At 43.7% G+C, this 57,671-nt stretch carries 50 protein-coding genes, 6 tRNA genes and 1 other RNA gene (2 of these 57 cut by a window edge); 29 read left to right on the top strand and 28 right to left on the bottom strand.

The features are described from left to right. The 4 genes from uca to F891_RS17270 all read left to right on the top strand — a co-directional run. Positions 1 to 947: the final stretch of an urea carboxylase gene (uca, locus tag F891_RS04385; RefSeq protein WP_005262301.1), read on the top strand. Its footprint begins 2,653 nt before the window's first position; only the last 947 of its 3,600 coding nucleotides appear in the window; its start codon lies beyond the left edge, outside the window; the stop codon is at positions 945 to 947. A gap of 11 nt (positions 948 to 958) precedes the next feature. After that, on the top strand, positions 959 to 1,666 hold the full coding sequence (locus F891_RS04380) for a GntR family transcriptional regulator (RefSeq protein ID WP_004279502.1): 708 nt from the start codon (positions 959 to 961) through the stop codon (positions 1,664 to 1,666). A 215-nt stretch (positions 1,667 to 1,881) separates the two neighbouring features. Next, a complete protein-coding gene (locus F891_RS04375; protein WP_228127853.1) occupies positions 1,882 to 3,168 on the top strand; it encodes a PQQ-dependent sugar dehydrogenase in 1,287 nt (428 codons plus the stop codon). A gap of 305 nt (positions 3,169 to 3,473) precedes the next feature. Next, the gene (locus F891_RS17270; protein ID WP_004279504.1) at positions 3,474 to 3,635 is read left to right on the top strand and encodes a YqaE/Pmp3 family membrane protein; all 162 of its coding nucleotides are present in this window, start codon (positions 3,474 to 3,476) and stop codon (positions 3,633 to 3,635) included. A gap of 213 nt (positions 3,636 to 3,848) precedes the next feature. Here F891_RS17270 and ssrS read toward each other — a convergent pair. The 3 genes from ssrS to F891_RS04360 form a co-directional block, all read right to left on the bottom strand. Beyond that, positions 3,849 to 4,032: non-coding RNA, 6S RNA (gene ssrS, locus F891_RS17265), on the bottom strand. Positions 4,033 to 4,129: 97 nt separating this feature from the next. Next, entirely contained in the window at positions 4,130 to 4,417 is a 288-nt protein-coding gene (locus tag F891_RS04365; RefSeq protein ID WP_004279505.1) for a cell division protein ZapA, read from the bottom strand. Beyond that, positions 4,414 to 4,971, bottom strand: coding sequence for a hypothetical protein (locus tag F891_RS04360; RefSeq protein WP_004279506.1), 558 nt, complete (start codon positions 4,969 to 4,971; stop codon positions 4,414 to 4,416). Before F891_RS04360 ends, F891_RS04365 begins: the two co-directional genes overlap by 4 nt. A gap of 64 nt (positions 4,972 to 5,035) precedes the next feature. On the opposite strand from F891_RS04360, the gene F891_RS04355 reads away from it, so the two are divergent. From F891_RS04355 to F891_RS04325, 7 genes are all read left to right on the top strand, one after another. Then, positions 5,036 to 5,668, top strand: coding sequence for a UPF0149 family protein (locus tag F891_RS04355; protein WP_004279508.1), 633 nt, complete (start codon positions 5,036 to 5,038; stop codon positions 5,666 to 5,668). A 129-nt stretch (positions 5,669 to 5,797) separates the two neighbouring features. Continuing rightward, the gene (gene pepP, locus F891_RS04350; protein ID WP_004279509.1) at positions 5,798 to 7,132 is read left to right on the top strand and encodes a Xaa-Pro aminopeptidase; all 1,335 of its coding nucleotides are present in this window, start codon (positions 5,798 to 5,800) and stop codon (positions 7,130 to 7,132) included. A 293-nt stretch (positions 7,133 to 7,425) separates the two neighbouring features. Beyond that, entirely contained in the window at positions 7,426 to 7,665 is a 240-nt protein-coding gene (locus F891_RS04345; protein WP_004279510.1) for a DUF378 domain-containing protein, read from the top strand. Between the two features lie 526 nt (positions 7,666 to 8,191). Further along, positions 8,192 to 8,761 (top strand): GNAT family N-acetyltransferase, encoded by a 570-nt coding sequence (locus tag F891_RS04340; RefSeq protein ID WP_004279513.1) that lies wholly within the window; start codon positions 8,192 to 8,194, stop codon positions 8,759 to 8,761. Positions 8,762 to 8,866: 105 nt separating this feature from the next. Beyond that, positions 8,867 to 10,075 carry a 2-octaprenyl-6-methoxyphenyl hydroxylase gene (gene ubiH, locus F891_RS04335; RefSeq protein WP_004279515.1) on the top strand — a complete coding sequence of 403 codons (1,209 nt, stop codon included), beginning with the start codon at positions 8,867 to 8,869 and terminating at the stop codon, positions 10,073 to 10,075. After that, the gene (locus F891_RS04330) at positions 10,072 to 11,319 is read left to right on the top strand and encodes an FAD-dependent monooxygenase (protein ID WP_004279517.1); all 1,248 of its coding nucleotides are present in this window, start codon (positions 10,072 to 10,074) and stop codon (positions 11,317 to 11,319) included. The genes ubiH and F891_RS04330 overlap by 4 nt, the downstream gene beginning before the upstream one ends. 174 nt (positions 11,320 to 11,493) lie before the next feature. Next, complete coding sequence (locus F891_RS04325) at positions 11,494 to 11,748, top strand: hypothetical protein (protein WP_004646359.1); 255 nt, start codon at positions 11,494 to 11,496, stop codon at positions 11,746 to 11,748. A gap of 91 nt (positions 11,749 to 11,839) precedes the next feature. Here the strand turns inward: F891_RS04325 and rsmI are convergent, their stop codons facing one another. Further along, on the bottom strand, positions 11,840 to 12,682 hold the full coding sequence (gene rsmI / locus F891_RS04320; protein WP_004279519.1) for a 16S rRNA (cytidine(1402)-2'-O)-methyltransferase: 843 nt from the start codon (positions 12,680 to 12,682) through the stop codon (positions 11,840 to 11,842). Positions 12,683 to 12,692: 10 nt separating this feature from the next. Between rsmI and F891_RS04315 the strand changes: the two genes are divergently transcribed. The 4 genes from F891_RS04315 to F891_RS04300 all read left to right on the top strand — a co-directional run bounded on the left by F891_RS04315 (position 12,693) and on the right by F891_RS04300 (position 15,771). Continuing rightward, a complete protein-coding gene (locus tag F891_RS04315) occupies positions 12,693 to 13,652 on the top strand; it encodes a penicillin-binding protein activator (protein WP_004730204.1) in 960 nt (319 codons plus the stop codon). Between the two features lie 11 nt (positions 13,653 to 13,663). Beyond that, positions 13,664 to 14,080, top strand: coding sequence for a YraN family protein (locus tag F891_RS04310; protein ID WP_004279521.1), 417 nt, complete (start codon positions 13,664 to 13,666; stop codon positions 14,078 to 14,080). Positions 14,081 to 14,213: 133 nt separating this feature from the next. After that, positions 14,214 to 14,900 carry a BON domain-containing protein gene (locus F891_RS04305; RefSeq protein ID WP_004279522.1) on the top strand — a complete coding sequence of 229 codons (687 nt, stop codon included), beginning with the start codon at positions 14,214 to 14,216 and terminating at the stop codon, positions 14,898 to 14,900. Next, entirely contained in the window at positions 14,890 to 15,771 is an 882-nt protein-coding gene (locus F891_RS04300) for an alpha/beta hydrolase (protein WP_004279524.1), read from the top strand. Before F891_RS04305 ends, F891_RS04300 begins: the two co-directional genes overlap by 11 nt. 106 nt (positions 15,772 to 15,877) lie before the next feature. Here F891_RS04300 and nudC read toward each other — a convergent pair whose 3' ends face one another. From nudC to dnaQ, 3 genes are all read right to left on the bottom strand, one after another. Next, complete coding sequence (gene nudC, locus F891_RS04295; RefSeq protein ID WP_004730202.1) at positions 15,878 to 16,654, bottom strand: NAD(+) diphosphatase; 777 nt, start codon at positions 16,652 to 16,654, stop codon at positions 15,878 to 15,880. Further along, positions 16,654 to 18,297, bottom strand: a complete 1,644-nt coding sequence (locus tag F891_RS04290; RefSeq protein ID WP_004279527.1) for a hypothetical protein — start codon at positions 18,295 to 18,297, stop codon at positions 16,654 to 16,656. Before F891_RS04290 ends, nudC begins: the two co-directional genes overlap by 1 nt. A gap of 125 nt (positions 18,298 to 18,422) precedes the next feature. Then, positions 18,423 to 19,799, bottom strand: a complete 1,377-nt coding sequence (gene dnaQ, locus F891_RS04285; protein WP_004279528.1) for a DNA polymerase III subunit epsilon — start codon at positions 19,797 to 19,799, stop codon at positions 18,423 to 18,425. 207 nt (positions 19,800 to 20,006) lie between these two features. On the opposite strand from dnaQ, the gene F891_RS04280 reads away from it, so the two are divergent. From F891_RS04280 to F891_RS04260, 5 genes are all read left to right on the top strand, one after another. Beyond that, on the top strand, positions 20,007 to 23,300 hold the full coding sequence (locus F891_RS04280; RefSeq protein ID WP_004279530.1) for a LysM peptidoglycan-binding domain-containing protein: 3,294 nt from the start codon (positions 20,007 to 20,009) through the stop codon (positions 23,298 to 23,300). Between the two features lie 10 nt (positions 23,301 to 23,310). Beyond that, positions 23,311 to 25,152: an extracellular solute-binding protein gene (locus tag F891_RS04275; RefSeq protein ID WP_004279532.1), complete on the top strand. Its 1,842-nt coding sequence runs from the start codon at positions 23,311 to 23,313 to the stop codon at positions 25,150 to 25,152. A gap of 24 nt (positions 25,153 to 25,176) precedes the next feature. Further along, a complete protein-coding gene (gene yejB, locus F891_RS04270) occupies positions 25,177 to 26,223 on the top strand; it encodes a microcin C ABC transporter permease YejB (protein WP_004279534.1) in 1,047 nt (348 codons plus the stop codon). Further along, positions 26,223 to 27,233: an ABC transporter permease gene (locus F891_RS04265; RefSeq protein WP_004279535.1), complete on the top strand. Its 1,011-nt coding sequence runs from the start codon at positions 26,223 to 26,225 to the stop codon at positions 27,231 to 27,233. Before yejB ends, F891_RS04265 begins: the two co-directional genes overlap by 1 nt. Before the next feature lie 130 nt (positions 27,234 to 27,363). After that, on the top strand, positions 27,364 to 28,608 hold the full coding sequence (locus F891_RS04260) for an NADH:flavin oxidoreductase/NADH oxidase family protein (RefSeq protein ID WP_004279536.1): 1,245 nt from the start codon (positions 27,364 to 27,366) through the stop codon (positions 28,606 to 28,608). Between the two features lie 64 nt (positions 28,609 to 28,672). On the opposite strand, the gene F891_RS04255 is transcribed toward F891_RS04260, so the two are convergent. The 13 genes from F891_RS04255 to pyrC all read right to left on the bottom strand — a co-directional run bounded on the left by F891_RS04255 (position 28,673) and on the right by pyrC (position 39,442). After that, complete coding sequence (locus tag F891_RS04255; RefSeq protein ID WP_004730198.1) at positions 28,673 to 30,094, bottom strand: iron-containing redox enzyme family protein; 1,422 nt, start codon at positions 30,092 to 30,094, stop codon at positions 28,673 to 28,675. Between the two features lie 307 nt (positions 30,095 to 30,401). Next, positions 30,402 to 30,477: transfer RNA gene (locus tag F891_RS04250), tRNA-Glu, on the bottom strand. A gap of 46 nt (positions 30,478 to 30,523) precedes the next feature. After that, positions 30,524 to 30,599 (bottom strand) — tRNA-Glu (locus tag F891_RS04245). Between the two features lie 24 nt (positions 30,600 to 30,623). Beyond that, positions 30,624 to 30,699, bottom strand: a tRNA-Glu gene (locus F891_RS04240). 130 nt (positions 30,700 to 30,829) lie between these two features. Then, a complete protein-coding gene (locus tag F891_RS04235; RefSeq protein ID WP_005262295.1) occupies positions 30,830 to 31,741 on the bottom strand; it encodes an alpha/beta fold hydrolase in 912 nt (303 codons plus the stop codon). 245 nt (positions 31,742 to 31,986) lie between these two features. Next, complete coding sequence (locus F891_RS04225; RefSeq protein ID WP_004279542.1) at positions 31,987 to 32,880, bottom strand: alpha/beta fold hydrolase; 894 nt, start codon at positions 32,878 to 32,880, stop codon at positions 31,987 to 31,989. A gap of 82 nt (positions 32,881 to 32,962) precedes the next feature. Further along, positions 32,963 to 34,375, bottom strand: coding sequence for an amino acid permease (locus F891_RS04220; RefSeq protein WP_004279544.1), 1,413 nt, complete (start codon positions 34,373 to 34,375; stop codon positions 32,963 to 32,965). Positions 34,376 to 34,489: 114 nt separating this feature from the next. Beyond that, a tRNA-Glu gene (locus tag F891_RS04215) sits at positions 34,490 to 34,565 on the bottom strand. Between the two features lie 177 nt (positions 34,566 to 34,742). Then, entirely contained in the window at positions 34,743 to 34,901 is a 159-nt protein-coding gene (locus tag F891_RS18035) for a hypothetical protein (protein ID WP_004279546.1), read from the bottom strand. Between the two features lie 81 nt (positions 34,902 to 34,982). Then, entirely contained in the window at positions 34,983 to 37,508 is a 2,526-nt protein-coding gene (locus F891_RS04210) for a TonB-dependent receptor plug domain-containing protein (RefSeq protein WP_004730196.1), read from the bottom strand. Between the two features lie 159 nt (positions 37,509 to 37,667). Then, positions 37,668 to 37,743: transfer RNA gene (locus F891_RS04205), tRNA-Glu, on the bottom strand. Between the two features lie 20 nt (positions 37,744 to 37,763). Beyond that, positions 37,764 to 38,423 (bottom strand): ribonuclease T, encoded by a 660-nt coding sequence (rnt, locus tag F891_RS04200; protein WP_004279557.1) that lies wholly within the window; start codon positions 38,421 to 38,423, stop codon positions 37,764 to 37,766. Then, entirely contained in the window at positions 38,408 to 39,442 is a 1,035-nt protein-coding gene (pyrC, locus tag F891_RS04195; RefSeq protein ID WP_004279558.1) for a dihydroorotase, read from the bottom strand. Before pyrC ends, rnt begins: the two co-directional genes overlap by 16 nt. A gap of 152 nt (positions 39,443 to 39,594) precedes the next feature. Here pyrC and F891_RS04190 point away from each other — a divergent pair, with 152 nt between their 5' ends. After that, positions 39,595 to 40,866, top strand: a complete 1,272-nt coding sequence (locus F891_RS04190; protein ID WP_004279559.1) for a GGDEF domain-containing protein — start codon at positions 39,595 to 39,597, stop codon at positions 40,864 to 40,866. An 84-nt stretch (positions 40,867 to 40,950) separates the two neighbouring features. Here the strand turns inward: F891_RS04190 and argG are convergent, their stop codons facing one another. Next, entirely contained in the window at positions 40,951 to 42,291 is a 1,341-nt protein-coding gene (gene argG, locus F891_RS04185) for an argininosuccinate synthase (protein WP_004279561.1), read from the bottom strand. A gap of 248 nt (positions 42,292 to 42,539) precedes the next feature. Between argG and F891_RS04180 the strand changes: the two genes are divergently transcribed. The 3 genes from F891_RS04180 (at position 42,540) to F891_RS04170 (ending at position 45,257) form a co-directional block, all read left to right on the top strand. Then, complete coding sequence (locus F891_RS04180) at positions 42,540 to 42,893, top strand: hypothetical protein (protein ID WP_004279563.1); 354 nt, start codon at positions 42,540 to 42,542, stop codon at positions 42,891 to 42,893. Positions 42,894 to 43,043: 150 nt separating this feature from the next. Further along, on the top strand, positions 43,044 to 45,080 hold the full coding sequence (locus F891_RS04175; protein WP_004279566.1) for an FAD-dependent oxidoreductase: 2,037 nt from the start codon (positions 43,044 to 43,046) through the stop codon (positions 45,078 to 45,080). An 87-nt stretch (positions 45,081 to 45,167) separates the two neighbouring features. Then, positions 45,168 to 45,257 (top strand) — tRNA-Ser (locus tag F891_RS04170). A 125-nt stretch (positions 45,258 to 45,382) separates the two neighbouring features. On the opposite strand, the gene F891_RS04165 is transcribed toward F891_RS04170, so the two are convergent. The 3 genes from F891_RS04165 to F891_RS04155 all read right to left on the bottom strand — a co-directional run bounded on the left by F891_RS04165 (position 45,383) and on the right by F891_RS04155 (position 48,792). Further along, entirely contained in the window at positions 45,383 to 46,354 is a 972-nt protein-coding gene (locus tag F891_RS04165; protein WP_004730189.1) for a methyltransferase, read from the bottom strand. Positions 46,355 to 46,689: 335 nt separating this feature from the next. After that, a complete protein-coding gene (locus tag F891_RS04160; protein ID WP_004279570.1) occupies positions 46,690 to 47,388 on the bottom strand; it encodes a pirin family protein in 699 nt (232 codons plus the stop codon). Between the two features lie 180 nt (positions 47,389 to 47,568). Then, positions 47,569 to 48,792: a L,D-transpeptidase family protein gene (locus F891_RS04155; RefSeq protein ID WP_004730187.1), complete on the bottom strand. Its 1,224-nt coding sequence runs from the start codon at positions 48,790 to 48,792 to the stop codon at positions 47,569 to 47,571. A 205-nt stretch (positions 48,793 to 48,997) separates the two neighbouring features. Here F891_RS04155 and hemE point away from each other — a divergent pair, with 205 nt between their 5' ends. The 5 genes from hemE (at position 48,998) to F891_RS04130 (ending at position 55,046) form a co-directional block, all read left to right on the top strand. Then, positions 48,998 to 50,068: a uroporphyrinogen decarboxylase gene (gene hemE, locus F891_RS04150; protein WP_004279573.1), complete on the top strand. Its 1,071-nt coding sequence runs from the start codon at positions 48,998 to 49,000 to the stop codon at positions 50,066 to 50,068. Positions 50,069 to 50,078: 10 nt separating this feature from the next. Then, positions 50,079 to 50,882, top strand: coding sequence for a DUF817 family protein (locus F891_RS04145; RefSeq protein WP_004279575.1), 804 nt, complete (start codon positions 50,079 to 50,081; stop codon positions 50,880 to 50,882). Positions 50,883 to 51,025: 143 nt separating this feature from the next. Then, positions 51,026 to 51,496, top strand: coding sequence for a DUF3015 family protein (locus F891_RS04140; RefSeq protein WP_004279577.1), 471 nt, complete (start codon positions 51,026 to 51,028; stop codon positions 51,494 to 51,496). Between the two features lie 77 nt (positions 51,497 to 51,573). Then, positions 51,574 to 53,460: an Lnb N-terminal periplasmic domain-containing protein gene (locus F891_RS04135; RefSeq protein WP_004279579.1), complete on the top strand. Its 1,887-nt coding sequence runs from the start codon at positions 51,574 to 51,576 to the stop codon at positions 53,458 to 53,460. Between the two features lie 188 nt (positions 53,461 to 53,648). Then, complete coding sequence (locus F891_RS04130) at positions 53,649 to 55,046, top strand: diguanylate cyclase (RefSeq protein WP_004279580.1); 1,398 nt, start codon at positions 53,649 to 53,651, stop codon at positions 55,044 to 55,046. A gap of 11 nt (positions 55,047 to 55,057) precedes the next feature. Here the strand turns inward: F891_RS04130 and F891_RS04125 are convergent, their stop codons facing one another. From F891_RS04125 to F891_RS04110, 4 genes are all read right to left on the bottom strand, one after another. Continuing rightward, positions 55,058 to 55,618 (bottom strand): DUF4385 domain-containing protein, encoded by a 561-nt coding sequence (locus tag F891_RS04125; protein WP_004279582.1) that lies wholly within the window; start codon positions 55,616 to 55,618, stop codon positions 55,058 to 55,060. Between the two features lie 114 nt (positions 55,619 to 55,732). Then, complete coding sequence (locus tag F891_RS04120) at positions 55,733 to 56,167, bottom strand: hypothetical protein (RefSeq protein WP_004646396.1); 435 nt, start codon at positions 56,165 to 56,167, stop codon at positions 55,733 to 55,735. Between the two features lie 323 nt (positions 56,168 to 56,490). Beyond that, complete coding sequence (folE, locus tag F891_RS04115; RefSeq protein WP_004730181.1) at positions 56,491 to 57,039, bottom strand: GTP cyclohydrolase I FolE; 549 nt, start codon at positions 57,037 to 57,039, stop codon at positions 56,491 to 56,493. Between the two features lie 93 nt (positions 57,040 to 57,132). Then, positions 57,133 to 57,671, bottom strand: the 3' portion of a protein-coding gene (locus tag F891_RS04110) for a Smr/MutS family protein (protein ID WP_004279587.1). Its footprint extends 145 nt past the window's final position; the window shows 539 of its 684 coding nt (coding positions 146-684); its start codon lies off the right edge, out of view; it ends in the stop codon at positions 57,133 to 57,135.

The raw sequence follows: 57,671 nt of genomic DNA, 5'->3' as shown, positions 1-57,671 counted from the left end.
TACGTGACATTAAAATACCTTCAAGAATTATCCATTTACCCATGGCCTTTGAGGACTCAGCGACTCTGGGTGCGGTTGAGCGTTATCAGGAAAGTGTCTGTGCCAAGGCCCCATGGCTACCGAATAATGTCGATTTTATTCAGCGAATTAATGGTCTAAACACTCGTCAGCAAGTTAAAGACATTATTTTTGATGCCAATTATCTGGTTTTGGGGCTAGGAGATGTGTATCTGACCGCACCTTGTGCAGTACCAGTCGATCCGCGCCACCGTTTACTGAGTTCCAAATATAATCCGGCCCGTACTTTTACCGCTGAAGGTACAGTCGGGATTGGTGGCATGTATATGTGTATTTATGGCATGGACTCACCGGGTGGCTATCAGTTGATCGGCCGTACCGTGCCGATCTGGAACAAGTTTAAAAAGAACAAACAGTTTGGCGATCAGCAATGGTTCTTACGCTTTTTTGACCAGATTAAATATTATGAGGTCACTGAGGCCGAACTGGACCAGTTCCGCGCTGATTTCACCCATGGTCTGGCAGAAATTAAAATTGAGGAATGCGAGTTTGACTTTGCAGCGTATCAGGATTTCCTTGCTGCAGAACAGGACAGCATTGCCGCCTTTAAAGCGCAGCAGCACGCTGCTTTTAGCACCGAAGTTGAACGCTGGAAAGACGAGTTTGATGCACCTGTAGAAATAGAAGTGCTGCAGGATGATACCGATTACAGCCAGTATGTCCCTCTCAACGCCTCTATGACCGGCAATATCTGGAAGATTTTTGTAGAAGCCGGGCAGATTGTGAAAAAAGGCGACACGGTGGCCATCATCGAGGCCATGAAAATGGAGCTGCCGGTCTATGCTGACGATGATGGCATTGTCAAAGCCATTATCTGCCGTTCTGGTCAGACCGTGCATAGTGGTGAGCCACTGGTCTATATGGAGTAATGGATTGAGCCATGACTATTGTTCGCAATCCAAGTACTAAAGCGACAGGAAAAAGCTCAGACAATCTGTCTGAGCTGGTTTTCCAGAAAATTAAAAATGACATTTTTGACTTTAAGCTGATGCCGGGAGAGCGCTTTACCGAATCGGAAATTGCTGAAAGCTATGCCGTAAGCCGTACACCCATCCGGCAAGCTTTGTATCGCTTGCAGCAGGAAGGTTATGTCGAGGTGCAGTTTAGAAGTGGCTGGAAGGTTCGGTCACTAGACTTTAAAGTTTATGAAGAACTGTATGATCTGCGGATTTTATTGGAAGGTTATGCAGTCGAACAACTTTGTCAGATGCCCAAAGACCAGTTGCAGGTTGCTCTGGCTGTTTTGATTCAAACCTGGTGTATTCAACCAGAACAATATATCTATGATCTCAGGCGGTTATCTGTAGAAGATGAAGCATTTCATTGTCATTTGGTATTGGCAGCCGGCAATGCAGAAATGGCAAAAATACATAGTGAGATCAGCGAAAAAATTCGGATCATACGCCGTCTAGATTTTTCCAAAGATTATCGGGTTACAGCGACCTATGCCGAGCATCAACAAATTTTAAAGGCGCTGCTTGCCCAAGATGCAGTCGCTTGTCTTTCTATATTAGAGGCTCATATTCGACACAGCCGTAATGAGGTAAAAAAAATTACTCTGGAAATGTTATCCTGCCGTCCTGCGTAAGTTAGTCAGGATAAATTTATTTTTATAGCAAGATAAATATCAGACTTAACTCAAAATTGATAACCAATTCATAACCAGAAAAAACAAGAACCCGCTAGTGGCATCTCAAATTGTTTTTTAAAGTAAGTTGAGGATGATAATAACAAGAGATAAAAATGCTTCATCAGCCTATTCAACTTTTACTTACAGGTGCCAGCTGTGCACTTCTCCTAACCATGACTGGATGTACCATGCCTTCCAAGTCGCCTATCAATGACAGTTATGGTTCCCAGCCACATTTGCCCAAACCAAAATCAAGCTTGCTGCCTACAGTCAATATGGCGCCCGCCAAAGGTTGGCCTGAAGGTAAAATGCCGACACCCGCGACAGGTTTAAAAGTTCAGGCATTTGCCAAAGGGTTGCAGCATCCGCGCTGGCTATATGTATTGCCGAATGGTGATGTGCTGGTGGCCGAAACGGATGCACCACCCAAGCCCGATGATAGCAAAGGGATCAAAGGAAAAATCATGAAATGGGTGATGCAACGTGCAGGTTCATCGCACCCCAGTGCCAACCGCATCAGTCTGCTTCGCGATAGCAATGGAGATGGGGTGGCTGAACAAAAAATCGTATTTTTACAGAATCTCAATTCTCCATTTGGCATGGCACTGGTCGGCAATATGTTGTATGTGGCGAATACTGATGCCCTAATGCGCTTTCCTTATCAGAACGGTGCGACTCAAATTACAGCAGCCGGTACCAAGGTGCTGGATTTACCGGCAGGCCGTTTAAACCATCACTGGACCAAAAATGTCATTGCCAATCCTGCCGGAAGCAAACTCTATATCACGGTGGGTTCCAACAGTAATGTCGCTGAAAATGGCTTAGAGCAAGAGCAGGGCCGGGCACTGATCATGGAATTTGACATAGCCAGTGCTCAAGCGCGACCTTTTGCCATCGGACTGCGTAATCCGAATGGCATGGATTGGCAACCTAAGAGCGGCACACTTTGGACAGTGGTGAATGAACGTGATGAGCTCGGTAATGATCTGGTTCCTGATTACCTGACCTCTGTCAAAGAAGGTGCTTTTTATGGCTGGCCCTATAGTTATTATGGCCAACATGTAGATACACGGGTCAAACCGCAAAAACCTGCCTTAGTTGCGCGAGCAATTCCACCGGATTATGCATTGGGCAATCATACAGCTTCATTGGGCTTGGCCTTCTATAGGGCAGACCTGATGCCTCAATATCGAAATGGAGCGCTGATTGGTCAGCATGGTTCATGGAACCGCAAACCGCATAGTGGCTATAAAGTGATTTTTGTTCCCTTTCAAAATGGGCAACCGATGGGCCCACCTCAAGATGTCTTGACTGGATTTTTAAGTGATCAGGGCGATGCATATGGGCGACCAGTCGGTGTGGCGGTAGATTCCTCCGGTGCCATTTTGGTTGCTGATGATGTCGGTGATGTGATTTGGCGAGTATCAGCCTTGAGTACACTAGCTGCAGTAAGTAAATAAAGGTCTAGGGATTCAAGATTTTATTCAGATCTGAATCTATGGAAAGTAAAAGTTAAAGCAAAGACTGTTTCATTCAAACGTCAATATTTTGATTGAAAATATGCAAAGGTTAGCGGATTTAAAATAATTTTTAAGCTTCATTTAAGCTGGCTGAATTAGGCTTTCAGGATATTTTTACGCGGGATTACAGCATGTACAGAGATTCTGCTGATCCCATTAAAAATATCTAAATCTTAGTACCAGTTTTAAGTGCCCATAAAAACTGGATATAAAAATTTAAAACATGGCAAAAGAGGGTTTTAAAAATGAAATCAATTATTGCATTTATCTTCCCTTGGTCATTATTTATGACCCTTCATCGACCAGTCGAAGCGACAGTGTGCTTAATGCTTCAAATTTCGATTTTAGGCTGGATTCCTGCTGCAATCTGGGCGATGCATATTTTATATCGAGATAAAATTGCCTAAAAAATAGGGGAGTGAGTTACCAAAAACTTTTTCATCTTTATTTAACTTAAAGCAATTTAGATTTCTTTTTTTAATTTAAAAGAGTTCATTTTCATGCAAGATGATTATTACATCAATAAAATGAATCTGGAAGAATGTTCGAGAGAAAGACTATAAAATTAAAATAAGAGGAAATTCAGGAAAAATTATAATTATATTTTGAAAAAGAAATTGAAGTACTCCGAAGATGCCGCTGCATGTGTCGTTACCCTGAACCCGATGAGTTCAAGGAGGATGCGACGTATACTTGCTGGGTTTCCCATACGGAGATGGGCATACACTCTAAATATACAGAACACACCCATAAGTGTTAGTATCGGCAGGGGAATAGACCCGCTGGCGAACACCTCAGAGTTAAGTTAATTATAAACAATAATCCCGGTGTGGCAACTCTATGCTGTTCATGAACTGTAAACAGTTCGGTCGAATGTCCGAAGTTTAAACAGAATTCGAGATTATTCAGTCAGTTCTTCAACTTCTTCTAAAATAGTTTGTAACAAACGCTCGCAATGCGCATATTGTTGCAGTGATCTATTCATATTCAAAACCTCCTGCATCAGCTCAAGTGCCACCATAATAATCAGCTTGCTAGGTTCCATGCGTGGTGCTTTACGGCGAAATTCATCATATTTGTCATTTAATAACTGTGCCGCGCGTTCTAATTCTTCCTGCTTGTCAGGAGTAGAGGCCAAACGGAAACTATGCCCCAATACTCTGAGATCAATTGCAATTTGTTCACTCATGATGAGGCTTCCTCAGTCGCTTCAGTCGGATGGGCCAGTTGTTGAATTTCCTGTGCGTGATGATCCTGCGCAGTGCCAAGAATGGCCAGACGTTGAATAATCGCTTCAACCTTGGCTTTGGCATTTTCATTTTTCTGGGTTAAACGTTCAGATTCCTGAGTCAGACGCTGAATTTCCTGCTGGGCATGACGCTGTTCAAGGATCATCTTTTCCTTAACTACGCGCAGTTCATTCCGTTCAGCCAGAATTTCCTGAAAACGGTTTTTCAGGTCGGTACAGCTTTTTTCCAGACGACCATAACGGTCTGCCAGTGCAGTTGCATCATTATTAAGCAGTTGAAACTGGGCACGAGAATCCGTCAATTGTTCTGTCAGATTTTCATTTTCTTGTTGTTTTTGCGCAATCACGCTGTTTTTTTGTTCAATTTGCTGTTGATGTTGCATCATTGAAGAGTCTTGCTCTTCGCGCAAACTGGAATTTTCACTTTCAAGCCGTGCAAGTCGCGTTTTTAACACGCCGATCTGCACTTGTAGACGCTGTAATTCTTCTAACATATCGAGGTCGCACAGTGTTGCAAACAAAGGTAATATATAAGCAGTATAAAGATTGGATAAACGAATGCAAGACGATATTTCAGGTTGGACCGAATGGCACCGCAATTTTTCTTCAATTGAGGAAATTTCTAGCCCTAGCGAACTACATGGTTTGCTAACTGGCATTGTTTGTGTCACCCAGGCGCCAAGCAGTGAAGAGTGGTTACAGATTTTAGAAACACTGGATGTACCTGAACTGGATGCCGAAGCATTAGAGTTGTTGACGGGCGAAGCTGAAGATGTGTTTCATGCACTGTCTGAAGATGAGCTGGATTATTTACCTTTGCTGCCTGATGATGAGCATGTGCTTTCAGAACGCGTACAGGCTCTGGCGGACTGGTGTGCAGGCGTGGTCTTAGGTTTCGGACTGGCTTCAGGACATATCCGTCAGGATGAAGTTGAGCTGATTGAACATTTACAAGATGTAGCCGCAGTTGAATTTGAAGACTCAGACGATGATGATGAAGGTGAAGAAAGCTATCAGGAATTGTACGAATTTGTGCGTCTGATTCCTGTCAGTCTGTCTTTAGGGCGTAAAAAGGTCCAAGTTGAAGAAACGCCCCTCTTACAGCAATTTAGTCAAAAAAATCAGCCTAAAGTCGCTACTACAGAAGCGCAAAGTGTAGTCGAGATTTTCTCGCCTAAACGTCCAAGCTGATGAAATGCTGAGGTGAGTCATCACCTGCTTGAAATCAGGCATATATTTTGCTGTTTACAGTGAAATCTATAGTCTGATTTCAAGACTATATTCTAAATACAAGTATTGATCGATAAGAAGTAAAGTGTAATGAAGAAATTGACACAGGCAGTTTTTGAGGAGCGTCGCGCAATCCTCGCAGGGGAAATCGGTTTACGCAGTATCGCTATTATCGCGACCAGTCCGGTAGCCATGCGTAACCGTGATGCAGATTATAAATACCGTGCAGACAGCAGTTTCTTCTATTTAACCGGATTCGCGGAACCTGAAGCTGTGGCTGTGATTGAAACCTTTGACACTGAAGAAGAAGGCTATAGCTACAGTTTGTTCTGTCGGGAACGTAACCGTGAAATGGAAATCTGGAATGGCTACCGTGCGGGTATTGATGGAGCTATTCAGGATTATGATGCAGATGAAGCCTATGCAATTGATCTGCTAGATGAAGAAATCTTAGAAAAGTTACAAAATAAAGATCAGTTATTTTATCGCATTGGACAGCATGCAGAGTTTGATGCGCGTGTCGCCAAATGGATTGCAACTGCAAGTGGTGAAAGCCGTCGTGGTACTTCTGCACCAGCGCAAGTAATTCAGCTGGATCGTATTGTCGATGAAATGCGTCTGCATAAAGATGCAAATGAAATTGAATTGATGCAGATTGCTTCCGATATTTCTGCTGATGCACATACTCAAGCGATGCTAGCAGTACGCCCGGGCATGATGGAATATGCACTGGAAGCCGAGCTGAATTATATCTTTGGCAAAAATGGCGGTGTTCCGGCCTACAACAGTATTGTCGGTGGCGGTGAGAATGCCTGCATCCTGCATTATGTAGAAAATGACAAAGAACTGAAAGATGGCGATTTGGTCCTGATTGATGCTGCGGCTGAATATCAGCTTTATGCTTCAGACATTACCCGTACCTTTCCAGTGAATGGTAAATTTAGCCCGGAACAGAAAGCTTTATATAATGTAGTGCTGGATGCTCAAATTGCTGCAATTAATGCTGTGCAAATTGGTAACTCGTATAAAGAACCACATAATGTTGCAGTGCGCATCCTAGTGCAAGGTTTGCTCGATCTTGGCTTGATGCAGGGGAATATTGACGACATTATAGAAAAAGAAGCTTTTCGTCAGTTCTACATGCACGGTACGGGGCATTGGCTCGGTATGGATGTGCATGATGTCGGTGCTTATAAGGTTGATGGTGAATGGCGCTCGTATGAAGAGGGCATGGTCGTGACCGTTGAGCCGGGTCTTTACATCGCGTCTGATGATGAAACAGTCGATGCCAAATGGCGTGGAATTGGTATCAGGATTGAAGATGATGTGGTAGCCACTGCAAATGGCCCGCTGGTTTTAACTGCGAAAGTTGTCAAAACGGTAGAAGAGATTGAAGCATTGATGGCGAAAGCGCGCGCTGCTTAATTTGAGAAAAAATACGGAAAGCCGGTCGCGAGATCGGCTTTTTTTATGACATTTCTATGCCATTTTAAAAAAGAACTCCTAGCTATATCACATCGAGCAAAAAGTGATTTAGCTTACGTTTATATCGAACAAGTCAAATAAAACTAACCTAAGTAAAATTTACGGCTTAAAAATTGACAGGAAGTCAACACAGAAAATCCGTTTTTAGCATCAAAGCTACATATTAAATGGGCTGAGATTCTCATACTTTCTCTGATCCTTAAATAAACTTAAATAAGAGCAGGAGAACGCTTATGAGATTAAATACGATTGACTGGATTGCTTATGCTTTAACAATCATTGGTGGCATTAATTGGGGTTTAATTGGTGCATTCGATTTTAATTTGGTCGCTGCAATCTTTGGTGATATGAGCGCCTTATCTCGAATTGTTTATGTATTGGTTGGTTTGTCGGCATTGTACCTGATTTATACAGGAACGAAGTTGGGTAAAACAGTACACCACACAGATCATCATACCAATATTGTGCGTTAAGCTAATCTTCTTGGGCGAGTTTCTTGCAAGATAGGATTCATGTCTTCGAGTAACTTGCCGAGAGGATAGAAATAGTGTGGAAGATGAAGAAACCTCGGTAGATTTCCGGGGTTTTTTATTAGGTGTTTATACGTTATTAATAGAACCATCCCCAGATCTACAACAATGCCTAGCTAAAGATTGATGATCACTATCATACAAATAAGATTAGATTGTACATGGTTGGATAAATTTTTTTAAAATATCTGTTAGCTCAAAGATCGAGTTATATTTATACAATTATCTTAAAATAAGAAAAGAATAGTGATTGTAAATGGGCCTCCTGCTACTGAAAGTGAATATCAGCTCATTTATAAATGGCTTGATTCACAATTTTATCATTCAGGATCTACGAGCATCAGTATGTATTCAAAATTGTGCGAAGCGAGTAGATCGAGTTATACCAATTTGACTAGGTTTGCGATCGAATCGTATAAGTGCCAAATGAAATCACAACATTCCTTTTTTTAAGGCCGAGCTGATAAAAGTGAGTATAAATATTTTAGTTGCTGAATTAAAGACAACTTGGTTGGAGTTAAGAGCATATAAAGTTGGAGATGAATTTTCATTATTCCAAGAGTATTGTGGCGATGTTGAAGCATCAAAATATTTACAACGACAGATGCATACAACAGTCGGTCAAACTCAGCAGATGTTACAGAAATGGGCGTTAAGCTATTGGCAGCAACCGAGTGACGGATTTTCATGGGTGATTGCTGAGCGAAAAAGTCATCTGGCAATCGGGTTACTAACGATCATTCAACAGCAAAATAACAGCCTTGAAGTTCATTTCGGACTTGGTCCTCGATTTCAGGGTCAGGGCTATATGCTTGAGGCGATGAAAGCGGTGATTCAGTATTTTAAACAATATCTTACACTTAAATCACTGGATACTTTCTGCGATGCAGAACATATACAGGCACACCAAGTGCTTTTAAAGACAGGGTTTGAAATCGTTGAACGGATCAATGCCTATACTGTATTGCCGAAGTTAGGTAATGAAAAGCGTGATGTCTTGATTTTTCAATATAGGCTGGATCATCATGAAGAAAACTAAATAAAACGAATCATTATAAAAATTTAAAGCCTTGAGGTAAGATAAAACCAGTATACGTTTTATGTAATTCGCCATAGATGCGAATAAACAGATAAGGAAGTAAGCATGCAACAAGAAGTCATCATTGTCGGTGGTGGGATGGTCGGCTTAAGCCTCGCATTGATGTTGGCGAAAACCAATATTGCAGTCAAACTGTTGGAAGCCATCAAATATCCAGATTATGATGATGAAAATCTTGCGCCCTATCATTCCAGTTTTGATGCACGTAACAGTGCCTTGTCACGCCGTAGCGTGCAGATTTATCAGGAACTTGGACTTTGGAATGCCTTGCAAGAACATGCTACCCCAATTCTGGAAGTGAATATTACCGAACAAGGCAGCTTTGGTAAGGCCCGACTGAAAGCCAAGCAGGAAAAAGTCGAAAGCTTTGGTCAGGTCATTGAAAATGCCTGGCTCGGTCGTGTACTGCTGACCCAAGTCAAAAAAGAGCCATTAATTGAATTGATTGATGGTGTTCAAGTGACCTCCCTTATCCAAGATACAGACTTTGCTTATATCGAAGCTCAGCGTGGTGAATCATCACTAAAATTACAGTCCAAACTGGTTATTGCCGCCGATGGACGGGATTCTTTCTGCCGTAAAGCCTTGGGTATTGGTGCGTCAGAACATGATTATGATCAGGTTGCAATTGTGACCACAGTACAAACGTCTAAGCCACATGGTCATGTGGGCTTTGAGCGTTTCAGTCATTTAGGGCCTTTGGCACTGTTGCCATTGCCGGGCGAATATCGCCGTTCCGTGGTCTGGCCAGTGAAAAAAGGTACTGAAGGAGAATGGCTGGGAGATGAAAATGACCAGCATTTCCTCGATGCCTTGCAGGAAACGTATGGCGATCGTGCCGGAAAGTTCCAGAAAACCGGAAAACGGTTCAGTTTTCCCTTATCTCAAGTGTTAGCTGAAAAACAGGCTGTTGGCCGTGTCGTGTTGATGGGCAATGCAGCACATACGATTCATCCGGTGGCTGGTCAGGGTTTTAACCTGTGTATGCGTGATGCGCATGTATTGGTGCGTTACCTCAAGGAACAGCAAGCACAAGGCGCAGACTTGGGCGATGCTGCAATATTACAAGACTATGAAAAATCTCGTCTCAGTGACCAGCAACGAGTGATCAAATTCTGTGATTCAGTGGTGCGTGGCTTTAGTAACCAGAATCCATTTTTAAAGCTGATTCGTAATACGGGTTTAATCGCTTTTGATACGATTCCAGGCATCAAGCCACTGGTTGCAAATTATGCCATGGGGTTAAAAGCATGAGCTTAAATCAAACTAACGAAATATTAGACGTCGTCATTATTGGCGGTGGATTGGTGGGTGGGCTTACAGCGCTTCTGTTAGCCCAAGGTGGCATGCAGCCTACAGTTCTGGATGCAGCGCCAATTCTGGATGCAGATAAAACCTTAAAGGTGGCCAATCCGCGTGTCCTGGCTCTCAGTCAGGCAACCATTCACTTGTTAAAGACGGTGGGGGTCTGGGAAAATTTAGCACGTCAGCAGCCTTATACCGGCATGCAGGTCTGGAATAAAAATGGCTATGGCGAAATCAATTTTGGCCAGTCTTCAGAAAAAACACCATCGGTAGAGCAGGCTTTAGGCTCGATGGTGGAGCCAAGCATTTTGAATCTAGCTATTCAGCAAAAGATGCTTGAAGATGTTCAAGATTATAGAACACAGGTCAAAGTTAGCCGCATCGAACGTGGCGTCGGTGTGTGGATCATTCATCTGGCTGATGGTACACAACTCCAAACTAAACTGGTGATTGGCGCAGATGGTGCAAACTCCTTTGTCCGTGAGCAAGCGTTTATCGATATTGATGTACTGGACTATAAACAGGCGGGCATCAGTTGTGCCATTAAAACTGCACAACCTCATCAGCATATGGCACGTCAGATTTTTCTCGAAACCGGTCCATTGGCTTTTCTACCTATGGCCAGCCTTAATCCGGAAGAGCAGGGACACTGGCAATCGATTGTCTGGACCTTGCCAGAGGATTATGCCGAAGAATATGCAGCGTTGTCAGATGCTGAGTTTACCCAGCTATTAACCCGTGAAAGCCAGCATATGCTGGGTGGAGTCTTAGAGGCGACACCACGTGCCACTTTCCCTTTAAAAGCCCGCGCCGCCCAGCAATACGTTCAAGATGGTTTAGCACTGATTGGAGATGCCGCACATGTCATTCATCCACTAGCAGGTCAAGGGGTGAATATTGGCTGTCTGGATGCTGCCGTGCTTTGTGATGTTTTGCTGCATGATCAGGCGCGTGGCGTATGGGCACATGAGCAGACCCTAAAACGCTATGAGCATCGCCGTAAGGGCCAGAACGATGCCATGATGCACAGCATGTCTGCGATTGGCTGGATGGAAACCACATTATTCTTCCCGATGGTTTGGGCACGCAATTTCGGCCTGAAACAGGTAGAAAATCAGCCCATGTTGAAAGATGCATTTATGGCGCAAGCCAATGGTCTGGGTTTACTTAAAGACACACGCTACGCAGCTTAAGACAGAAATGTAAATTTTTTAAACAAACACCAATAAAGAGTAACGATTTTGTTTAAAAAAGATACGATTTTTTGATGTTTGGTACTAGGCGAAGGTCGAAGAGATTGCTAAATTTCACTTAATTCGATACCTGACTTGGAATACCAAGCGAGGGCCATTTTTGGGGAGATGCAAATGACAGACATGAATGATTATGATGACGACGTTGAAGATTCAATTGTTGACGATGATGAAGCAAAAGCCGCTGAAAAAGGCGCGGTCGATAGCACAGAGGTCGTCAGTGATACCGATCTTGTAGAAGCTGAAACTTTGACCGTCACTGCAAAGCTGAAAAAGCGTCAAGCACTTGAAGACGAGATTGCGGCTTTCCTTGCCAGTGGTGGTCGTATTGTTGAAGTGCCGGCAGATGAATCAGTAGCCAAAGAATAAGTTATTGATTAACTTGTTTCTTATAAAAAACACCACATTCAATGTGGTGTTTTTTTTTGCAAATCCAAACGTAATAGAAAATCTAAAGCAATTAGTCGTTTGCCGAAGTCAGTTCTAAAGCACGTTGATAAGCGACTTTCTTTTTGATTCCGGTTAAATCTGCCGCCAGTTGTGAAGCAGCTTTGACCGAAAGGTCCTGTAATAGGCGATTCAATAATTTATCCAGCTTTTCCTGATCCAGATCTTTTTCTTCGGTGGCACCGCCAATCACCAAAACAATTTCGCCTTTTTGCTGATTGTGATCATTGCTAATGAATTCGACCAGCTCACCCAAGGTCATTTTCTTGATAGTTTCAAAAGTCTTGGTGATTTCTCGCGCAAAACCGACCGGGCGATCTGCTCCGAAAACGCTGGCCATATCTTTAACGGACTCCAGAATCCGGTGCGGTGCTTCATAGAAAATTAAAGTCTGGGTTTCATCTTTCAGTTTTTCCAGATTCAGCAGGCGCTGACTTTGTCTGGATGGCAGAAAACCTTCAAAGCTGAAGCGGTCACTCGGCAAGCCAACAGCACTTAAGGCAGCAATAGCCGCACAAGCACCAGGTACAGGAATCACGCGAATATTATGCGCTTGTGCAGCACGGACAAATTTAAAGCCAGGGTCGCTAATCAGGGGAGTGCCAGCATCACTGATCAGGGCCATATCTTCGCCATTCAGCAGGCGCTGGATCAGCTGATCAATCTTGTTGCTTTCATTATGCTCATGGCAAGCGGTCAGAGGTGTTTGAATATTAAAGTGTTTAAGCAATTGTGCTGAAGTTCGTGTATCCTCGGCAGCAATAAGACTCACCGACTTTAACACCTGAAGTGCACGATAACTAATATCATCTAAGTGCCCGATTGGAGTCGCAACAACAAATAACTGAGCACTCATAGGTTTCTCCATGTGGAATAAATTGAATAATAAAAAATGGAAGATTAAAAATAAAATATTGGGCTTGTGTTTAATCAGCTACATCAGCAGCGTACAAGCAGAAGTGTTGATCATTCTACCCGAATCCGGACCTTTGGCGCGAGCTGCATCGAGTATCAAACAGGGATTTCTCAGCGCCTATGCTACTTCCGGGCAGAAAGTCCCATTGAAATGGGTCAATTCCAATCAGAAAAATATCTCCCAGCTACTGAAGCAGCATGTCAATAAAAAAACCAAAATGGTGGTGGGTCCATTGGCGCGTAGCGATGTAGAACAACTACTTAGGAGCAAACCTAAAGTACGTACCCTCAGCCTGAATGATGTAGCAGGGTCATCACCCCAAGTCTGGCAATTCAGCCTGTCCAAAAAAGAAGATGCCGCTGCCTTAAAAACCTTATTGCACAAAGATGGAATTCAACAGCTGCTGATTTTACGCCAGCCGGGCAGTGAAGCCGAGTATGAACTGTTGCTGATGTCATTGTTCAGTCAAAGTGATCTGAAATTCAAGATCGTGAACAAGGCGCCCATTTTTTTAATGCCAAAACAAGGGCTGTTATACCTCGGCAATGCAGAAGGGCTGGCTGCCATACCTGAATTAAGCCATAAACGGATGTATACCGTGGCCAATAGGATTAGCGAACAGCATAAACCGCCACGAGGAATCAAGTTCTGTGATGTACCTGTGCTTTATCTGGCTGACTGGCCGGATGTTCTACAGGCCTATACCAAAGAGCCGGTGGATATGTCCTATCAGCGCCTGATTGCCTTCGGTGGCGATGCCTGGCAGATCACCCAGCAGTACCTGTCACAACCGCATTTGCAGCATATTGAATTTCAGGGTAGAACTGGGCGAATTGAAATCACGGACCACAGTATTCAGCGTAGTCCACAATGTTTCCAGTACAGTGGCACAGGTGTCAAGCTACTATGAGCGAAAGAGCAATGCTGCGACAGCAATTAGGTGCATGGGCGGAGCAGCAAGCGGCTCAACTGATGCAGAACCATGGATTTCAGTTCCTGACCGCCAATTATCACAGTCGCTATGGCGAGCTGGATCTGATTCTGGTGCGTGATCAGGAACTGGTCTTTGTGGAAGTCAAAGCACGTGCGCAAACCCGATATGCGCAAGCGATCGAGTCTGTTTCCAGAGCGAAACAGGGCAAAATGCTCAAGACAGCCATGTGCTTTATTCAGAAAAATCCACAATTTGCACACTATTACTATCGTTTTGACGTGATTTGTTTTGATTTTAAACAGCAATTTGCAAAAACCATACAGCATGACTTTTCGCAATACCCTTATGATCTGGAATGGATTGAAAATGCTTTTACTTTTGATCAAGAGTTTATTAACCTTTGAACAAAATAAGGTCTAAAGATGCTTATATTTGCTTCAAGATCATTGTAAAGTTCAAGCAGAATTGACATGATCTGAGCTTGAAAACAGATTATTAGATTGAAAAAGACGTAATAAAATGAAGGAGTCTTGCTGAGTGGTTAAGCGTATTGCAATAACAATGCTGTGTGTCGCAAGTTTATCAGGTTGTGCAAGTTTTATTTCCAGCGGCACAGGTACGGCTCCTGTCGGAACTGAAAGTGGGGCGCGCACCTTGGGGCAGGTATTTATTGATTCCTCAATTGTCCGTACTGCAAAAATTAATCTTTATAAATTGGATTCGCGCTTTAAGCAGGCCCGGGTCAATATTGAAAGTTTCCATGGCAATGTCTTGTTGACCGGTCAGGTGCCGGATGCCCATTTAAAGCAACTGGCTGAAGATAATGTCAAATCCATGAGTGATGTCAAAGCGGTACATAATTTTATTACTGTCGGCAATCAGATCAGCTATAGCACCATCATGCAGGATACTGCGGTGACTGCAAATACCCGTGGCTTGATCATGAAAGCGACTGTGGTAGCGGATAGTAAAGTGCATGTGCATACTGAAGATGGCGTACTGTATGTGATGGGTCGTTTAAATGGTGCCGAGATTGCTGACCTGAATCAGGTGTTACAACAGGTGGGTAATGTCACTAAAATTGTGACCCTAATTGATAATGTGGAGCAATATTCAAGTCTGGCTAATCAAAACTTTGCCGCACCGGCATATGCGCAGCCGGGTATTGAACAGACGCCAGTGGCGATTGATCCTGATACGGTTGAACCGACCTATGAACCATAAGGTCGGCCAGTTTAAAACCCAACTCTCACAGCGTATTTTGCAGTTTCAACAGCACTATCAAGATTTCCGGTTATACGATTTTGGTAGTTATGCTTTAAATCGTTTAACTCCGAAACAAGGTTACACAGTCGAAACCCAATTGGCCTATGGCCTGAAATCCCGGCAACGCTTTGACCTGTTTCGGAGTCAGCAGCCTTTGCTCCATCGTCCCCTGATTGTTTTTGTGCATGGCGGTGCCTGGTTACATGGCGATAAAAAGGATTATCAGTTTATTGGCGAGGCTTTTGCCAAAGAAGGTTATGACGTGGTGGTAATGAATTATCATCTGGCACCACAACATATTTTCCCAACTTATATTCATGATCTGCATTTGTTACTGAATCATTTGCAGCAGTCGGCTAAGCACTTGCAGATCTGTGCTGATAATCTGGTCCTGATGGGACATTCTGCCGGGGCCTTTAATGTCATGTCTGCCTTGTACCATCCGCAATCTGCCAGTATTGACCACGGTCAAATTCGGGCGATTATTGGTCTGGCGGGGCCTTATCATTTTGATTACAAAAATGATCCGATCTGTGCCGATGCATTTGATCAGGCGGTGCCTTATCAGCAGGTGATGCCTTATTATTTTGTTAAAAATAGCTCAATCCGGCATTATCTGTTTATTGCCGAAAAAGACAAGATTGTTGGGCATTTCAATAGCCAGGATTTGGACCGCGTACTGAAAGAGAAGGGCAATCATAGCCATCTGATTCAAATTCCGAAACTTGGTCATATTACGATTGTGGGTTCACTCTCCAGTTTGTTTAGCCGGTTTTTCCAGACCAAGGCACAGGTGCTTTGGGCGCTCGAGGATGCATTTAAATCCTGATACTGATATGTTAGTTTAACCAAGCACTAGATAAAAAAGAATCCAGTGGATGATCTCCCCTGGATTCTTTTTTTGAGCCGTTGGGCTAAATCTTTCAAATACAGATTTACAGCCAGGTCTTGGTGTCGTCTGCGACGGGCGTACCTTGAGTCACATGCATGATCATGGCATGGGCAATACTGCCTTTAAACGGAATTTCAGGCAGCTGATCGAATTTAAAGAATTGCGCATCGCTAATTTCTTCTTCCTGCAGCTGTAGCTCACCGCCAGCATATTCTGCCTTGAAGGCAATCATCAGATTGCTTGGGAAAGGCCAGGGCTGGCTGGCCAGATACTGAATATTCTTGAGTTGTAAGCCAACTTCTTCTAGCGTTTCACGACGTACTGCATCTTCCAGCGTTTCACCCACTTCAACGAAACCGGCAATCAGTCCATACATCTGGCTTTTAGTATTACGTGCATTTTTGGCCAGCAGAATCTCGTCTTCACCTTTGGTAATAACAGTAATAACGCAAGGCTGTACCCGTGGATACTGACGGTAGTTGCAGGATGGGCAGACCATGGCATATTCAACAGCATGCGCTTCAGTCGCTGTGCCGCAATGACTGCAAAATTTATGGTTACGACGCCATTCTAAAAGCTGTACCGCACGACTGGCCTGTTCAAATTGCTGGGTATTCCAGAACTGTAACAGCTGACGGATGGGAACCAGTTGTAAGCCTGCAGGAATAGGCTCATCGGGAAGGAGATCACGGGCAATCACTTGATCACCCGTGTGGAGTAGCAAATCACTTGCTAAGGCTTCAACTCGTGGAAGTTGAAAGTGTTGATCGACCAGCAGTTGCTGTTGTTGAAAAATATAAGCAAGTGATAATTTGGACATTAGGCAACTATTTTGAGTTTCTCACTACTGTCCAATGCTACCTGAAACATCGCCTGTAATACAGGCTGTTTGTTCTTTAAGTTATCAATCATCATGTCGGCACTGGCCAGGGTGTCTAAAGCACGATGAATTTCTTCCGGACTTAATGCAATCGACAGATCAATACGGTTCTTGATGAATTCTGCAGTGGTGGTGAATGCAGTACGAACATGTTCTGCATTCAGGAACAGCATCGCGCCGCCAATCTCGCAAAACTGTACTGGAACAGGTTCGAGTGCAGTCAAGTCATGATCTTGCAGGTAATTGCTGAGAATCTGGCTAGAAAGCTCGATCAGGGCCTTGGTTTCTGTGAGTAAAGCAGCGTGTGCTTCATCCAGACGGTCCAGAGAAATATTCATGTTGTTGACGCGCAGCTGCAAGCGGCTCGAAGTTTGATGACGTTCCAGTACGCCAATCGAGTTCATGGCAGACAGAATGACATTCATCAACTGCTGGGCAAAGCTGGCATCCTGCATCATCTCCGGCTGGCTCAGTGAAGCGGCCTGACGGGTCAGGTCATGATAGGCTTCATTCAGGTTCAATACCTTGAAGATATTCGCCAGATTATTCAGTTGTGCCTGCAGTTCCTGAGTCTTTTCAGGCGTCATGTTCTGATAGTTGAACTCGATGTCATTACGAATTTGCGCCATTTCCGTGGTCACCAATTCGCTGATGGTATGCATGGTTTCAAAGTCTGGGCCATACAGATGGCGACTGAAGACCTGTAATTGCATATCGGTCAGCAGGTCATCGCCCACATTGAGCTGGCTACGGATAGATTGCGCAGTTTCATCTTCCTGACTGATACACAGGCTGAGCACATTGGCCAGATCAGCCAGCGAAGCCTTGAAACTGTCTGCCGAGCTAAAATACTGTGCCATGTTACGTTCAATGCTCACCAATGTGCGTAGGCGTGGCTCATTAATCAGCAGGTGATCAATATTGTTCAACGCGACATAGACCAGATTCCAGTACTGCTTGCTGTCATGTTGTTCTGCAAGTCCTGCCAGATAAGCCCCCACCAGTTTGATGGCTTGCAGATCCAGTTCACTTTCTTCCTGATTGATCAGCTTGTTGAGTGACAGCTTATACAGGCGGTGTACATATTGGGATTTTTCCAGACTTGGTGCTTGTGGCAGTGCAAAATCAGGGGTGACGCAATCCAGTAGCGATTCTACATGCTGGCCTTCAGTCGTCAGCGGTTTACCTAAAGCCAGTTCCAGACGGTTCAGGGTATCCAGCAAAAACTGTGGAATTTTCACTTCACGCAAACAGATAAATTCGATATAGCGTTTCAGCATGGTGGTGCCTTCACTCAAGGCGATCACTTCTTGAGTATTGACCTGCGCCGGATTCCCCATAATCTTGCGCATCAGTTCTGCTGAATATTGAGCGACTTTTGCCAGACTGGACATGTCGATGAGTGCCAGAACTTGGGCGCATTGTTCGAACTGATTTAATGCATCATCAATACCAAAAGGTAAAGTCTGGTCTTCTACCAAGGTGCTTACTGCTGATTCGACTAACTTGATCGAGTTATCAACCTCATTTTTTATTATCAGTAAAGCTGTTGGATCAAAATGTATAGAGGTTTGGTAAGACATGATCTGCACCTTTCCTGGAGTATTATCTATATATGAGCCCCGCTTTAAACTACGGGGCCTCTTTGTATTTACTATAACTGAAGAACGATAGTTTTAAACCTAAAGTATCCCCGGAAATGTAGATTTTATTTCGCGAAAAGGCAAGCAGTTCCATGTTTTTCTTCGAATTGTTTGACCCAATTCTCATGTTCCTGTAATTCCTGTTCTGACGGGAGAATCACCGGTAATTCAATTTCAACTCTGGCCATCCCTGAACGGCTGTTCTGGTCTTCAGACTGGGACAGGGCATCGATATCAAAAGACACCTGTCCACCGGTCATCGCCAGATAAACATCGGACAGGATTTCCGCATCGAGCAAGGCACCGTGGAAAGTACGGTCACGTTGTGGAATCTCGTAACGGCGCACTAAGGCATCCAGCGAATTTTTCTGACCGGGATGCTTGGACTTGGCCAGTGCCAGGGTATCGGTGACGTCACAGACTTCGGAGAGTGCTTTAAAACCTGCGCGTTTGAATTCCATATCCAGAAAGTTCATATCGAAGGTCGCGTTATGCGCAATAATTTCCGCGCCGTGTAAATAGTCAAACAGCACTTGAGAAATTTCTTCAAACAGCGGTTTGTCTTGCAGGAATTCGTCGGTGATCCCGTGGACATTCACGGAATCACCGACCGGTGTTTTCGGATTGATATAGATATGAATCGAGCTGCCGGTCAGTTTGCGGTTAATCATTTCTAGCGCGCCAACTTCAATAATCCGGTCACCATCCTGATAATAAAAACCGGTGGTTTCGGTATCCAGAATCAGTTGTCGTGGGCCATGCAGCTGTAGCTTTGCTGGTGTAATGACAATTTGCGGATGTAGCTCAGTCGAGGCAGATGATTCTGAAGATGAAGCATCGTCATTGCTGTCTGTTGCTAAAACTTCAGTCTGTACAATTTCTTCAACAGTCACTTCGATGATTTCTTCCAGCTCTTCTTCTTCGCTCTCGGCCAGATCAAGACCGAAAGGATCGTCTAGCAACCAGTCGGGTTCAGATTTTTTTTTATCTTCAGACATTGAAGGGCTTTGCTTGGATTTTTTCAGGGTTTCATCAGCACCCAGATTGGCCAGCTGATCGGCCATTTCATTGCCCGGATGTCCAGCATGACCTTTGACCCAGTGCCATTCGATGTCACGTCCTTGACAGACTTCATCAAGTTTTTGCCACAGATCCGGATTTTTGACGTCTTTCCAGTTTTTCTTTTTCCAGCCGTGAATCCATTCGGTAATGCCTTGTTTGACATACTTGGAATCGGTATAGATCACCAGTTTGTCTTGCTTGTCACAAAACAGAATCCCTTCAATGGCAGCCGTCAGCTCCATACGGTTGTTAGTAGTATGATCTTCACCGCCACAGATTTTGTGTTCTTGTTGGCCATTAACAATGTACGCACCCCAACCGCCTAAACCCGGGTTGCCGCGACAGGCGCCATCAACATAAAGTGTGATAGTGTGTGACATAGATTAAATCCGATCAAAATAGAACAAGCTGGAAGGCTTATTGTATAGCGCAAATGCAGTCGATCAATCTATATGTCCAGGATTTTTTAATTTCTTGTAACATTTAACGTGAAATCGCGGTAAATTATTGGCTTGAGTCTTCGACATGCTTCACTACAATGGCATATCTAAAAAATAAATTTATATACGAGTTGTTTGGATTTCTTTATGTATAAACCAACCGCAATTTTGTGGCAGCCGACATTACCTACATTTTTAAAATATTCTGTACTGGGAACTGCGCTTGCTTCTCTAGGACTGACGGGCTGTTCATCTACACAAAGTGCGACCCAAACAGCATCAAGCAAGCAGGTTGGATCACAATATCTGGATGCCAGCAGTCTGGATGGACTCGAAGATTTACTTTCTGCAACGGATATGCGTGCAGTCGAAGGTGACCGTTTACAGATTCTGAAACATGGTGATGTCTGGAAACGCATGACCGTGGGTTTCAAGATGGACTTAAGTGTCTGGAATCCGCGGATTGATGCGCAGCGTGGCTGGTTTATTTCACGTCAGCCTTATCTGGATCGCTTAAGTGCGCGTGCATCACGTTATTTATATTACACAGTAAAAGAAGCAGAACGCCGTGGCATGCCGACCGAGTTGGCACTGTTACCGATTATTGAAAGTTCTTATGACCCGGCAGCGACCAGTAGTGCGGCGGCAGCAGGTTTATGGCAGTTTATTCCAAGTACCGGCCGCATTTATGGTCTAAAGCAGACTTCTTTATACGATGGTCGTCGTGATGTAGTGGAATCGACCCGTGCAGCCTATGAGTTTTTGGGCAGTCTGTATAACCAGTTTGGTTCTTGGGAATTGGCGCTCGCTTCCTATAATGCAGGCCCAGGCCGTATCCAGCAGGCGATTAACCGTAACAAAGCTGCAGGTCTGCCTACCGATTATTGGTCATTGAAACTACCACAAGAAACCATGAGTTACGTGCCACGTTTCCTGGCGGTTGCACAAATTATTAAAAATCCGGGCAGTTATGGGGTGAGTTTGCCACCGATTGCCAACCGTCCGCATTTCCGTGAAGTACCGGTCGGTGTTGCCAGTTTAAATGAAATTGCAGCGATTACCGGTTTGAGCCGTGCAGAACTGTATCAATTAAACCCGGGTCATCGTGGTGATCATATTGATCCTGCAAGTCCGCGCCGTATTCTGATTCCTGCTGACTTAAGTCCTTCAGTGGATGAGAAGCTGAAAAAATTATCCGGTTCAGGTGGTTTATGGGCGAGTAACACGAGCAGCCTGCCGCGAAATACGACGACAGTGGTGCCCACCAGAGCTGCACCGCCAGAATTAAATATGAAAACGATTACGCCTTCTAAACAGACTCCGCCAGCGGTTGTTAGTAATCAGCCTGCAACGACCGTTGCTAAAACAACGACTCCGGCTAAAGCTGCAAGTACGCCACCTGTCGTCACAGCAGCGGTAAGTACCGCGACAACGGCAAATACTGTGACCCAGACTACGAAAAAGATTTCGACGCCTAAAGGCTCATCTGCCTTGGCCAGTTTTGCGGCACAAAGTGATTTGCCAATTCCAAGTGCGCCGCGTATTCCGGTAGCTGTAACACCTGCAGCGCCAGCGAAACAGATTCAGGTCGAACCACCGATTTCGGCAGCTGAGCGTCAGCAAGTTCAGCAGGCGGTCATCGCACAGGATATTCAGAAAACTGTAGATGAAATTCTGCAGCCTGTTGCAACACCGGCAGAACAGGCCCAAGTGGTTGAAGAGCTGAAAGCATTGGCGCCGGCTGGCACAGAAATTGTTGATCCTTATGACGGTAAAATCAAGCTGACTGCCATTCAAACCAGCCTGTCTGTTGCTGAGCAGCAAGGCAAAGAGCTCACCAAAGGCTTTTCTTATCCGAAAGAAGTTGCTGACAATACCACTGCGAACTCGGTTGAAGCCAAGCTAAATCAGGGCAAAAATTACGTCAAGACGGATTCTGAAGTGGTAGTGGTTGCTCCAAAAGGAAAACGCAGTACCTATAAGGTGTTACCAGGTGATAATCTGGCAATGATTGCGGCTAAAAATGGGGTGAACTGGCGTGATGTGGCGAAATGGAACCAGATTGATCCAAATTCTCCACTGTATGTGGGCACCACCATTTATCTGTATGATGCCAAACCTGTACAGGAAGCCAGCAAAGCCAAAGAAAAGCCGGAAACTTATGTCGTTCAGGCCAATGACTCTCTGACTAGCGTAGCGACCCAGTTTGGTTTTAGCGTGAAACAACTGGCTGATTTTAATGGACTGAATAGTAATAGCGGTCTGTTTGTTGGGCAAAAGCTGTCATTGAAAGATACAGGGCAGTCCAAAGCCAAAGTTGAAGAGATTAAAAAAGCTGAAACTGCCAAGGTTCAGACTAAATCCTATACAGTGAAACGCGGTGAGTATCTGAAACTGATTGCCGATCGTTACGGGCTTTCAAATGCTGAACTGGCATCTTTGACTTCCGGTCTGACTGCCGGTAGCAGTCTGATGGTGGGACAGAAAATCAATGTACCACTTCAGGAAGTTGAAGAGCTAACGGCATCTAGCCAGAAAACTGAGCAGAAGTTTGAAAATGTTAAAGTCGATCAGACTGCAACTGAAAACTATCAGGTCAAACGCGGTGAAACACTGTATACTATTGCCAGTCAAAGCAAGCTGAGTGTCTCTGAACTGGCTGCACTGAATGGGTTGTCTGCCAATAGTGGTTTACGTATAGGTCAGACCATCAAGATTCCAGCCGGCAGTCAAATCCCTGAAACCTATACGGTTCAATCGGGTGATACGCTGACCGGTATTGCCTCAAGATATAATTTGTCAATGGACCAGGTGGCGAGCCTGAATGGCATGTCACGTAATGCAGGTTTGCGAGTGGGGCAGCGTCTGAAACTGAGTGGTGACGTGACAGAACCGGTAAGTGAAGTGGTCGCGGAAACTGCGGTCAAGAATACAAAATCGGATTCGCATGTGGTGAAGTCAGGGGAAACCTTAAGCTCTATTGCACGTCAGTATCATTTACAACTGCAATATATGGCTGATTTGAACGGCCTGAATACCAATAGCACAGTGCGTATTGGTCAGCGTTTAAAAATTGAGGGTGACTTTCCGACAGATAAAAAAGTTGAAGGCGTGAAAGTGGCAGCTAAGCCTGTAGCTTCTAAGGCAACTGAATCCTATACGGTAAAATCCGGTGAATCCCTGAATGCAATTGCCAGCCGTTTAGGCATAAGCGTGACCGACCTGGCTCAGTTAAATAATCTGAGTCCACGCGCAGGATTGCGTGTCAGTCAAACGATCCAGATTCCAAAACTGGTGACGGATTATAAAGTCAAACGCGGTGATACCTTAATCGGTCTGGCTTCACGTTATGGTCTGAACAGCAATGAACTGGCGGAAATGAATGATCTCAAACCAAATACACAATTGCGTATTGGTGATGTGATTAAAGTGCCGAATTAATGAATGGATCATGAGATTCGCGCATTTATTTAAAACTTTCAGGTTGATCTGGCTAGCCCCGCTGCTCGTAAGTAGCAGTTGGGCAGCCCTGATCACCACCCCATATATTGCACTACATAGCCAGCCGAAATATGCCCAGGCCAAATCCCTGCCTTATGCCAATCCGCAAGCACCGAAAGGCGGTACGCTGATTCTGGCAGCTGATGGCAGTTTCGATAATTTGAACAGCATGAATGGCAAGGGCAATGTCACTGAGGGGGGCAACTATATTTTTGACAGTTTGCTGTCCAAGTCACTGGATGAGCCCGGTGTGTACTATCCCTTGCTGGCGGAAAAAGTCAGTTTTGACCCCAAGAAAACCGCCTTTATTATTTTTCATTTAAATCCGAAAGCACGGTTTAGTAATGGCCAGCCGGTAACTGCACAAGATGTCAAATACAGTTTTGAACTGTTTCAGACCCAGTCCAATTTTGGCCTGCAGATGTATTTGGCTGATTTAAACCGGCTGGAAGTCCTGTCACCTTTACAGGTCAAAATGCATTTTAAATCCGGACATAATCCGGAAATGGCGATGATTGTCGCGCAGATGCCCATTTATTCTAAACAGGAATGGCAAAAGCGTAATTTTAAAGAATTGACGCTGAAACCGATGCTGGGTTCAGGGCCTTATGTCATTGAACACATAGATGCTGGACGTAGTATTAGCTACAAACGTAATCCCGGATACTGGGGAAAAGACTTGATGGTCAACCGCGGGCGTTATAATTTTGACCGGATCAAGTATCGTTATTATCGTAGTCCTGAAATCAAGTTCGAAGCTTTCAAGTCGGGCCAATTTACCTTGCATGAGGAAAAACAGGTCAACCGCTGGGTGAAAGACTACCAGTTTCCCGCCGTTCGGCAAGGACAGGTGCAGCGTTACCGCTTTCAGCATCACAACCCGATTCCGACCCAGAGTCTGATATTCAATACCCGCCGTCAGCCTTTTGCCGATATCCGTTTCCGCCAAGCCTTGAGTTTTGCCTATGACTTTGAATGGCTGAATAAAGCCATGTTCTATGGTGAATATCAGCGCCTGAACAGCTTTTTTTCCAATAGCGAGCTTGCATCTCATACACGGCCAAGTGTTCAAGAACTGCACATTTTGAAACCCCATTTAAAGCAGCTTGATCCGGTTCAACGTCAGGCTGTACTGCAGGACTGGAAATATCCTCAGTCAGATGCCTCCGGTTTTAACCGGAACAATCTGTTAAAAGCCCGTCAATTGCTATTAAAGGCAGGCTATCGTTATCAACAGGGGAAGTTGGTCAATGCTGCGGGTCAACCGGTACAGATTGAGTTCCTGTTGCATCAGGCGGAACAGCAGCGTGATCTGATGCCATATCTGCGTCATTTAAAACGCTTGGGCATTCAGGCCAGCATTCGTATGGTAGAAACCGCGCAATATTATGAACGGCTGCGGAATTATCAGTTTGATATGATTGTCGATACCATGCCGCAATCCCTGACACCGGGGCAGGAGCAGAAACAGTTCTGGGGCAGTCAGGCCGCCACGCAGCCAGGTAATTATAATTATGCCGGCATTCGAAATCCGGCCATTGATGCCGTCATTCAGCAGGTGACACAGGCTCAAAACCGTGAACAGCTGGTGAATAGTACCCGAGCATTAGACCGTTTACTGCGTGCAGGCTATTATCATATTCTGACTTATGGTACGGGTGAATACTGGTATGCTTACTGGAATATGTATCAGCAGCCGCAACGAAAACCTAAACTCTCCGCCGGGATTGATTACTGGTGGGTCGATGCAGAAAAGGCCAGACATGTGGCTGATTATTTCAAACAGCATTAAGCTCCAAGCCTATCAGGGAGTGCCATGAGCACTTATATTCTCAAACGTCTGTTGCTGATGATTCCAACCTTGCTGATCATTTTGCTGATCAATTTCATGGTGATCCAGCTGGCACCCGGTGGTCCGGTGGAGCAGGCGATTTATCAGGCGCAACAGGTCAATGGTTTGGCGCATACCGGATTGCAGTATCAGGGAAAGCAAGGCCTCACACCGGAGATGCTTGAGCAGATTAATATCCAGTACGGCTTTGACCAGCCGCTGCATATTCGATTTTGGGAAATGCTAACGCGTTATGCGCAGTTTGATCTGGGGCAGAGTTTTTTCAAAGACAAACCTGTGACTGAACTCATCTGGGAAAAATTGCCAGTATCGCTTTCTTTAGGCCTGTGGAGTACCTTGCTGATTTATCTGGTCTCCATTCCTTTAGGGATTAGAAAAGCCCGCAAACATGGCAGTCTGTTTGATCAGACCACCTCTCTAATGTTGGCCGTGGGCTATGCCATTCCAGCCTTTATTTTTGCCATTTTACTTATCGTTTTTTTTGCTGGCGGGTCTTATCTGCACTGGTTTCCCTTGCAGGGCATTCGCTCTGAAAATTTTGCTGAACTCTCATTCTTTGCGAAAATTCATGATTATTTCTGGCATATGGCCTTGCCGCTGTTGGCCATGGTGCTCGGCGGATTTGCCAGTTTGACCTATCTGGTCAAATTTTCTTTTGTGGAAGAGCTGAGCAAACAATATGTCCTGGCTGCGCGGGCCAAAGGTTTAACTGAACATGCAGTGCTGTATCGGCATGTATTCCGGAATGCCATTTTAGTGCTTATCGCAGGTTTGCCCGAAGTTCTGATCGGGGTGTTTTTCGTGGGCAACCTGTTCATCGAGATTATCTTTAATCTGGATGGGTTAGGCGTCTTAGGTTTTGAGGCGATTATCCAGCGTGACTATCCGGTGATTTTTGGTACTTTGTTTATCTTTACCTTGCTCGGTCTGATACTGCGTTTACTCAGCGATTTGCTCTATCAACTGATTGATCCAAGGATTCATTTCAGTTCACGTCGAGGATCACAATAATGTCTTCCTTGATGCAAGCACGCTGGCAACGTTTTAAGCAGCATAAGCTAGGCTTTAGCTGCTTCATTATTTTCAGTGCTATTTTCATCATTTCCTTGGGTGCAGAACTAATTGCTAACGATAAGCCCTTGCTGGTGAAATATGATCATGCTTTTTATCTGCCCATCCTGAAATCCTATCCGGAAACCACGTTTGGTGGAGTATTTGAGACAGAAGCAGAATATAAAGATCCCGTTGTACAGCAACTGATTGCAGAAAAAGGCTGGGCGATCTGGGCCATCATTCCATTTTCTTATCAAACGCCAAATTTTGAACTGGCTGTACCAGTGCCTTCGCCACCGAGTGCGCAAAACTGGCTGGGAACAGATGATCAAGGCCGTGACGTTCTGGCACGGATTCTATATGGCTTAAGGATTTCATTACTGTTTGGTTTTGCACTGACTTTATTGTCTGCGGCGCTGGGAATTTTAGCAGGGGCAATTCAGGGTTATTATGGTGGATGGATTGACCTGATCGGGCAACGCATACTCGAAGTCTGGAGCGGTTTGCCGATGCTGTTTATGGTGATGGTACTGGTCAGTCTGTTTAGTCCGAGTATTTACTGGCTATTTCTGATCATGCTGTTATTTGGCTGGACCACACTGGTGAGTATGGTGCGCGCTGAGTTTTTGCGCGCCAGAAATCTGGAATACGTTTGGGCAGCAAGAAGTATTGGGGCCGGGGATGGACGGATCATGTTCAAACATATTCTCCCCAATGTGATAGGTTCTAGCCTGTCACAGTTACCTTTTATGCTAACCGCCAATATTACTGCACTGACAGCGCTGGATTTTTTAGGGTATGGTCTGCCACCCGATTCGGCATCCCTCGGGGAACTCTTGCTTCAGGCCAAAAACAACTTAAATGCGCCGTGGCTGGCATTGTCGGGATTCTTTAGTTTGGCGATTGTACTGAGTTTGCTGATCTATATGGGAGAAGCGGTACGGGATGCTTTTGATCCAAGAAACTAAATCACAAAAATCTTTAACCATAAGAAAATAAGCAGATAAAAATTGTGTAAATTTGACAAGACTGATTGTCAATTGTTCTGGCTTACGTTATAAATGGGTACAAAATAAAAGTAACGTATCAGGACAGATCATGACTCAATTGGCCGATTCCATTCAAATTCGTAATACCACTTTTAAAAATCGCATCATTAAAGGTGCCATGAGTGAAGCACTGGCCAATGATGCCGGCCAACCCAATCAGGCGCATTTCAAGTTGTATGAAGCATGGGCCGAAGGTGGCTTGGGTTGTGCTATTACGGGTAATGTCATGGTGGATTATCGTGCCAAGAATGAACCGGGCGTCGTAGTGGTAGAAACAGAACGTGATCTGGCGCAGCTCAAAGTCTGGGCTGACGTAGGCAAACAACATGATATGGTACAACTGGTCCAGTTGTCACATCCGGGCCGCCAGTGTCCCAAAGGTCTGAATAAAGAAACGGTTGCACCGTCCGCAGTCCCATTTAGTCCGGCTTTGGCCATGAGCTTTGGAACCCCACGGGAATTGCGTGAAGATGAAATCCTGGATATTATCCAGCGCTTTGCCACTTCGGCTGCCATCTGTGAAAAAGCAGGATTTGAGGGGGTGCAGTTGCATGGGGCACATGGTTATCTGATTAGCCAGTTTCTGTCACCGCTGACCAATAAGCGTCAGGATCAATGGGGTGGTAGTATTGAGAATCGTACCCGTTTCTTGCTGCAAACCTATCAGGCTGTTCGTGCTGCGACTTCGGAAAATTTTATTATTTCAGTCAAGCTGAATTCAGCTGATTTCCAGCGTGGCGGTATTAGCGAAGAAGATGTCATTTATGTCTTTAAGGCGATGGACGCTGCAGGCATTGATATCATTGAAGTGTCAGGTGGTAGCTATGAAGCACCTGCGATGGCCGGCGTGAAAGCAGACAAGCGCAAGGCCTCGACCATTGCCCGTGAAGCCTATTTCCTCGATTTTGCCGAAAAAATCCGTCAGGAAGTGAAGTGCCATATCATGGTCACTGGTGGATTCCGAACAGTTGAAGGCATGAATGCCGCGCTCGACAGTGGTGCCTGTGATTTTGTCGGGATTGCACGTCCCTTTGCGGTAGAACCTGACTTGGGTAATCGTCTGGTTGCGGGGCAGGATGTACGTTATGCGGTTGAGAAAATTAAAACCGGTATTCCAATGGTCGACAAAATGGCGATTATGGAAATCATCTGGTATGCCGCGCAGTTTAAAGAAATTGCCAAAGGCAAGCAGCCTAATCCAAAGCTGTCACCACTAAAGGTCTTTTTGCAGTATCTGAAAGGCAATGTCAAAGCGGTGATCAAGGGACAATTAAACTCGCGAAAATCGGCTTAATCTTTATTAAAAAACCGGACACTGCAAATGTCCGGTTTTTTAATTTCTGGCACTTAGGGGTGCTTTAGGAATAATGCATCGCCTGGGTCTGAAAAGGAAATAATAACTGGCTTAACTGACGAGTCGCCCATAAACCAATTTCAGTATGATGCATATGCGGTGCAGTATAAGGAATCAGTAAATCAATTTTCTGTTCCGCACCTTCACAGCGCATGAAGCGACTTTTTAACTGATTCAAGCGCTGCTGATCCATACGGCTCATTGCAGGTTCAATTTTTGCCTGTGATGGGGTTGCACTACGTGAGGACAGGCGAGTTGCCAAGCCTGCGCCCTGAATCCAGTCTTTAATAATCTGTTTTTCGGTCGCATTAAAGACCCCAAACATTTTACCTTCCGGATGATCTATCATTTTCCAGAAACGGCTTTGCTCCACTGGTGCATCTTTTACGATCCAGCCTTTGTCAATCATGACCTGCAAAAACTCGGCAATCTGGGCAGGATCGGATAACCAGTCATTGATGGTCTTGCCACTAAACTGGCATTTCTGATTATGAATATATTGACCAATCAGCGCTTTATTCTGGAAAACTTTTAAAGCCATCTGCCCAATATCCAGTTCCTTAATGATCTGAGAGGAACTTTTGCCGATGTCATTCAGAACATAGCCTTTTTTAATCAGTTCAAGATAAATTTGTGGATCTTCAGCTTGATTAAAATGCTGGATAAACGCTTGCAGGGATTTCTGCGCATGACCATTGTGAACATTATCAATAGTAATGTGCACATTGAAATAATGCGGATCGATACCCAGTTCAGCCAGTTCATAATTGGTGATTAACAGATGTAGCGGTAACTGTTCATAGCCGAGATTAAAGCCAATGACCAAAGGTAAATATTTGGCTGGGGCATAAGCTAGTGCTAGCTGTACGGCAGCCTGTTCGTAGTAACTGTCATCCAAATGCTCGGCGTAACTGTTCAGCTCATAATGACTCAACAGGTCCTGATACATGGTGACATGATTGGCACGCGGATGCCCTAAACCAAGCTCTTCGAGATAGATGTAAATCAAATCTTTTAGCTCGGGCTGATTACAGTTTGGCACGGTCGAATATAACCAGGCACCATCGACCAGTTTGACCGGTGCAACTTTCGCCAGGAATTCGAAAGCATGAGAAACCGTTGGAAAATATTCCCGAGGCTGCTGCTGTTTACGGCGATTGATATAGGCCTGGAAAGTGGAACAGATTTGATGATGTTGTTCTAAAAGATGCTGTTCAACCTGTGCGGGCTGATCTAACCATCCGAGAGTATCAATATTTAAATTTTTAATCAGATCGCTCAAATAAGATTCAGCTTTTTCAGTTTTGGTATATGTCGAAATTTCAGTATCTTGAAAAAAGTCGACCCAATCCTTAAAGCTTTTAATTTGATAATTATGATTTTTATTTGGCGATAAAGGTAAACTTAGCTCTGTGCTGACGAACATAATCTGATCCTTGCAGATTTCTCTTGATTTACCTTAACGTGCCCTCTAAAAGCAGGGTGTTGAATTTTTGTTCTAATTTATTGGTGTATTGCTTTAAATGAAAATGAACGGATATTTCTATGCATAGAAATGTTAAAACAATACAAATTGTAAAATTAAGAATGGGATGGCAGCCCCCAGAAAGAGAGCTAGATTTGAACGAATGATAAAAACAAGGTTTAAAGTTTTCAGAAATAAAATTTGCAAGATAAAAAAAGCCCGAGTCGCAATGCTCGGGCTTTTTGTTGAGATGTTGCCATCTCGAATATGGCGTCCCTACGGGGATTCGAACCCCGGTTACCGCCGTGAAAGGGCGATGTCCTAGGCCTCTAGACGATAGGGACAGTACAGAAGATAAATTTTAAAACCGCTACTTTTAGCTTTAAGTAATGGCGTCCCTACGGGGATTCGAACCCCGGTTACCGCCGTGAAAGGGCGATGTCCTAGGCCTCTAGACGATAGGGACTTAATAAAATGTACTTCTGAAAATTGGCGTCCCTACGGGGATTCGAACCCCGGTTACCGCCGTGAAAGGGCGATGTCCTAGGCCTCTAGACGATAGGGACGTTTCAGAGGTGGGCGTATAATAGGGTGAAAACAGGGGGGTGTCAAACGCATTTCCATAAAAAAATGATTTTCTGGGTTGAGTGCATAAATTTAAAACAATCTAGAGAAAATACTGGAAAATTACATGGTTTAAGCTGGATTTTTAAGCAATTCCAGAATTGCTTCTACCACCTGCGGATGGAGTAAATAGCCGGTAATATCATGCGGGCGGTGAATATGGGTACGAATGCCGTGGTTAATAATTGCGGGTTGAAACTGAAATGGCGGTTGTGTAAGAGGAAAGGCGGTAAGAAAATCATCAGTTGAATAAAAATTTATCCAGTCGCCTTTAATTGCTGCAGGTCGTACAATGGGTTGCGGTAAATGTGACTGGATCACCTGAAAGGCTAATGGCGATCCTAAAGTAATAAAACGCTGTACGTTCAGTTCAGGATGCTGAATAAGATAATTATAGGCAATTACACTGCCCAGAGAATGAGCAATCACAATACAATGTTTGCGACCATTCAATTGCCGGGCAATCCGCTCATGAACTTCCTTCATGAAAGCAGGATTGTCGAGATACAGATAGGTTTCAATCAGAAATTTCTGAAGCAGGTTCCGATGCAGACTGGGAAAATAATTCAGCAATAATACAAAGTCTCGCAGTGCAACATTTTTGCTTAGCGTGGTAATAAATTTGAATTTCTGTTTAAAATCCATCGTGTCATTCAAATGAAGCTGGGGAAGATCGGAAATCACGGGCTTGCGCCAGCCAGGACGTGGAACGGTTGCAGGAAGCTGAGGATGGACAGGTTGACGGAAACGAAAGCTGGGCCATTGCTGGGGCATTAAGGTGCCAGGATTCAGGATGTTGCGAACGTTATAGTGTGAAAGTAAGTCTCCATAAAATGGAATGTGAATGTGACGTCGTAAATAACTGAATCTGGCATCATGACGGTGTTTGCGAATGCCTTTTTGAAGTATATGCAGCCAGCGCTGGCGAATCGATGCAGCACTATGATGTTGCTGGTTCATTCCATGAATAAAAATAACTTTCATCGATACCTCACGGAGGTCGATCTATATATTCACAGTATAGAGAAAATTGCGGCAAGCCAAGCTGCACTTTTTGTGGCGTTAATGTGTAAATTATCTTTGATAAAACAATCATTAACAGACATCTGTATATTTATAAAAAAGGCAGAAAAAGCAGTAAATTGGTAGGTCTGGATGAAAGATTTTATTAAATAGAAAAAGAATATGAATGGAGCTGTAAAAGTTGAATTTAGAGTTTGGCGTGAGTTTTATAGTAATTCCAGGAGCACTTTAATGACGTCCGGATGCTGAATATAACCATCAATATCATGCGGATGATAGATGGAGGTATGAATCTCCTGATTAATAATCGCTGGCTGAAACTGGAAGGGTGGTTCTGATAATGGAAAGGCAGTCAGAAAGTCATCGCTACAATAGAAATTTATCCAATCGCCTGAAATCGCAGCAGGCCGTACAATTGGTTGCGGCAGATGAGCCTGGATCACCCGAAATGCCAACGGTGATCCGAGAGTAATAAAACGCTTGATATTCAGCTCCGGATGCTGGATCAAATAATTATAGGCAATCACGCTGCCGAGTGAGTGAGCCACCAGAATCTGTGGTCTGCTGCTATAGAGTTGATTATGAATGCGGCAGTGAACTTCCTGCATAAAATGTGGGTTGGCCAAATAAAGATAACTTTCTAGCAAAAATTTATGCAAAAAGCTGGCATGTAAGCTGGGAAAGTAATTGATGAGTACCGCAAAATCCCGCAAGGCAATATCTTTGCTTAATGCTGTGATGAACTTTAGTTTTTGATTGAAATTCAGGACATCATCAATATTCGACTGCGGGACGTCACAAATTTGATAGGTGCATTGGTCTGGTGGCGATGCCGGTTGCAGCTGTGCGGGATGTAAAAAAGGGAAATGCGGCCACTGTTGCGGCATCAGGGTGCTGGCATTCAAGACGTTATGAAAATGATGCCGAGAAAATAAATCGCCATAAAAAGGGATACGGATATGCCGTTTTAAATAAGTAAACCGAGCTTGCTGTTGTGGGTTTTTCCGAAGGCCTGTCTTGAAGAGATGCAGCCAATGTTGACGTAATGAAGTAGCCGTATACTGTTGCTTGTTCATGCTGTGAATAAACACAATTTTCATCGACGCACCCTTAAGGCTGCCCACTATGGTTATAGTATAGATAAAAAAAGAGCGGCCGGAGCCGCTCTTTTAAAACTGATGATTAAGACTTGTTGTGATAAAAGGCATAATAACTTGCATAACACGCTGCAATAAATAGCAGACAGCCTATGAAGCTGATACGCATTGATGGATCAAAGACCATACTGATACAGGTAATAAAACAGAACACAAAGCCCAGGATTGGTACAATCGGGAACAATGGTGCAGCAAAGCCCAGTTCTTTGGCCGTATGACCCTGTTTATACCATTGACGACGGAAGTTGAACTGGCTTAAGCAAATACTCATCCAGACCACCACCATGGTAAACGCTGCAACGCCCAGCAAGTTGGTAAAGATCGTCTCTGGCGCAAACTGTTCAGACAATAAACCTGGTAATGCACCCAGCATGGTCACCATGACTGCAATATACGGTACACCGCGAGCATTCAGTCTTGAGAATACGGCAGGCAACTGTTTGCTGTATGACAATGACCACATCATACGTGAAGCAGCAAATAAGCCCGAGTTGGCAGCAGACAACAACGCAGTGATAATTACAAAGCGGATGATGTCTTCAGCATATGGGATACCAATGTGCTGGAATACGGTTACGAACGGACTGCTACTCACGCCTTCAGCGGCTAAGCCTGCTTCCTGATGCGGAAGTAATGCCGTCACCACGATAATGGTACCCACAAAGAAAATTAATAAGCGGAAAATCGCAGTATTAATCGCTTTAGGAACATTTTTCGCAGGATCTTCAGTTTCACCGGCAGCAACACCAATCAGCTCGGTACCAGAGAAGGCAAAGTTCACGATCAGCATCGTAGCAAAAATCGGAAACAGACCTTCAGGGAACCAGCCCTGTGCAGTCAGATTGGTAAATAAAGGCGCAGCTTCATAGCCTTGATAGCCCAGAACACCAAAGATGGCCAATAGACCTAAAAGAATAAAAGCAACAACCGTGACCACTTTTACCAGTGCCAGCCAGAATTCGGATTCGGCAAACCAGCGGGTAGAAATCATATTTAGACTAAATACGAATACACCGAAGATAATGGTCCATAACCACATGGAAATGTCCGGGAACCATTCCTGCATCAGCAAGGCCGCTGCAGTAAATTCAGTTCCGAGAGTGACCGACCATGTCAGCCAGTATAACCAGGTGATGGTATAGCCTGTGCCTGGTCCAATATAACGTTTGGCATAAGCACCAAATGAACCAGATTCTGGCATATGAACGGCAAGTTCGCCCAAACATAGCATCACCATGTACGCGATAATACCGCCCAGGAGATAAGCGAGAATGGCACCTACAGGCCCCGTTTGTGCAATGACTTCACCCGACCCTAAGAATAGGCCTGTTCCGATTGCGCCACCAAGCGAAATCATGACCAGATGTCGAGTACTCATAGCGCGTTTTAAAGGCGCAGAATTGCCCTGATGCGTAGCATCATTCGGAGATGAGTGCATAGGAAATAAGAAATACTTCAAAGGAATGAAGCGAGCTATTGTAGTGAAAAACTACAAATCTGCAATCGAATAATGGTAATTTCGAATAAGGTCTGATCGTATGGGATCAATAGATGGCGTCCCTACGGGGATTCGAACCCCGGTTACCGCCGTGAAAGGGCGATGTCCTAGGCCTCTAGACGATAGGGACGTTGCGAGGTGATGCGTATATTAAGGATTAAGCCGGGATTTGTCAAAAGGGTTTTTGCTAAAATTCATTTAACAGTTTAAACATTAGGCAAAACAAAAACTTTATTTTATTGAGATGTTATTTTCTGAACAGATTTCAGGACTATAAAAAATAAATATTTGAAAAGATCACTAAAACTTAGTGATCTGGAGTTTGATATTGCTCAGGCTGAGAGTTTTCAGTTGGCGTTGACACTGTTTCAGTCTCCGCAGTGTGGTTATCATCACGGTTGACGATATAGAGATATAGTGCGGATGGGGCTAAAATCAGTAAAACCAGTAAGATCTTTTTTAACATGATACAAAGGCAAAATATGAAATCGCATTAATTATAGCCTAAGCAAATTAAAAAGAGCAGCAGCATGTACCTATTCAGGCTCTAGAATTTAAAAGTAACATCCGCAATAAATTGGCGGCCGATTTCAGTCATTACACGTGGTCTATCATTTGAGGTCGAGCCTGTTGTATAGGTATTCACGCGGTTGGTGACGTTGTTAATGATTAAACCAAAAATTGCCCTTAAATCTTTTGAAATTTCCCAATCATAGGTGGTGCGCATATCCCATGTAAATTTTGGTTTAATTTCAGAGGCTAAATAGGTGTCAAGCAGTTCACCTTCATACTCGACTTTGTCATTTTTATTGGAGACTACAGCCATATCATCGTAACTGTTTTTATAGCTAAAGAAGTTTGAAATACGTACAGGCAGTGTATCGAATGTAATATCCCAGTTTACTCGTGCGGTCCATGGTTGGTTAAAGTTTGGGGCAGGGCGGTCTGACCAACGGATAATTTGACCATCATAAGAGACCCATTCATCTTGAGTGGCTTGATCATAGGCTGAAGTGTAATCTACATAACTGCGGAAGACTTCACTGTAGTCAAATCCCAAGGCAAATAAATGTTGGCTATCCCCCAGAGCGATCGGTTGACGATTTCTAAGTGTTAAGGTGTAGATGTCAGCTTTGCCACTTCCATCATTATTATATTCGTAGAAGAATTTTGATCCATCTAAAGGAGTAACTTTAGTTTTTGATATTTCATCCTGATATTTACGATTGACCCATTTTAGCCCTAGATCCCAATTCTGGATTTGTGTATTCAAGCCTAAAACAGTTTCGTCACTGAAAGGGGGATTGAGCGCTGAACTACGCGCACCGCTGGATAGTGCAGTTTGTGTTTCTACCCAAGGCGCATGTGGGTTTTCACGTGACAGTTTATAGAGCAAATCATTTTGAATTTCATCCAGTTCTGTACCTAACGTTTGCTGACCATAGTAGCGATTCCACCCAGCGGATAAATGCAATTGATCATTACTAAAGGGTTTGTAAGAGAGACGACTGCGAGGGGAAATATTGATATTACTACTCAAAGAGTCATAATCAGCACGAACACCAAGGCGTGTTGAAAATTGATCATTCCACTGAATATTATCTTCAATAAATATATTTAGGCGATCTTGCTGAGCTTTGATATCACCAGCTTTGTACAGAGTCCCACCAGCGATATATTGTCCATTCCAACCATTTATAGTTAGTTTCTCATCACAATATGGGTCACTTTGAAGGCAGGTAGTATCTTTGCCAAGTTCTTTTAAGTTGATCTTTGTCGCGAGTAAAACATCCTCGACTCGTTTCCACGCAACATTAGCATGGCTATAACCCGTACCTATAGTCATGTTGTGTTGGGATTGACCAAGTTTAAAAGGGTCTATATTCGCTTGTAGGTCATAGGAAAGGACGTCTTGGCGTTGTTCAATCTCTCCCATGATGGCGCCCTCTCGAACTACATCGGTATTATTCCAATCTTTACTTCCTTTGGCGTAGTACCAATGCATACTGTAGTTATTGTCAGCAATACGTTGTGTCGCCGAGTTTTGGAAATTAAGTTTGTGTACGAGAGTACCTAAGTTGAAGCGATGTTCAAGTTCCGAGAACAGAGTAAGTGTTTCGGTTTCAGTAGTACTACCTGAATCACGATTGCTGTCCACATAACTTAAGCTATCGAGCAAACCATAATCGAAACCAAACTTCGCTTTGGTTGAGGCGTTTGGTGTATAAAATAATGTTGCACCAAGATTTGAGATATGTCGTTCTTGATCAATTGTTTTAGGTGTTTCAAAGCCACTTTTGACTGGGATGATAGACTCTCGTTGAGAGGCATAAGCATTAAAGCCCCAATCATTCGAGAGCTTCCCATAAATATTGGTGCTTAGACCTTGTTTGGTATATTCCTTTTGGTATTCATCTGTGGGCTCTTCAAATTTACTTTCTTCTAAAGGTGAAATTGAGTTGTAGCGAGCCCAATCGCTTTCAGTGTAATCGTAATTGATAGAACCGTGAATTTTCCCTATCTCTGTTTGCGGTGCACATGTTTTAGCATTTACAACACCACCTGTGAATTGACCATAAGCGGCAGACACGTTGCTATCTAATACTTCAAGCTCACAAAGTAGGTTAGTGTTCACTGCCATAGCTTGTGCGCCAGTTCCGATATCTTGAAATGTATTTGTGTTTGAATTTGCTGGATTAATAAGTAAGTTGTTGGAAACACCATTCACAATAAAATTGTTTTGGAAGGTTTGTCCGCCATTTATAGAGATTTCGGCAGGTTTAATTTCACCTTGTGAGCCTGCTGCTAACTTTGATTGACTAAACTGCACATTCGGATTCACTTTTAAAAAATCGGTAATGTTCTTTGAGCTATTCGGCGTCTTTTCTAAATCTTCTTTTGAATAAATGGTTTTTCCAACTTCATTTTCTTGCTGAGCTTCGATAATAATTGTGTTGAACTTAATCGTTGTTTCATTGAGAACAGGCTCTTGATAATTCGATTCTTTTGCAAAACTAGATGTTGATAAAGCTGTTAAAACTGCAATAGAAAGTGGGGAATAAGCAAAACGCATGAGAAGGGTTAAATATGCGAAAGATAATGGAAGTGATTATCATTAAATTTAAGAAGGCAATCAATAGTAATGAGAATTATTTTCATTAATTAGTAAAAGCGTAAGACTTGAGCAGCTTAAGATGCTGATCAAAGAAATATAAAGAAGAGAAAAAATAGATGGCGTCCCTACGGGGATTCGAACCCCGGTTACCGCCGTGAAAGGGCGATGTCCTAGGCCTCTAGACGATAGGGACGTTTAGAAGATGGCGGTATCTTATTGATCCGCCACCAGAGTGTCAAGCAGGTGAGGTGCGAGTTTGTTTAAAATATAGCAAAACAGTTCAGCGGTCTTCTGCGTATCATATAATGCAGAATGGGCTTCTTTGCCATCAAACTCAATCCCAGCCTGAATACAGGATTTTGCCAGTACGGTCTGACCAAACATCACCGCACTTAAAGTCACTGTATCGAAGACAGAAAAACTATGAAATGGGTTCTGGTTTTTGGTTCCGGTACGCGCAATCGCGGCCTGAAGAAAACCCAAATCGAAATGTGCATTGTGTCCAACTAAAACTGCATGGGTACAGTTTTGCTGGCGACGCACTTCATTCACAGATTTAAAAATACGCTTAAGCGCAGTTTTTTCATCTTCGGCCATTGCGATTCGCATCGGATTCGAAGGATCGATCCCAATAAACTCCAGCGAACGTCGGTCGAGATTTGCCCCTTCGAAAGGATTGATATGTGCATGGTAAGCTTGACCCGGCACAAATTGACCCTCCTCATTATAAACAATCGGAATGGCCGCAATTTCCAGCAATGCATCAGTCTGCGCATTAAAACCTGCAGTCTCGACATCGACAACTACAGGTAAGAATCCACGAAAACGTTGACCAATGATTGGGAGCGTTTCATTTGTCACACTTTTCTCCATTGAATGGTTTTACCAGCATACAGTGGGATAATCTGTTCACCATCCAGATAGTCTAAACTTTCAGGGATTACTTGATCTTCTTTAACCAGGGTAATGGTATTGGTATTACGTGGCAGGCCATAGAAGTCTGCACCAAAATGGCTGGCAAAACCTTCCAGGCGTTCAATTTTACCCACCTGATCAAATGCCTGAGCATACAGCTCAATGGCAGTCGGCGCACTATAACATCCTGCACAGCCACACGCATTTTCTTTTGCATTTTTTGAATGCGGCGCGCTATCTGTTCCCAGGAAAAATTTAGGATTACCGCTGGTTGCGACTTCCAGCAAAGTTTGCTGATGCGTTTGACGTTTTAAAATCGGCAAGCAGTAGAAATGCGGCTTGATCCCACCAACCAGCATGTCATTGCGGTTAAACAATAAATGTTGCGGCGTAATGGTTGCAGCGACATTACGGTCTTGCTCAAGTACAAAGTTTGCTGCTTCGCTGGTGGTGATGTGTTCGAGCACCAGTTTCAGCTTGGGAAATTGTCTGAGTAAGGGAGCCAGCACTTCATCCAGGAAACGCTTTTCACGGTCAAAAATATCGACATGATTATGCGTCACTTCACCATGTAGCAATAAAGGCACTTGGTGTTCTTCAAGCTGTTCAATTACGCCGTAGACTTTGCTCATATCGCTCACACCACTATCGGAGTTGGTGGTCGCACCCGCAGGATAGAGCTTGATGGCATTGACATGCGCAGATTCTTTGATCTTTTTAACTTCACTTGCCGGGGTGTTGTCAGTGAAATACAGCACCATACGCGGGTCGAAATTTACCCCTTCAGGCACATGTGCCATGATACGTTCACGGTAAGCATTGGCCTCTTCGACGGTTTTTACGGGTGGCACCAGATTTGGCATGCAAATGGCACGAGAAAACTGCTTGGCTAAATCGGGAACGGTACGTTGAAGTGCTAAACCATCACGCAGGTGAACGTGCCAATCATCTGGCTGGAGAATCGTAATCGTATTCAAGGCAAATTCAGTCGAACAAATAAAACAAATGATAATCCATCTATAGTAAAAATGGTAACGAGAAAGCGCTACAAAATAAGGGATATGTATAAATTAATTTTAAAAAGTATGTTATTTTAAAATTAATAAAAAAATTACATAAATACTTGGCAATGGAATACAAGTACAATCTAGCGAAATTGCAAGATGATAAAGAAGACATAGAACAACTGATTACACGGCAAAGCCAGCGTGTAGGCCCGGTCTTCCCTCAAAATCTGGAACAAGAATTCTGGACCAAAAATCTGGAACGCGCCCGCAAACATGTCGAAAAATATGTGTGGGCTGGGGTATTGGCCTATTTCCTTTTTTTAGTGGTAATGATTCCTACAGATTACTGGAGCATCAGCAAAGAATATTTCGTGCATGATTTTGTCCTGTGTATGTTGGGCTTGCTCAACGGCGGCGTGTCATTAATCATTTTTTATATGTTCTCCTGTTTACCCAAGATCAAGCGCTTTTTTCCGCAGGCTTCGATGCTGTTGGTGTTCTGGATACAGGTGTCAATTTCATGCATTACCATGTCGATTAAAACTGATGCCTTGCAGCATCAATCCATGGCGATAGTCACGATCGTATATATCCTGGGTTATGTTCTGACCGGTATTAAGCCGATTCAGATGCTGGTCACCGGATTACTCGCTGCGGCAACTACTATTCTTGTATTGTTTAGCCTTTCAGTTGAATTTAATCCTATGGTTTTTGGCCGGATTTTAATTGGAAGTTGCTTGCTGGGTTATGTGATTAGCCATATGATTTTTGCCCGTGAACGTGTGATATTTCTCTATAGCATTCGCGCCAGAATCAGTGAGCAGATCCAGCGTATCCATACCAACGAATTATTACATTTGAGTCAGTACGATGAGCTGACCAAGATTTCCAATCGACGGACTTTTGATGAGACGCTGCAAGTCCATTTCGAACGTGCACATCGTGAAGAAACGGCATTGGCAATTCTGTTTATCGATGTAGATTTCTTTAAAAATTACAACGATTTTTATGGGCATCAGAAAGGTGATGATGTCATTTCGACTATTGCCAAAACCATCAAAAATGCGATCCGTCATATGGACTTTGTCGCGCGTTATGGCGGGGAAGAGTTTGTGGTGCTCTTGCCAGAAACGGATGCACATGGTGCTTATGCAGTGGCTTCAAATATTTTTAAGGCGATTGATCGTCTGGAAATTCCACATGAAAAATCCTTGGTTGCGAAACATATCACCATCAGTTTAGGCATTACCGTCTATCGTGGTGAAGATGATATTGATAAAGACGCCTTATTGGGAATCGCGGATCAGGCGCTATATCGTGCCAAACAGCTTGGACGCAACCAGATTTATTATCAGTCCATTCGTTCAGTCAATTCAGATATCGCAAATGGTTAGAGATTATTACAATCAATAAACGAACCCTCAATAAAAAACCGCTCATCAGGAGCGGTTTTTTATGAAACTAAAAAGGACTAAAACTTAGTTTTTGTCTTTTAGTTGTGGCACTGCAGATGCTGAACCAACTGCCAATAAACCAGTCTCTGTATAGATGCCCAGTTTCGCACGAGTATCCGTGATATCCAGGTTACGCATGGTCAACTGACCAATACGATCCATCGGCGAGAACATAGAATCACCTTTCTCCATAGTCAAACGCTCAGCTTCATAAGTGAGGTTCGGAGATTCAGTATTCATAATGGTGTAGTCATTACCACGACGCAATTCGATCGTTACAGTACCGGTAACTGCTTTAGCAACCCAACGCTGTGCAGTTTCACGCAGCATAAGCGCTTGAGAATCGAACCAGCGACCTTGGTAAAGCAAACGACCTAAACGTAGACCGTTAATACGGTATTGTTCAATTGTATCTTCGTTATGAATACCCGTTACCAGACGCTCATAAGCGATGTGAAGCAGCGCCATACCCGGAGCTTCATAGATACCGCGAGATTTCGCTTCGATGATACGGTTTTCGATTTGATCCGACATACCTAGACCGTGACGGCCACCGATGCGGTTCGCTTCAAGAATAAATTCAACTGGATCTTCAATGCGTTGACCGTTGATAGCAACCGGGAAGCCTTCTTCAAAAGTAATCGATACTTCTTCAGCTTTTACTTCTACGTCATCTTTCCAGAACGCAACGCCCATGATTGGCTCAACGATTTTGATGCCTGCATTCAGGTATTCAAGATCTTTAGCTTCGTGCGTCGCACCCAGCATGTTTGAGTCAGTTGAATAAGCTTTTTCTTTTGACATTTTATAGTCAAAACCATTGTCGATCAGGAACTGTGACATTTCTGCACGTCCGCCCAGCTCGTCAATGAAAGTTTGGTCTAACCAAGGCTTGTAGATTTTAAGCGCAGGATTGGTCAATAAACCATAACGGTAGAAACGTTCAATGTCGTTGCCTTTATAAGTCGAACCGTCACCCCAGATGTTAACGTCATCTTCTTTCATGGCAGTTACCAGCATGGTGCCAGTTACTGCACGACCCAATGGTGTCGTGTTGAAATAAGGCATACCACCTGTAGAAATATGGAACGCGCCACATTGAATTGCAGCAATACCTTCTAATGCAAGCTGTAAACGGCAGTCGATTAAACGTGCTTTTACTGCGCCATAAGCTTCAGCTTTTTTTGGAATCGCATCGTAATCGTCTTCGTCTGGCTGACCCAAGTTAGCTGTGTAAGCATAAGGTTCAGCGCCTTTTTGTTTCATCCACAAAAGAGCAGCAGAAGTATCTAGACCACCAGAGAAGGCAATACCAACTTTTTTACCTACTGGGACATTCTGCAAGATAGTTGCATTATCAGACATTGTTCATCCTAATGATATGAAATAGGCACGCCAGAATTGGTGGCCTGAAAAAATACATATTGCATCAATTGTATCATTAATTTATTTAGGTTTGCTTTAGAAAAGAAAAACTCGTTTTAAAATCTCTATTCAATAGGCTTAAATAATCATAAATCGCACGATTTTCACCAGAATCCTGCTGAAAACGGAAGAAATTGGTTATATTCAGCCGAATAAAGTTAAAAATCAGATAAAACAGGAATAAAAGCATGGCGACTCGCATTCCACCTTTACCTAATTTAAATCCTAAAGCTAAGAATGAAACGCTGGCACTGTTACATGGGATTTATGCCGGCCTGATTGGTTTTAGTACAGTGCTGTTTTTATATCTTGAATATCAGCAATCCAGTATTTCCATGCTGAGTTTAGGTGTGGTGCTGCTGCTTTTAGGCTTGCTGATGTTTTTTAATATACAGGCCAGTATCAAGGTGAAGCAGGGCAATGGTTCAGGACGGACTTTATCCAGAGTGATGGCAATCCTCATGCTGTTCAGTTTTCCGATTGGGACAGTATTGGGTGCGATTGCATTATGGAAATCCAGTGCAAGGCAATGGCAGCAATAATTTAATTGCGAAGGTTCGATATAAATATGCCACCAATTGGTATTTGTGCCTGAGAATGCAGACCTGATAGTCATAAAAAGCCCCTAAAAATCAGTTAAAGTACCTTTATAAGATTTAAGCTATTAGCCAAATAAAAATCAGGGATATGTTATGACTACGACGCGCTATGCCAATATTTTAAAACCACTTCATCTGGGTTTCACCACCATTAAAAACCGGGTGGTGATGGGGTCGATGCATACTGGTCTGGAAGACCGCTTCTATAATTATCCTAAACTGGCAGCGTATTTTGGCGAACGTGCAAAGGGTGGCGTAGGTCTGCTGATTACGGGTGGAATATCGCCAAACCGTCAGGGCTGGTTGTTGCCGGCAGGCGGTACCATGAATACCTTGGGCGATATTGCACCACATCGTCTGGTGACACATGCAGTGCATAAGCATGGTGCTAAAATTCTTTTACAGATTCTGCATGCCGGACGTTATGGCTATCAGCCTTTTGTGGTTTCGGCCAGCCCGATCAAATCACCAATTTCTCCTTTTAAACCGCGTGAAATGTCAGATAAACAGATCCTGAATACCATTCAGGATTATGTGAAAACTGCCATCATTGCCAAAAAGGCTGGCTATGATGGCGTGGAAATCATGGGTTCTGAAGGCTATTTGCTGAATCAGTTTTTAAGTCGTCATGTCAATCAGCGTATTGACCGTTGGGGCGGCCCGATTGAAAACCGGATGCGTTTTGCCGTAGAAATTGTTAAAGCGATTCGCGCTGAAATTGGTGAGAAATTTATTATCTGTTTCCGTTTGTCACTTCTCGATTTGGTACATGATGGCAATACCATGCAGGAAGTGATTACCGTAGCTAAAGCTTTGGAAAAGGCAGGAATTACTTTGCTCAATACCGGGATTGGCTGGCATGAAGCACGTATTCCAACTATTGTGACTTCCGTGCCTCGAGCTGCTTTTGTCGATTACACTTCTGAAGTTAAGAAACATGTTTCGGTGCCGGTGATTGCCTCTAACCGGATCAATATGCCAGACACTGCCGAGGCGATTCTGGCCTCTGGTCAGGCAGATATGGTACAGATGGCACGTCCACTTTTGGCCGATGCTTTCTGGGTCAACAAAACCGCAACCAATCGTGTTGATGAAATCAATACCTGTATCGCCTGTAATCAGGCTTGCTTGGATCATACCTTTAAAAACCAGCGCGCAACCTGTCTGGTCAATCCGCGTGCCGCTTATGAGACCGAACTGGTCTATGTCAAAACCAAAAAACCGAAAAGTATTGCAGTGATTGGTGGTGGTGTTGCAGGTCTGTCAGCGGCTACTGTCGCAGCCAGTCGCGGGCATGATGTGACGCTGTTTGAGGCCAGTCATGAAGTAGGCGGACAGTTCAACCTGGCTAAAGTCATTCCGGGGAAAGAGGAATTTCACGAAACGATTCGTTATTTTAAAGTGCAGCTAGAAAAAACTGGAGTTGATCTGCGTCTCAATACCCGAGTCAACCGCGAGCAGTTGGAGCGTGAGGGTTTTGATGAGGTGATTGTGGCTACAGGGGTTGTGCCGCGTGCCTTGAATATCGAAGGCAGTCAGGCACCACAAGTATTATCTTATGCAGAAGTGCTACGTGGCGCACCTGTCGGTGATCGTGTTGCGGTCATTGGCGCAGGCGGGATCGGTTTTGATGTGTCCGAGTTTTTATTAAAGCCACCGCATCAAATACAGCCGCAACCTGTGGATGAGTGGAAGCGTGAATGGGGTGTAGATTCTCATCCAGATTATGTGACTGAAGGCGGGTTACAGCGTGCTGAAGTAGAACCTCCAGTACGGGAAATTTATCTATTACAACGTAAAAAGACACCGCTTGGCGCAGGACTAGGCAAGACTTCAGGCTGGGTACATCGTGCCCAGTTAAAAAAACATGCCGTGCGGATGTTGCGCGGTGTGCAATATAAATCTGTCACGGATGAAGGCTTATGGATTGAGGTAGATGGCCATGCTCAATTATTGCGTGTGGATACCATTGTGGTATGTGCAGGTCAGGAATCGGTAAAAGACCTGATGCCGAGTGCTGGGGAAAATACCTTGGCGCAGTATCATATTATTGGCGGTGCAAAACTGGCTGCTGAACTCGATGCCAAGCGCGCCATTCGTGAGGGAGCGGAATTAGCAGCAAAACTGTAAGGATTTGATGAAACTATATGCAGTTGATTGCATTCACTGTAATTTTCACTTGTCAGCCGGACAAAAGCTCCGTATTATTGCGCCCATGGAAGCGTGGCAGAGCGGTTTAATGCACCGGTCTTGAAAACCGACGAGGGTGTGAGTCCTCCGTGAGTTCGAATCTCACCGCTTCCGCCAAATTTTAAAAACCCCAGTCGAAAGATTGGGGTTTTTTTATTTCTATGATTTTAATAAAACGATTTAAAATAAGCTGATAGCGAACAAAGTCAAAATTTTAAAATTCCATAATTAATAAATATTCTTTAATTGCCTACTTCAATTTTGATTAATGCCAACGCAATTCTTTCCACATGTTGGTAAGCCGGTTGTTCCAGTTCTTCACCAAAAATATCCGGGTCAATTTCTTCATAGGACCAGATTATATTTTGATGCTGTTTCATCAAATCTTTAAGATGCTGCAAAAACAGATTGCCATGTTCAGTCACGGTCACACCGGTATATAGAAATAAATGTCCGCCAGAATTCAGGCGCTGTAGACCTTCTTTTATAATCCTGAATGATAAATCACAGCCATCCAGCGCATTACCGCCATGACGATATTGACGTTGTTCGGGATCAATTAAATACGGTGGATTAGCAAAAATCAGATCAAATTTTCCATCAAGATTGGAAAATAAATTACTTTGAACCGGATGAATATGGTTTAAGCCGGCAAAACTGATATTAATCTGGCTATAGAGCAAGGCTTTGGGATTCAGGTCTGCAACCATCATTTCATTCACAGCTGGAAAATGTCTGGCAATGCTGATCGCGGCTGCTGAAGTGCCACAACACATTTCCACGACCCGTTTAAAAGGGCGAGGCTGAGCAGCTAGATATTGCTTGAGATGATAGATAAAGCGATACGTATCCGGACCGAAAAATACCGCATCTTGCTGAGTGGTTGGAAAAGCTGAATGAATAAAGAGTTCGCCATCGAGTGAAGAAACCCGAACCTGACTCAAGTATTGATCTTCCTGAACCTGTAGAAGCTGATGTTCTTGCAATAATGTAAAAAGGGCAGAATCAAGATCAGTTTTTTTAAAGTTTAGATTCCAGCCAAAGATATCCTGATGGGTTCTGTGCTTATAAATTTCATTCTTTTTTCGATTCAGAATTCGCTGGTGGGAAAGCGGTGTAATGGTCGTAAACTGATAATCTTGTTGTTTTAAAAAGGCTAATAAATAAAGCAAAGCTTGTTGCTGGATGCTTTGCATCTCTAAAATTTGGTTCATACGGATATGCTCTTCTATTTATTTAACCTACATGAAAAGATTAATTCACTTTATGCCTGCAAAAGACAATATCAAACCAGTCGTGAATGATCAAAGCTATACAGCACTGGATTCCATGGAAAGGGATCAGTTTATATTCACCTAAATAATGCATTGCTTAGGTAAAAATGTGATGAGAATTGGTTGGATTTGTATAGGTCGTAGGCATAATTTTATTGGTTAAGCAGCCTTATTATGATTTTGCGAACTATTATTTCTTATTCATGATTATACGTATAAAAAATGGCTATTAATCACTGGGATCAATAGCCATTAGAGCTGAGAGCTTTAAAAGCTTAGTTGGGTACTTCCGGCAAATCAAACCAGATCACTTGCGCATCTTCGCTTGCTTTAATTTCTGTATCATCTAGAAAAGCAATTGCGCCGCCAGCTTCAACTGTATGTTCAGCGATCTGGACAGTGCCAGAAACAACATGTACATAATTAATATGCTGGGTCGCTTTCACTTCCAGACTTTGGCCTTGCTGAATCACCGCAGTTTTGACTTCGGCATTCTGACGAATATGCATCGGTGCATTTTCATTCGGACCACAAATCAAATGCCACTGGTTCGGTTGCTCATGCGGGTCAAGACGGATTTGCTGATAGTTCGGCTTGGCATCACGTTCATTTGGAATAATCCAGATTTGCAGTAAATGGACCTGTTCGTCGCCTTGGTTCATTTCACTGTGCCGCACACCTGTTCCTGCACTCATCAGTTGCCATTCACCCGCAGCGATTCCGCCATGATTGCCCATGCTGTCCTGATGGGTAATGGTTCCTTTCAGCACACAGGTCAGGATTTCCATATTGTCATGTGGATGCGTTCCAAAACCCTGATGTCCATCAATCAGGTCATCATTAATGACACGTAAAGCGCTGACACCCATATACTTTGGGTTATACCAGTTGCCAAATGAGAAACTGTGTTTAGACTCCAGCCAGCCCATTTTTACATGACCACGATTTTCGCTAGGATGTAGAAAAGCATTCATGATTTTATCTCGACATTATTTTTAACTTGAGATCATCATACTGTCGTTTTATAACTGAAAAAATCTCAAATAGGCGACAGATCATTGCATTTTTGCAACGAAAGAGCTGAAAGTAAACATAAGGAATAAAAAAGCCCGCTCAAAAGCAGGCTATTTTTATTCAAATCGGCAGACCGATCATCATTCTAAGAAACGAACCGTTACGCCAGATTTGACTTTACGGCCAAGATCATTGGCATCCCAGTTAGTCAAACGAATACAACCATGTGATGCTGTTTTCGAAATGCTAGACGGGTTTGGTGTTCCGTGAATACCAAATGATTTCTTGCTTAAACCAATCCAGATATTCCCGACAGGACCGTTAGGACCCGGTGGTAAAGATAGTGGTTTTAAATTTTTACCTTGTACAAAGTTAGAAGGTGAGTAGCTGTACCAAGGGTTTGGTGCAACACCTGTTACTTTATAGGTTCCGGTTGGAGATGGTGTATCCGCACTACCAATGGTGGCAGGGAATGACGCGATCATTTGATTTTTACTATTAAATAAGTACAGTTGTTTCGCGCCTTTATGTGCAACAATCAAGTGAATACCTTCAGGCAAGTCATTACGTACATTACTGACCAGTAATTTTTCACCAACTTTATTAAAGTTGGCATTTGGATTGAGTTTCTTTAAAAAATTCTCATCCATATGGAATTTTTCACTCAACATTTCACTGACACGCGTGTAGTACAAGCCTTTCATTTTTGCCTGTAACGCATAATCTGAAGGAATAGACTTGGCAAATGGGCCTGCCAGATCTTTTTCAGTAATGGTGTATTCAACAAAGGTTGGCTTAGAACCCTGACGTGCAACTAGTTTATCCCAGGTTTCCTGAGTCAAAACACCTGTCGGTTTAATGCCATTCATTTGCTGGAAAGATGCAATCGCTTTTAGTGTGTTTTTACCGCTGGTTCCGTCAATCGCACCCGGTGATGCATGAGCATTATTCAGCATGACATGCGCACGTGCGTAAACTGGGAATTGACCTGCACCGATATTTTCATACCATTGGGCATTGTTTAAACCGTCTAAAGTCCACGAAGCTTTGGTCGCTGCAGAGTTAGTCGGTGCTTTGGTATTTGGTGCTGCGCCAATAGAAGCAGTCTGCTCTTCGGTATCCTGTAGCTTATTCAGCGCTTCAGATGCCTGTTTTAAGTCTTGTTGTTCTTGTGCGGTAATTTGCGCTTCTGCAGGTGCTGCTTGGGCCGCTGAAGCTTCAGTTGCTAATGGATCAATCGGATCTTGCACTGCAACATCAGTCACCACTTGGGGTTTTAATGGTTGTTCAGCAGTAGACGCGGCAAAAACTTGACCTGCGAAAATGCAACCTAGACTCACAGCGAGCATTGTGCGAACGAACATGTAACTCAACCTTAAGAATTATTTCTTTAACTATGTGAAAAAACACTATAAGTATTACAGAAAAAATGTGGAGATGCAGTAGTTGTTTTGTGTAAATCACTAGGTTGCCGTTCAATCCGATCGGTTTTTAAAGTTGCCAGAAGTTATTAAAACTGCGGCCTTTTTGCTATGATGTTGGCAATGTCAAAGAAAGATGGGAATGTGAATGACGACCTTAAAAAATGATCGTTTTCTGCGCGCATTGTTGCGTGAGCCTGTAGATGCTACGCCAGTATGGATGATGCGTCAGGCTGGCCGTTATTTGCCTGAGTACCGCGAAACGCGTGCCAAGGCAGGAGATTTCCTTTCGCTTTGCAAGAATACTGAACTGGCCTGTGAAGTGACTTTGCAGCCTTTGCGCCGTTATGATCTTGATGCCGCGATTTTATTCTCAGATATCTTGACGGTTCCGGATGCTTTGGGACTGGGGCTGTATTTTGAAGCTGGTGAAGGCCCGAAATTTCACAAGACCATCCGTACCGAACAGGATGTAGCCAATCTGCCTGCATTTAATGCCAAGTCGGATCTGGATTATGTGATGAATGCCGTTTCGACCATTCGTTCAGCCCTGAGCGGTCAGGTTCCTCTGATTGGTTTCTCGGGCAGTCCATGGACTCTGGCAACGTATATGGTCGAAGGTGGTTCAAGCAAGGATTTCCGTTTTACCAAACAGATGATGTATGCGCAGCCTGAAGTTTTGCATGCTTTACTGGATCGTCTGGCTGATGCAGTGACTGAATATTTGAATGCGCAGATCGATGCGGGTGCACAAGCGGTACAGATCTTTGATAGTTGGGGTGGGGCATTAGCACATCGTGAATATATCGAGTTCTCGCTGAACTATATGCAGAAGATTGTCGCTGGTTTGCAACGTGAGAAAGACGGCCGCAAGATTCCGGTAATTCTGTTTACCAAAGGTGGCGGTCAATGGTTGGAACCGATGATTACGACAGGCGCAGATGCATTTGGTCTGGACTGGACCACGCCATTGAATGTCGCTCGTCAAACGGTTGCTGGTCGTGCAGCACTTCAGGGTAACCTGGATCCTGCAACTTTATATGGTTCATCAGACACCATCATTAAAGCGACAAAAGCCATGCTGGATGATGCCTATGCCAATGGCGAGAAAACCGGTTATATTGCCAATTTAGGTCATGGTATTACCCAGTGGGTTGATCCGGCGAATCCAAAAGCATTTATTGATACCGTACATGAGTATAGTGCCAAATATCTTTAGGATGTAAACCTTGATCGATCTATTCAAATCAGGGTTTGAATTTACTTATAAGGCAGCTTCGGCTGCCTTATTTGGGATTTTACTCCTGCTCGCTTTTGCGCTGACTGCTTCTATGGGCAGCGATCTCTTCATTGGTTTTTACCGGTATGACTATCTGCTTTTTTTTGCTTTGCTGATTCAGGTGATATTGCTCTATACCAAACTGGAATCCTGGGCTGAAGCCAAAGTGATTGCGTTATTTCATCTCATGGCCATGGTGATGGAAATCTTCCTGACCCATCCGGCAATTGCTTCCTGGCATTACCCTCAACCCGCAATATTTAAAATCCTGACCGTGCCTTTATTTGCCGGTTTTATGTATTCTGCGGTCGGCAGTTTTTTTGCGCGCTCTTTACGTCTATATCAGGTTTCATTTGAAAAATTGCCGCGTTTTAGCCATATGCTGACATTGGCTGTCTTGTCTTATATCAACTTTATGAGCAAGTTTTTTATTCCCGATTATCGGGTGATTTTATTTGTCTGGAGCGTGATCATGTTCTGGAAAACCAGAATTCGCTTTCAGCTGAATCGGCATACTTTTCAGTTGCCGATGTTACCCGTACTGCTGATTCTGGCGTTTATTATCTGGATTGCCGAGAATATCAGTACCTTTTACCAGATCTGGCTCTATCCAAGCCAGATTGAGCAATGGCATATGGTGGGATGGGGCAAACTGGGCTCCTGGTATTTGTTGTTACTGCTGAGTCTGGTGTTGGTGCTGAAAATTTTGGGACAGCGTAATTCACAAGGCGATTGGGCGCTCAAGGAACAGTAAAATCAATCAGGTTATGTTTATGTAAAGCATACATTTTTTCAATTGCGCCAAACTTGACTTGTCGCTACTCTGCTGAGTATGTAATTTAAATTACATTATTAGAGTAATAACAAAGATTGCATGAGAATAATTGGAGAATAACTATGTTGAAAAAAATTATGCTGGCGGCGGTATTGGCGACTGGTTCAAGCATGGCGATGGCTGACCGAGATGTCGGTTGTGGTATCGGAAGCCAGGTATGGGCGGGTCAGTCTGGTATTATTCCTAAACTCTTTGCAGGTACGACCAACGTTCTGTTCACGAATCAGTGGCTCGGGATCACTTTTGGTACTTTAGGTTGTAGCCAGGGCGGTACCGTAACCGCTCAAGTGGTGACCTTTACCAATGAAAACGCTGAAGCATTGGCGCGTGATATGGCAGTTGGAGAGGGTGAAAGCCTGAATGTTCTGGCTGAACTTTTGAATATTAAATCTGAAGATAAAGCTCGTTTCTTTAGCGTTTCCAAGCAGAATTTCTCTGAAATTTATTCCGAAGAAAACCAGAATACATTACAAGTTTTAAGCACCTTACAAACTGTGATGGCCAAAGATGAAGTATTGAAATCCTACATCTGATCCGCACCCTAAAAACCCTGCTGTTCTGGCAGGGTTTTCTTATGACTAAAAGAAATTGATGAGAATAAGTTAACTGAATGAAATATGCGTTCTTCATGTTGGGCCTGACATTCAGCCCTTTAAGTTTTTCTAGCGAAATTAATCCAGACATCCAGCATTATATCGCTCAGGCCGAAACTCAGCGTCTGGATCAGAGCACTACCTGGCAACGTCTCATGTATGCCAATCCCCAAGGTCATAGCGAGGTTAACTATTCGGGCTATTTCCTGGCAGAGCAGGGAAAAACTGATCTAAAAAAAGAAATGCAGCATAACATTCAGGCTTTATTCCTGAGCGCAGAGCCGAATCAGTCCGTCCGCTGTAAGTTTCCTGCACGCAGCAGCTGGTTAATGCAGCAATTGAATATTTCCGAGCAACAATTGCCTGCGGTCAGTTGCCCGGATTTGGATAAATGGATTGGCGAGGTCAAGCCTTATGAGGCAACCCTGATCTATGCCACGGATTTTATGGGTAATCCCAGCTCGATGTTTGGTCATACCTTGTTGCGTCTGGACCCTAAAGACCAGCAACAACTCAATCTGATTTCTTATGCGGTCAACTATGCTGCGACGGTCGATGGCAATGACAACTGGTCCTTTGCCTGGAAAGGGCTGACTGGACAATATCCGGGTGAATATTCACTGATGCCGTATTACCGCAAGGTCAAAGAGTATGGTGACTTTGAAAGCCGGGATTTGTGGGAATATGAATTAAACTTAAGTCCGCAAGAAACCAGGTTTTTGGTACAGCATCTCTGGGAAATGCAAAATGTAAGTTTCCCTTATTATTTTATCAGTGATAATTGCGCTTATCGCCTACTGGGACTGTTTGATCTGGTACGTCCCGAGCTAAATCTACAGAAACAGTTTAATTCGACTGCGATTCCGATTGAAACACTAAAAGTAGTAGAACAGCAGGGCTTGATCAAACAGAAAGTTTACCGTCCGGCGCTTGAAACTCAATTGCTGGCACAGTCCAGACAGCATGGCAAAGCGCTGGCAAAAACTGCGCATCAGCTGGCTTATGCAGAAACAGGTGCAATGCCTTCAATCTTGCAGCCCTATCCGGCAGAAGATCAGGCCAAAATTCTGGAAATGGCCTATGATCATTTATATCTGGACTTTCTCCGACAAACAGTCGATAAATCATTTTCCCAGCCACGTTTTCGCAAGTTATTAGGCTTAAGAAGTCAGCTGAATATCGAGAAGCAGCGTAAAGCGCCTGAACGTCCAAAAATAGACCCGGTACAAAGCCATCATGCACGGAATATCAGTCTTCAGGCCGGACAGGTTCAGGGTGAATCCTTTGTCCAGCTAGGGCATCGGCAGGCTTATCATGATCTCATCGACCCGCAAGGCGGTTTTCGAACCGGCACACAATTGCTGTTTCTGGATGGGGCTTTGCAATATCGTGACAGTGAGCTCAAGCTGGAACATCTGGATCTATTTACTGTCAATTCCTATAACCCGGTCAATCCGTTTAATACGCCATTATCTTGGGGTTTTAATTTGGGCTGGAAACAGGAGGCACTGGATGCGCATGGCCAGTTTAGTGACGATGAACAGCATGGCGTCGCCAGCTTAAAAACTCAGGGTGGTTATAGCTGGGCAAATGCCAGCCGTGAACATCTATGTTATGCACAAATGCAAACTCAGCTACAGGCAGGCAAGGCACTGGATCAGGGCTGGCGCGTAGGTGCAGGCCCTACTGTGGGGTGCCAGAATATCTGGAGCGATCAGATCAACAGTCTGGTGCAGGTGGAACTGCCTTATTGGGAAGATTCGCATCGCTGGCAGCTGAAACTGAATACTGAAATCCAATATGCATTCAATCCACAACATGCACTTCGGCTGTCTTGGGAATATCAGCAACAGCAGTCCAAAGACTGGGATCAATGGAGTCTTGGTTTGATTCGGTATTTTTAAGATTTATTTAAAACTATTGATAAAGTGCTGTGTATCCATGAGGCTACTGTTTAGTTTTCCCTTGTATAAAAAGATTGGCTTGATTTGGTACAAATAATCTGGTCGATATTTTAGGAAAAATACCTGATATTTGTTATATTTATCACATAATGTGAGTACAAATTGCAAGGTTTTGGGGAACAGACAGTATGAATAATGAATGCATGGCAAGACTGGCCGAGCAATGGGAACAGATCTGTCAAAATTATTCATCTGATGACTTATTGCATGCCTTTCATTTTATTCAAGATCATTCCCTGATTCTGGTGGAAGAATTCTATAAAAACATGCTCATTGAAAAGGAATCTGCAGAATTCTTTTCCGATGACTTGATTCAACAGCGCTTGCGCGACACTTTAAATGCCTGGCTACTTGAAAGCTTTGGTGTAGGGATTAATAAACGCTATGCCGATGCCGTGCAGAAACAGGCGATGGTGGGGCATGTGCATGCGCGTGTCGGAATTCCATCCTGGCTGATCATGCGCGGTGTACGTGAAATTGAGCGTAAAATGTTTGAACTGCTGGATGAGAATCCTCATCACAGTATGTTGACTACCTGCAGTTATATTGTCCAGATCATGGGGTTTGCCACAGAAGTCATGTGCCGATCTTATGAAGCCAAAACAGCCATGAATCAGGAAATTAAACACAGTTATCGTGTTTTTTCAGCGATGCAGGATGTGGCCGTACAAAAAGATAAACAGCGCAGTTCATTGCTAGACTGGGAAAATGAGCTCATGTTCAAGGTCTTTTCTGAGCATGAAAAATTGAATCATCCGATGTTGTCCAAGTCGGAGTTTGGTTTATGGTTTATTCATAAAGCCTCTTATGCTTTTACCGGCTCTGACCAGGTCGATTTAATCATTGAACGAATTTATCAAGTCGATGAACTTAATCAAGATATTATGGACTGTACGGACAAAAACAATATGCTGGGACTGATCCAACGAATCCGTGACTTGAACCGTGAGATTCAGTTGTTAGTAGATCAGTTATTTCAGGTGGCCGAATATATTGAATCAGGTAATGATTCATTGACCCAGTTATTGAATCGTCGTTATTTGAATACCATTATTTCACGTGAAATCACTTTTTCCCGTAAGAATCATACGCCTTTGTCTTTACTTGCCATTGATGCTGATTATTTCAAAAGTATTAATGACAAATTTGGACATGCAGCAGGTGATCTGGCCTTGAAATTTCTGGCCGAAGCATTGCAAAAATACAGTCAGGGCAGTGATTATGCTTTCCGGGTCGGCGGTGAAGAGTTTTTGCTATTACTGGTGGATACTGATGAGAAACGTGCCCTGAATATTGCCGAAAGTATTCGTAAATATATTGAAAATGGCATGATTAATTCGGCACAAGGCCAGCAGTTTAAATTTACGGTCAGTATTGGTTGTGTGCTTTATGATGGACATCCGGATTATCAGCGCTTCCTGAATGCGGCAGATTCTGCCTTGTATATGGCGAAGAACAACGGGCGTAACAGAGTTTATATGGCTCATCAGTCCTTGAACCCTGTCGCACAGCCACTCTCAGTTTAAATGAAAGGTTTTTAGCCAGTTGCAGACTGCTGCTCTATAAATTCCTGAAATTTCTGTTTTTGCTGGAGATATTCGGGATGATTTTTAGCTTCATCCCATTTCTGTTTAAAGATTTTGGCAGCAGCGGCTTTAACCGGATCTTCATGATTACGTGGCAGCTCGGAACGGCCATGCGCACCACTCAAGCCTTTTTTATCCTCCGGAACCGGGCCATCGTATTTTTTGCCACCTTTATGATTGGCATAACGTCGGGCACGGGTGAAACCCATCTGTAAAAACTTGCGTGCCATGTCCGCACCGATAAAATCTTCTTGCTTTAAATAGTCCAAGAAAAGCTGATAGATTTTCTCGCTACTCGCTTGGGCTTTTGCTTCATCTGCAAAGCGCCAGTGTGGCAGGATTTCCGATTTATAAGGCTCAACCAGTAATACACCTTGTTCACCACGGCCAATCCGGTAGAGCTGGGGTCGTTTACGAAAATTAATCTTTGCAAAGTCCAGAAAATAATCAAAACTATTCGAAACTACACGTGACGGACGTTTTGGTGGGGTTACTTTGGCAGATGACTTCATATTCGGCCTTTTCTGAAATTTAAAATGACTCAATATTTCAGCTAATACAAATTATAAAAACGAAAGGACAAGATACAGAAAAGCCCCTGTCATTTAGAGCTAGGGGCTTTCATTTTACTTCGATTTTTTTGAACTGGTCTTCGAGGTTTTAGCCTTGGTTGACTTGCTCTTAGAGGAGCTACTCGACTGCTTTTTAGCAGGCGCCGATTTTTTTGAAGAAGACTTTTTCACTTTAGTGTCGTCTTTACTCTTGTTGCTGCTTTTCGCTTTAGCCGGTTTTTTCGCGGAAGAGGTCTTTTGGTCTTTCGCTTTATCACTGGCTTTTGAGCTCGAATTTTTCTTCGCCTTCACTTTTTCATCTTTGCTGGCATTGTCTTTCTTAGAAGATGCCGCTTTAGATTTACTGCTCGCCGCTTTTTTAGTGACTTTGCGATCACTGTCTTTGTCACTACTCTTATTCGACTTTTTCAGTTTCTCATCTTGGGTCTTTTTAGCAGTTTTTGCTGATTTTTTGCTGTCTTTCGCCTGGTTATTTTTACTATTCGCCATGGTTACTTTCCTTATCATTAAAAATCAATCAGAAAGATATAAAGCGCTTTGCTGTATATCAACTTCAAATTACTTTAATGGGAGAGCGGCAGGATTAAAACTTTATCGTGTATCCAAGTGTAGGCTTGTTGCAAACACAAGCAGGAATTGTTTGAGTTCTAGACTGAAACATAGCAAGTTTTGGGACAGGTCTTTAAACCCTGTTACCAGGTGTTATTTATAGCAAGTGAGCTTTTGAATTAAGTATTGATATCCTCTTCCTTTAAAAGCAAAAAACCCCGAATGATCGAGGCTTTGAGTAACTTATTTTTAAGCTTTAATAATTAATAGCTTTCTGGAACCGCACTTAAAAATTCACGACGTGTTTCTTTGTCGGTTTTAAAATCACCAATAAATGATACCGTACGTGTGGTTGATTCCTGCTTGCCTACACCGCGCATCATCATGCACATGTGCGCAGAATCAATCATTACTGCAACACCGCGTGCTTTGGTGACTTCAGCCACTGCTTCTGCAATTTGCTGAGTCAGATTTTCCTGAATCTGCAAACGGCGTGCAAACATTTCAGTAATACGGGCAAATTTAGACAGGCCTAAAACATGACCTTCTGGCAAATAGGCGATATGTACGCGGCCATAAAATGGCAATAAGTGATGCTCACATAGCGAATAAAATTCGATGTTTTTAACCAGTACCATTTCACGGTTATCGGAAGGGAAGACCGCCTTGTTGGTCACTTCTTCAAGTGTCTGGCTATAACCCGAGGTTAAATATGAAAATGCTTTCGCAGCGCGCACAGGCGTATCTTTGAGACCAGGGCGATTTAGATCTTCGCCAACGGCAGTAAGAATGTTTGCGTAGGATTGCTGCATAGTCATATGACGTATTCACTTAAACTGAGAATGAACAAGGACGGCATTGTAGCAGAAAACTTTTACAATGCCTTGTTTTGAGGCTAAAACCGTTTACTGTTTGAACTTTGGATTCTTTTCTGCACGTTTGAGCAGAACCAATACCGCACCGGTACCACCTTGCTTTTCAGGTGCACTGACAAAAGCCAAAACATCGCGATGCTGACGCAGCCAGCCGTTGACATAGGTTTTTAAAATCGCTTCCGGACCTTTGCCATGTATGATTTTAATCACGTTCTGGTTTTCATCTTTGGCGATCTGGATAATCTGCAGCACGGCTTGACGCGCTTCTTCCACGGTACAGCCATGCAGATCCACAGCTTCAAACCAGCGCAAGTTACCGGCTTTCAAGTCTTCAAACACTTTATGCTGCAAGGTGGCGATGCGATAGCTCAAGTTGGCCTGACTGCCGACAGGATTGAGCATGGCCTGAGTATCTGATAAAGCCATTGCCTCTGTTTCCAGCGGGCCAGTAGCCGCTGCACGCTTTGCCAAGATTTGTGCATCCGGCTTTTTCTTGCGTGGTTTGTCCAGTTGAACCGTATTTCCCGATTCAATTTTTTGTACGCCCTGCATTTGCTTGCGGAATAATT

The sequence above is a fragment of the Acinetobacter sp. CIP 101966 genome (assembly GCF_000369725.1).
In the GTDB taxonomy this organism is placed as follows: Bacteria; Pseudomonadota; Gammaproteobacteria; order Pseudomonadales; family Moraxellaceae; genus Acinetobacter; species Acinetobacter lwoffii_Q.
Note: the sequence above shows the minus strand (reverse complement) of the source record. Positions and strands in the feature narration are given on the sequence as shown.

Excerpts from the sequence above, each read along its gene's own strand:
- F891_RS04165 (WP_004730189.1), bottom strand. The coding sequence starts at position 46,354 with ATGAACCAAATTTTAGAGATGCAAAGCATCCAGCAACAAGCTTTGCTT.
- F891_RS04135 (WP_004279579.1), top strand. The coding sequence starts at position 51,574 with ATGAAATATGCGTTCTTCATGTTGGGCCTGACATTCAGCCCTTTAAGT.
- F891_RS04310 (WP_004279521.1), top strand. The coding sequence starts at position 13,664 with ATGCTGCGACAGCAATTAGGTGCATGGGCGGAGCAGCAAGCGGCTCAA.
- F891_RS04260 (WP_004279536.1), top strand. The coding sequence starts at position 27,364 with ATGACTCAATTGGCCGATTCCATTCAAATTCGTAATACCACTTTTAAA.
- F891_RS04125 (WP_004279582.1), bottom strand. The coding sequence starts at position 55,618 with ATGAAGTCATCTGCCAAAGTAACCCCACCAAAACGTCCGTCACGTGTA.
- pepP (WP_004279509.1), top strand. The coding sequence starts at position 5,798 with ATGAAGAAATTGACACAGGCAGTTTTTGAGGAGCGTCGCGCAATCCTC.
- rsmI (WP_004279519.1), bottom strand. The coding sequence starts at position 12,682 with ATGAGTGCTCAGTTATTTGTTGTTGCGACTCCAATCGGGCACTTAGAT.
- nudC (WP_004730202.1), bottom strand. The coding sequence starts at position 16,654 with ATGTCCAAATTATCACTTGCTTATATTTTTCAACAACAGCAACTGCTG.
- folE (WP_004730181.1), bottom strand. The coding sequence starts at position 57,039 with ATGCAGCAATCCTACGCAAACATTCTTACTGCCGTTGGCGAAGATCTA.
- F891_RS04315 (WP_004730204.1), top strand. The coding sequence starts at position 12,693 with ATGTGGAATAAATTGAATAATAAAAAATGGAAGATTAAAAATAAAATA.
- F891_RS04190 (WP_004279559.1), top strand. The coding sequence starts at position 39,595 with ATGGAATACAAGTACAATCTAGCGAAATTGCAAGATGATAAAGAAGAC.
- F891_RS04380 (WP_004279502.1), top strand. The coding sequence starts at position 959 with ATGACTATTGTTCGCAATCCAAGTACTAAAGCGACAGGAAAAAGCTCA.
- F891_RS17270 (WP_004279504.1), top strand. The coding sequence starts at position 3,474 with ATGAAATCAATTATTGCATTTATCTTCCCTTGGTCATTATTTATGACC.
- F891_RS04255 (WP_004730198.1), bottom strand. The coding sequence starts at position 30,094 with ATGTTCGTCAGCACAGAGCTAAGTTTACCTTTATCGCCAAATAAAAAT.
- F891_RS04235 (WP_005262295.1), bottom strand. The coding sequence starts at position 31,741 with ATGAAAGTTATTTTTATTCATGGAATGAACCAGCAACATCATAGTGCT.
- F891_RS04300 (WP_004279524.1), top strand. The coding sequence starts at position 14,890 with ATGAACCATAAGGTCGGCCAGTTTAAAACCCAACTCTCACAGCGTATT.
- F891_RS18035 (WP_004279546.1), bottom strand. The coding sequence starts at position 34,901 with ATGTTAAAAAAGATCTTACTGGTTTTACTGATTTTAGCCCCATCCGCA.
- ubiH (WP_004279515.1), top strand. The coding sequence starts at position 8,867 with ATGCAACAAGAAGTCATCATTGTCGGTGGTGGGATGGTCGGCTTAAGC.
- F891_RS04130 (WP_004279580.1), top strand. The coding sequence starts at position 53,649 with ATGAATAATGAATGCATGGCAAGACTGGCCGAGCAATGGGAACAGATC.
- F891_RS04375 (WP_228127853.1), top strand. The coding sequence starts at position 1,882 with ATGACTGGATGTACCATGCCTTCCAAGTCGCCTATCAATGACAGTTAT.
- F891_RS04210 (WP_004730196.1), bottom strand. The coding sequence starts at position 37,508 with ATGCGTTTTGCTTATTCCCCACTTTCTATTGCAGTTTTAACAGCTTTA.
- F891_RS04265 (WP_004279535.1), top strand. The coding sequence starts at position 26,223 with ATGTCTTCCTTGATGCAAGCACGCTGGCAACGTTTTAAGCAGCATAAG.
- F891_RS04155 (WP_004730187.1), bottom strand. The coding sequence starts at position 48,792 with ATGTTCGTTCGCACAATGCTCGCTGTGAGTCTAGGTTGCATTTTCGCA.
- rnt (WP_004279557.1), bottom strand. The coding sequence starts at position 38,423 with ATGGAGAAAAGTGTGACAAATGAAACGCTCCCAATCATTGGTCAACGT.
- F891_RS04280 (WP_004279530.1), top strand. The coding sequence starts at position 20,007 with ATGTATAAACCAACCGCAATTTTGTGGCAGCCGACATTACCTACATTT.
- F891_RS04290 (WP_004279527.1), bottom strand. The coding sequence starts at position 18,297 with ATGTCTTACCAAACCTCTATACATTTTGATCCAACAGCTTTACTGATA.
- F891_RS04355 (WP_004279508.1), top strand. The coding sequence starts at position 5,036 with ATGCAAGACGATATTTCAGGTTGGACCGAATGGCACCGCAATTTTTCT.
- F891_RS04140 (WP_004279577.1), top strand. The coding sequence starts at position 51,026 with ATGTTGAAAAAAATTATGCTGGCGGCGGTATTGGCGACTGGTTCAAGC.
- F891_RS04345 (WP_004279510.1), top strand. The coding sequence starts at position 7,426 with ATGAGATTAAATACGATTGACTGGATTGCTTATGCTTTAACAATCATT.
- F891_RS04175 (WP_004279566.1), top strand. The coding sequence starts at position 43,044 with ATGACTACGACGCGCTATGCCAATATTTTAAAACCACTTCATCTGGGT.
- F891_RS04365 (WP_004279505.1), bottom strand. The coding sequence starts at position 4,417 with ATGAGTGAACAAATTGCAATTGATCTCAGAGTATTGGGGCATAGTTTC.
- F891_RS04225 (WP_004279542.1), bottom strand. The coding sequence starts at position 32,880 with ATGAAAATTGTGTTTATTCACAGCATGAACAAGCAACAGTATACGGCT.
- yejB (WP_004279534.1), top strand. The coding sequence starts at position 25,177 with ATGAGCACTTATATTCTCAAACGTCTGTTGCTGATGATTCCAACCTTG.
- F891_RS04180 (WP_004279563.1), top strand. The coding sequence starts at position 42,540 with ATGGCGACTCGCATTCCACCTTTACCTAATTTAAATCCTAAAGCTAAG.
- F891_RS04220 (WP_004279544.1), bottom strand. The coding sequence starts at position 34,375 with ATGCACTCATCTCCGAATGATGCTACGCATCAGGGCAATTCTGCGCCT.
- hemE (WP_004279573.1), top strand. The coding sequence starts at position 48,998 with ATGACGACCTTAAAAAATGATCGTTTTCTGCGCGCATTGTTGCGTGAG.
- F891_RS04120 (WP_004646396.1), bottom strand. The coding sequence starts at position 56,167 with ATGGCGAATAGTAAAAATAACCAGGCGAAAGACAGCAAAAAATCAGCA.
- F891_RS04275 (WP_004279532.1), top strand. The coding sequence starts at position 23,311 with ATGAGATTCGCGCATTTATTTAAAACTTTCAGGTTGATCTGGCTAGCC.
- F891_RS04330 (WP_004279517.1), top strand. The coding sequence starts at position 10,072 with ATGAGCTTAAATCAAACTAACGAAATATTAGACGTCGTCATTATTGGC.
- argG (WP_004279561.1), bottom strand. The coding sequence starts at position 42,291 with ATGTCTGATAATGCAACTATCTTGCAGAATGTCCCAGTAGGTAAAAAA.
- F891_RS04160 (WP_004279570.1), bottom strand. The coding sequence starts at position 47,388 with ATGAATGCTTTTCTACATCCTAGCGAAAATCGTGGTCATGTAAAAATG.
- F891_RS04360 (WP_004279506.1), bottom strand. The coding sequence starts at position 4,971 with ATGTTAGAAGAATTACAGCGTCTACAAGTGCAGATCGGCGTGTTAAAA.
- dnaQ (WP_004279528.1), bottom strand. The coding sequence starts at position 19,799 with ATGTCACACACTATCACACTTTATGTTGATGGCGCCTGTCGCGGCAAC.
- F891_RS04325 (WP_004646359.1), top strand. The coding sequence starts at position 11,494 with ATGACAGACATGAATGATTATGATGACGACGTTGAAGATTCAATTGTT.